Source organism: Streptomyces albireticuli, from assembly GCF_021228125.1.
Lineage (GTDB): Bacteria > Actinomycetota > Actinomycetes > Streptomycetales > Streptomycetaceae > Streptomyces > Streptomyces albireticuli.
In genome coordinates, this window is sequence record NZ_JAJQQS010000024.1 from 57,672 (window position 1) to 114,383 (window position 56,712).

The window sequence follows — 56,712 nt, forward strand, 5'->3', positions numbered from 1 at the left end:
CGCGGCGAGCGGGTGCGCGGCCGTCTCCGAACGCCGCGACGCGGCCACCGCGGCCACCGCACACTTCGAGAAGGCCCTGCGAGCCCGCCGGTACGCGGCGGCGTGCGCCGTACTGGCCCCCACCACACGCGAGGAACTGGCCCGGTCGGCCCGCGTCACCTGCGAGGAAGCCATGGGCCAGGAGGAAGTGCCCGCGGGCGGCGCGGTGCGCCACGTGGACGTCTACGGCAACCAGGCCCGCGCCGTCCTGACGCGGGACACCGTGTTCCTGTCGCGCTTCCCCGGCGGCTGGAAGGTCACCGCGGCCGGCTGCCAGGAGCGCCCGGAGAAGCCGTACAGGTGCGGGATCAAGGGCGGGTGAGGGGCATGCGGGTGATGTTCTTCGGCGTCCTGCTGGTCCTCGTCTGCGGCCTGGCGTACTTCACGGCGCTGGGGCTGATGCACCGGTGAGCCGGCCCGGCCGTCCCGCGGGGGAAGGGGCTCCGCGCACCGAACCGCCCCGGAGCTTCCTGCGCGACAACGGCCTCGGCCTGGCCTTCGGGGCCGGATTCCTGCTCACCCTGCTGGGCCAGGCGCTCGCCGGGCACGCCGAGTTCAACGGTCAGCTCCTCGACGAGGGCCTGGCCCCCGTCGGCCTCGGCGGCTATGTGACCTCCTCGGACTTCGCCGTCGACGTCACCGAGAACTGGCAGTCGGAGTACCTTCAGTTCTTCCTCTTCGTCTTCGTCACCGTATGGCTGGTGCAGCGCGGCTCCCCGGAGTCCAAGGCCCCGCACAAGGCCGGCACCGAGTCGGACGAGGAGCAGATGGTCGGCGCGTACGCCGCGGAGGACTCGCCTCGCTGGGCCCGGGCCCGCGGCTGGCGCCGGAGCGTCTACGCCCGCTCGCTGGGCCTGGTCATGGGCGCGGTGTTCCTGCTGTCCTGGCTGGCCCAGTCCATCACCGGCGCGGCGGCGCACAACGAGCGGCAGCTGAGGGAACTGCAGGCCCCCGACAGCTGGGGCGCGTACCTGCTGCTGCCGGATTTCTGGGACCGCACCCTGCAGAACTGGCAGTCCGAACTGCTCGCCGTCGCCTCCATGGCGGTCCTGTCCGTCTACCTGCGCCAGCGGGGCTCACCGGAGTCCAAGCCCGTGGGCGCGGCCCACACCTCCACCGGCGTCGAAGGCTGACGAGGCCGGGCCCGCCGGACGGCGGGCCCGGCCCTTACCCGCCGGCGGCCGGTCAGACGCGGTCGGCCGCGATCAGGACGTACTGGAAGGAGCCGTCCTTGTAAGACTGGATGAACGCCTCTTCGATGCCGGTGACCAGGGAGGACGTGGCCCGCAGCTCCCAGTAGGGCAGGGCCGCCGGCGTCAGGTCGATGACGGCCTGCGGGACGAGGCGGTTGTCGGCCATGGCGCGCAGGTACTCCCGGCGGGAGTGGATGTTGCATTCGAAGTGCGCGTTGATCTGGGAGATCCGCTTGGAGGGCTGGCCGTAACGCGGGTTCCAGCAGCCGGTGATGGTCACGTAGCGGCCGCCGACCGCCAGGACGCGCGCGTGCTCGGCGAAGAGGTCGTGCAGGTCGACGTACATGCTCGACTCGTTGTTCCAGGAGGCCGCGGCCTGCCCGGTCTCCAGGTGCGTGCTGAGCATGTTGCGGACGCGGGCGTGGACGTGGTCCTCGATGCCCAGTTCGCCGGCGCGCCGGTTGGCGAAGTCGGCCTGCTTGGCCGACAGGGTGACGCCTTCGACGTGGCATCCGAAGCGCTGGTGGGCCATGACCATCGAGCCGCCGCGGCCGCAGCCGGCGTCCAAAAGCGTGTCCTCGCGCCGTACGGTGCCGAGGTGGTCCAGGAGGAGTTCGGCCTGCGCCGATTCCAGGCGGTGGAGCTCGGCGATCAGCTTCTTCTCGTATTCGCTGTCCTCGGGGTCGCCGAGGGCGGCGTGATCGACGTCGCCGATGCCGTAGTGGTGGTGGTAGAGGCCGTCGACGTCACCGAGACGCAGGTTCACGGGCCTGGCCTCGTGGTCCCAGTAACGGGCGATGTCCCCCTGGTAGGGCGTCGCCGGGGCGGGGACGAACGCGGGGGCGGCGGGAGCGACAGAGTGGGTGCTGGACACGGATATGTACCGTCCTTACCAGAAATCGGGCAGACTGTAGCGGTAGGTGTTGGTCTGGTGCCAGTAGTGGTTGCCGTCGACCCACACGGCCACTCCCCGCAGGAAGCGCAGCACGCTCGGGACGGGGCAGTCGGCGGCCACGGCGGCGGCTTCGGCCTCGAAGCGGTGCATGAGGTCGTTGTGGACCTCGACCGCCTTCAGGTAGGCCTCCCTCTCGGAGAGGCCCTCACGTTCGGCGATCACCACGGGCAGGTTCAAGTGCCGCCCGGGGCTGGCGAGTTCCTTGGTGTAGGAGTAGAGGTCGTTGACGAGGGTGGTGGCGTTCCCGGCGAGCGCGATGACCCGCTGCATGTCGGGCCGCGCGTGGAGGTCCGCCGGCAGCTCGTAGCCGCCGACGGTGTCGGTGAGGGTGGGGCAGGGGCGGAAGTTGTTGAACTGCCGCATCGCCAGGTACTCCCACACCTCCGGGACGTAGTCGGTCTGGGCCCAGGCCGCCTCGGCGAGGTACCCCATGTGCAGCCGGGCCATGTCGTGCCGGAACCGGTCCGCCTGCGACGGGCCGGCCCCCTGGACCAGGTACTCCATCGCGGAGCGGTAGGCGCGCCGCGGCGCGTCCGCGTGGAGCGACCGCGCCCACGCCGGCTCGTACTCCTGCGTGGTGTGGAGGGCGTCGAGAGCGGTGTGCGCGAGCAGCAGGCGCCCGCCGAGGCCGACGGGGGAGCCGCCGTGATCCTCGCAGTAGCAGTCGTCGACCGCGTTCTCGGCGACCATCAGCCGCGTGGCGATCATCAGGTGCTCGACGGTGGGGGCGTCCGGGTGGCAGGCCACCATGTAGCGCCCCACGGAGAAGCCGTCGAACTGGTCCTCCCACTCCTCGGGATACAGCTCGACCTCGTCCAGCGCCCACGCCTTGATCCTGCGGCTGACCTCCTCCGTCCGTACGGGGTCGGGCTCGGCGACGGGGTGGTGGTAGAGGCCCGGGATCGGATTGCCCGCCTCACCCGCCTCACCCGTCTCGCCCGCCTTGTCCGCCGCCGGTGCCCCGTCCGCCGCCGGTGTCCCGGGCACCTCGGGCGCGGGCGGCTCCTCACGCCGGGCCAGGTGCAGGCCCGCCGTGCCCAGACCGCTGGGGCCGCGCAGGATCAGCTCCACGGCGGGGCTCGGCCGCCCCGCCGCGGCGGCGCCTTCCCGCGCGTGCCCGTCACCCGGCCCGGCGTGAGGTCCGGCGTGAGGTCCGGCTACGGCCCCCGCGCCGGGGAGGTGGGCGGCGGGGGCGGGGATGAAGGGCAGGGCGGTGGCCGACAGGCTCGACGGCAGGGGGGAAGGCCTGGGATCGGGCATCCGTAGCTCCTTGACTCCTTGGTGATGAGGGTGGGCTGTCCCGCCACCGCGGGCACGTCCGGCCGAACGCGCACGGCTCCGGGCCGGCGCGCACGGCTCCGGGATGTCACGGCCGTCGCGCGGGTCCCCGGCCGGGCGTGCCCGCGGTGGCGGGCCCGCGGGCGGCCGGCGTGCCGGGGCGGGACCGCCCACGCGGCCGCGGCCGCCGCGCCCGTGGGCCGGTGCCGACGTTCATCGGGGTGAGCTCTCCTTCGTGAGGACGGTGAGCGGCGTACGCACGCGTCACCGGCGAAAGAGGAAAAAGTGGGAGAATGCCCGGGAATCCGTCCAGATCCTGCACTGGGGAACAGTAACGGCCTTACGCCCAGCCACCCCTGAAAAACCATAAATATTACCTCGATGCAGTGACCTTTCCTCGCACCGTGTTTGCCCGGGCGACCGACAGCATCCGGCCCCGGTCGAAAACACGCCCGACAGATGACCCCGCGGACCCCCCTCCCGCGCGGCATCACCGGCCGGGGACCGGCCCGCCGCAACCCGCGAACGCCGCGCCGCACCGCCGCGCCGCACCGCCGCGCCGCACCGCCGCGCCGCACCGCACCGCCGCGCCGCGCGACGGCCGGAACGCGGGGGAGCGGGGCATCGGTAGAACGACCGATGCGCCGGAAAGATCTTGGAACCTACCGTGGCCGCATGCAGTCACCGAACACACCCGAGCCCGTCGAGAGCGGCGACGCTCCCCACCTCACCCGCACCCTGGCCCGCGCCTTCGCGGACGACCCGATGATGCTGTGGCTCTTCCCCGCCGAAGAAGGGCGCGCGGACCGCCTCGCCCAGTGGTTCGACGTCATGCTCACGCACAAATACGGCCCCCTCGGCCACTGTGAACACACCGGCGCGGCAGCCGCCTTCTGGACCCCGCCCGGCACCGCCGAACAGCACCCCGACGAGGAGACACTCGCCCGCATCAACGACCTGCTGGGCGAGCACGTGGCCCGCCTGGGAGAAATGCTGGAACTCGTCGGCAGGGAAACCCCGCAGGAACCCCACTGGTACCTGGCGGTCCTCGGCGCCGACCCCGCGGCCCAGGGTCACGGCCACGGCGCCGCCTTGCTGCGCTCGGGCCTGGCCAAGGCGGACGCGGCCGGACTGCCGGTCCACCTCGAATCATCGAAGCGGTCCAACCTCGCCTTCTACGCACACTTCGGCTTCACCGTGCGCGGCGAGATCCACGTATCCGCGGGCGGCCCGACCCTCTGGTCGATGTGGCGCGAAGCCCGCGCCTAGACCCCCATCAGGCACACCCCCCGGGGAGACGCCCGGACGTCACAGGCCGCCTTCCTCCCGCGGGCCGAGCCGGAGGTCGAGCGCGGCGGCCGCGTCGGGGCAGTTCCCGCGGACGACGCCGAGGAACGCGCGCAGCACCGGCGAGCGTTCCCGGGCGTCGAAGGACAGGACCAGATCGGGCAGGGACGTGCGCGGCGTCACCTCACAGAACCACGTACCCCGCCTCGGGACCGACAGCATGCGCGAAGGCCCCAGACCCACGCCCACACCACAGGCGGCGAGGCCGATGATCGTGTGGATGTCCCTCGCCACACTCGCCCCGGCAAGGACCGCCGGGGAGTCCTCGCCCAGCAGGGCCCGCAGCGTGCCGGTGAGAGCCGGCTCGTCCTCGCCGGGCGCCACGATCAGCGGCTGCCGCCGCAACTGCTCCACGCTCACCGACGCCTGGCCCGCGAAGGGATGCGCCCCGCTCACCACCGCCACCAGATGGTCGTGCCCGATCGGGACGGACACCAGCCGCTCGGCACCCGTACCCCGCGGCCGGCCCAGGGTGATGGCCACATCCAGCTCACCCGCGACGAGCGCGGCCGTACTGCGGCTGGTCGCCATCTCGTGCAACTCCAGCCGCACATCGGGCCGTTCACGGCCGAACCGGCCGAGAACGTCCGGCAGGGGCTCCAGCAGCGCCGAAGCGATGAACCCCAGGCGCAGCCGGCCCGTCTCACCGCGCGCGGCCCGCGCCGCGTCCACCGAAGCCGCCGTGATCTCCCCGAGCGCCCGGCGCGCCCGCGCCAGGAACGCCACGCCCGCGGCCGTCGGGAACACACCCCGCCGCGTACGGTCGAACAACCGGGTACCCACCTCGCGTTCGAGGTCCGCGATCTGCTTGGACAGCGGAGGCTGCGCGATCCCCAGCGCCCCGGCCGCCCTGCCGAAGTGCCCGTGCTCGGCGAGCGCCAGGGCATACCGCAGGTGCCGCGCCTCCATGTCAGCCCCCTGCCGCGATATCCCCTGAGTATCGCGAGCCAGCTTGTCAGATCTTCCCCTGGATGACCGGGGCGCAGGTCACGTGCAATGACGCCATGAACGAACTCTCCCCCGCCCACACCGTCTACGTCCTCGTGCACGGCGCCTGGCACGGCTCCGCGCAGTGGGCGGCGACCCAGCGCGCCCTCGCCGCGACCGGTGCCGCGAGCGTGGCCGTCGACCTGCCCGGACACGGCTTCGACGCACCCCTGCCCACCGGATACCTCCTGCCCGGCCAGCCGCACCTGCGCACCGAGAAGTCCCCGCTGGCCACCGTGACGATGGACGACTGCGCCGAAACCGTGCTCCGCACCCTGGCCCGGGTACGCCCCCACCACCGCCGCGTCGTGCTCGTCGCCCACAGCGCGGGCGGCGGCCCCGCGTCCCTGGCCGCCGAACGGGCACCCGAGCTCGTCGACGCACTCGTCTACCTCTCGGCCTTCGTCCCCGCCGGACGCCCCCGCTTCTCCGACTACGCAGGCTCGCCCGAGAACGCCACGGCACGCGGACGGGGCCTCACCCTCGGCAACCCCGAGGAACTGGGCGCCGTACGGATCAACCCGCTCTCACCCGATGCCGCCTACACCGAGGAACTGCGCCGGACCCACTACCAGGACACCCCGCCCGGCCGCTTCGGCCGCTGGCGCTCGGCACTGAGCACCGACCTGCCGCTGGCGCTCGTCACCACACCCCTCACTCTGACCTCGCCGCGGTGGGGGCGGATACCCCGGACCTTCCTGCGCTGCGCGGACGACCGGGCACTGACGCCGGCCGTGCAGGACCTGATGATCAGGGAGGCCGACCGGGCCGTGCCCGGCAACCCGTTCACCGTACGCACCCTCCCCGGCAGCCACACCCCCTTCGCCGCCCGCCCCGGCGAACTCGCCGCCGCCCTCCTGCCGTGAACGGCGCGCGCCGAAGCCGGCGGCCCGCGGGCCCCGGGAACGCGGCGGATCCCGGGGGCCCGCACAGGTCCGCCGCCGGCCGCCCATGTGCCTTGGGCGGGCCCGGGCCGGTGCGTTGCCGGCCCGTAAAACCCTTGGCGCCCCGGGCGGCCGCACTCCTAGAGTGAGCGGCGTCCAGGTGCGAAGACGGGACCTACTTCGACTCCTCATCGGGAGGCCGCGGGTTCGAATCCCGCCGCCGGCACCCAGGCCGGTGTAGCTCAGGGGCCAGAGCGCCTTGTCGGTTCCGTCGCCCCGAACTCTGGACACACCAAGCTTCAGCACCTCCCGGTGCGCGGGCCACGGCTACTTCGTTGTGTGCGAATCCCATGCCGTGGCCACCTTGAACTCGGGAGGCGCGGCACCGGGGCGTCCGGTGCGCAGGTGACGGTTACTTCCTGGAACAGCCGGTCGCGGGTTCGAATCCCGTCCCAGCCACGGGCTGGTGTAGCTCAGCTCGGCAGAGCAGCTGTCCGTACCGTCGCCGACCTCGTGACCTCGGACGCCCCTGTGCCGTGCTCTCCCCGGACGAATTCGGGGGAATTCACATGGCACGTTTCAACACCCGAACCACCCGCACCACCCGCACCAGCCGTGCTCCCGAGGCGGCCGGGCCCGTCTCGCCCGTGACCACGACCGGGCGGCGCACCCGCACCCACCTCGGCGGCGAGGGACACACGCGGGACGCCCGCTCCGAGCTGTTCCTCCTCGCGATCGACGACTTCGTCTCCCAGCACACCCACCACGAGAGCGGCACCGCCCGCGACGACCGGTTCGCCACCCTGGTCCGCAAGCTCGCCGTCGAGGACCCGGCCTGGACCGCCGGCCTCCTCGCGTGGCTGCGCGGCGACGGGCAGATGCGCACCGCCTCCCTCGTCGGCGCCGCCGCATACGTCAAGGCCCGTCTCGACGCCGGCGCCACCGCCGGCCCCGCCAACCGCCAGGTCGTCGACTCCGTGCTGCGCCGCGCGGACGAGCCCGGCGAGCTGCTGGCCTACTGGACCTCCGCCTACGGCCGGAACGTACCCAAGCCCGTCAAGCGGGGCATCGCCGACGCCGTCCGGCGCCTGTACACCGGCCGCAGCCTCCTGAAGTACGACACCGGCTCCAAGGGCTACCGCTTCGGCGACGTCCTCAACCTCGTCCACCCCACGCCGGGCCCGGACAAGCCGTGGCAGGGCGCGCTGTTCCAGTACGCCCTGGACCGCCGCCACCACCCCGACACCGCGATCCCGCCCGCCTCCGACCGGACCCTGACCGCGCACCGCGCGCTGATGGCCGTGCCCGTGGCGGAGCGGCGGGCCGTGGTCACCGGTGACGGCGGCGCCGAGCGGCTCGCCGCTGCGGGCATGACCTGGGAGGCACTGGCCGGGTGGCTGCAGGGCCCGATGGACGCGGCGGCCTGGGAAGCCGTCATCCCCTCCATGGGCACAATGGCCCTGGTCCGCAACCTGCGGAACTTCGACGAGGCCGGCGTGTCCGACCAGGCCGCCCGGCAGGTGGCCGCCCGGATAGCCGACCCCGAAGAGGTCGCCCGCTCCCGCCAGTTCCCCTTCCGCTACCTGGCCGCCCACCAGCACGCCCCCTCACCGCGCTGGGCCCACTCCCTGGAGCGGGCCCTCGCCCACTCCCTGGAGAACGTGCCCCGCCTGCCCGGCCGGACCCTGGTCCTGGTCGACCGCTCCGGCTCCATGTGGTCACCGCTGTCCGACCGCTCCCGGCTCAACCGCGCGGACGCCGCCGCCGTCTTCGGCACGGCCGTGGCGCTACGCGCCGCCGACGCCGACCTCGTCGAGTTCGGCACCACCAGCGCGCCCGTCGCCTACCGCGCGGGCGAGCCTGTCCTCAAGGTCCTCGACCGCTTCGGGAGCCTGGGCGGCACCGACACCACCGAGGCGGTACGCCGCCACTACTGCGGCCACGACCGGGTCCTGATCGTCACCGACGAACAGGCCGCCCACCACCACGCGGGCGGCCCGACCGAGCAGGTCCCCGCCCACATCCCCGTCTACACCTGGAACCTGGCCGGCTACCGGCCGGGTCACGCCCCCTCGGGATCCGCCCACCGCCACACCTTCGGCGGCCTCACCGACGCGGCGTTCCGCATGGTGCCACTCCTCGAAAGCGGCCGGGACGCCCACTGGCCCTGGGAGGAGTGAGGGCGGGCAGCCGGGTACGGGCTGCGGACGTGGGGCTCGTCGTGCCGGGGCCGACTCTAGTGACAGCCGTCAACGACACCGACATGACCGGCTCGTTCACGGGTCTGGACCGGCCGGCCCCGCCCCCGGGCTCCCGCCGGCCCGGCCGGGAAGCCGGACCCGCGCCGGCCTTTCAGATCGCGCTCCGCCACCGGCAGCCGCCGTACACACCGCTGGTGCCGCCGAGAAGCTCGCCGGCGGTGCCGGCAGGGAACGAGCAGGGCCCTTCCGCTGCCGGGGCCGCAGGCCGGGGCGGCCCAGGCCGCCCCGGACAACATCTCCCGTTATCTGAACTGGCCGGGCTGGTAGTCACCGGCGGGCACCTGGAGCATGACGTTCCCCCGGTTGAAGGCGTTGATGACGGTGATCACACCCACCAGGGCACCGAGCTGGTCCTCGTCGTAGTACTTGGCGGCATTCGCCCAGACCTCGTCCGGGACACCACCGGCCGCGTCGGCGATCCGGGTCGCCTCCTCCGCCAGCTCCAGCGCCGCGCGCTCGGCCTCGGTGAACACCGTGGCCTCCCGCCAGGCCGCGACCAGGTTCAGGCGCTCCGCGGACTCCCCGGCGTGCACGGCGTCCTTGAAGTGCATGTCGGTGCAGAAGCCGCAGCCGTTGATCTGGCTGGCGCGGAGCTTCACCAGCTCCTGCGTCGAGGCCGGCAAGGTCGAACCCTCGAGCACCTTGCCCGCGGCGATGATGTGCTTGAAGACCTTGCCCAGGACCGGGTTGGTGAAGGGGTTCAGACGTGCTTCCATGATGCGCTCCGTTGCCGTTGTGCGGTTACACACCTTGGACGAGACAGCACGGCGAGCTGTGACATCGACGCCCCGTGACGTGAGTCACTCCTGTCATGCCGCGGCGGCAGGACCCCGCGCCGCTCACGCTTCACCGAGCCCGTCCAAGCCTTGATACGCCGGGAAAGCAAACACGGCAAATCGATACCTTTCCGGCGACCAGCGGATACCACCGTCCAGCGGCGCCCCCGCCGGCACACACAGCAGCCCAGGCCCGCCGCGCCGACCGGGCGGCGGGACCCGTCCCTGGACTGGATCAGGGGGAGGGGACCATAGTCGATGCGTGGGCGATGTGGACGGGGTGGCCCGTTGCCTGGAGGCGGCGGTCGGGGAGCGGTTCGTACGGGACGAACTGGCCGCCCTGGTCTCACAGGCCGTCACCCCCTGGGTCGCGCACGACGGGCTGCGCCTGTTCGGGATGAATCCCGCCACCGGCGCCGTCTCCTTCGGCTTCCTGCACGACTTCAGCCCCGACCTCGTACAGGCGCAGCTGCACGACGCCTATCTGGGCGATGACCCGTTCAGCCCCGCCGACATCACCCGCCACCCGGCGCCGGTGGCACTGTTCGGCGGAAGCGACGGGAGTAACGGAAACAGCCGCCCGACTCCAGGGCACCGGCAAGTGCTGAGCACCCTGGCGGCACACGGAGCCGGGTCCGAGGCCCGCCTCCTGCTGCGCGACCGCCACGGGGCATGGGGCCTGCTGGCCCTGCTGCGGGAATCGGGCGGCAGACCCTTCGACGGAGAGGACGCCGCCCGGCTCGCCCGGCTCTCCCCGCTGCTGATCACCCTCCTGCGCGGCTACGCCACCGCCGCACCGCCTCCGAGCGGCGCGCACCTCCCGGCGGGCGTCGCCATCGTCGGCGCCGACCACCAGGTGCGTTCGCTCACCCCCGAAGCACGCGCGTGGATGCGGGAGATCAGCCCGGAACGCGGCCTGGCACCGCGGTGGATGCCGCAGGTGTCGATGCGGGAGATCTCCCTGGCCGCGCGGCGCCACCTCGCCGACCCCGGCGCACCGCGCCCGCTCGCCTGCAGCCCCACGGCGTACCTCGGACGGCGTGTCGCCGTGCACGCCCAGCCCCTCGACGAGCACGGCGAAGGCGACGTCGCCGTGCTCTTCCAGGAAGCCACCGGCACCCTGCTCCTGTCCACGTTCGCGGCCTGGCACGGCCTGACCGCCCGCGAGAGCCTGGTCCTGCGGCACCTGTACTCCGGGGCGGCCCCCAAACAGATCGCCCGCGGTCTCGAGGTCTCCCCGCACACCGTCAACGCCCACGTCAAAGCGGTGTTCCGCAAGACCGGCGTCAGCGGCCGCGACGAACTGCTCGCCGCACTCGACTCCTGACCCCCGGAGCCGGCGGCCCCGGCACACCGGGGCCGTCACCCCGCCATCCCCAACTTTGGGGATGCCCGGACACCACCGGCCGCAGCCATAGTCGTGGTGACCGAGCGCCGACGCGGCCGACGGGAGAGGAACGATCACGATGCACACGATGCGTAAGAAGGCAGCGGGCACAGCGGTGTTACTGGGCCTGATGGTGACCGGCATCGGAGCGGGAACGGCCGAGGCGGCCGGCACGCCCCCCACCGTGAAGACCGCCCAAGCACAAGCCCAAGCCCAAGCCCAAGCACAGGCTCAGGCTCGGACACGGGCCGAGGCGACACTGACAGCGGTCGAAGTGACCTTCTACACCACCTACGACAACAAGGACCACGACACGAAAGTCTTCACCTCGGTGACCGACCACACCAACAAGACCATCGGAACCCTCGGCGAGCACTTCGGCGACGACGAGTTCGAGGACGGCGACGCCGACGGACCGTACGCCCTGAGCCTGACGGAGCCCGCCACATGGTCGTCCATGCGCGACGGACGGCTGCGCATCAGAATCGAGCCCCGCGGCCACGACACCTGGAAGCTCAACGTCCGCTCGACCCTCTTCTTCTCCGACGGCACCCGGCGCCACGCCGACCAGGACAACCTGGCCCCGAGCCAGCGCAACCGCCAGGTCGACGTCCCCATCGCCTGAACGGCCGCCGACGTGACGATGTGACGACATGAGCCGGGACGCCGCCCGGCCCCCGCGGGCCGGGTAGGCGGTGCGCCCCGGCGCCGCTACTGTGCGCGGTGTTCCCCTCCCGTGGCCCTGCGGGCCGACACCGAGGTGCCGCCCGCGGGCCGGCGCGGGGCCGGGGAACACCGGTGTCACATCAGCGCGAAGAGGGGAAGGGAGCCAGTGACATGAAGGCGAGAGGAATCCCCGTCGTCGTCCTCGCCCTGCTCGCGGCGGTGGGCCCGGCCGTGCCCGCCGCGGCGGCGTCCGCGGGAGTGCCCGCCGGTGCGTCCGCCGGGGTGGCCGGGGTCCCGGACGCGGCGGCCCTGGCCGGCTGCTCCGCCATCGGCGGGGGAAAGTACAACTGCCGGGTGTGGAAGACCGCTCCGTCCTACGAGTGCACGACCACCGACCAGACCGACTCCTGCACCGGCCGGCCCGTCGGGCGCCTCAACGCCGGCACCAACTACTTCTTCTGCCAGACCTGGGGCGGTTACTACTCCGACGGCCGTTACTACAACCACTACTGGGGGATGACCGACGACGACAGCGGTCACCGTCGCGTCTGGGTCCCCGTCGTCTACATCAGCGGCGGCGACAACGACGGGCCGGTCCCGGGTCTGCCCCGGTGTCCCTGAACGGCTTCCTCGCTGTAGGGGACGGAGGACGCGTCCGCCCGTCCGCCGAGGCGTGCCGGGCCATGGCCGCCCGGGCCGGCCCGCCGCCGCAGCAGGCGGCCTCGTCACGGCCCTGGACGGGGCTCTCGCCGAGAGCGCCGGTGCCGGCCTTGACGACGTAGACCTCCCGGGGTTCGCGGCCGGGGCCGGGGGCCCGGGCCTTGTCCTGGAGCGCGTAGCAGCAGGAGGTGTCGTTCTCCTCGAACGCGGCCGGGCCGGACCGGAAGCTCGGCGCCCGGGGCCTGAAGGACCCCGCGGCCGATCCGGCCGGCGAAGATCGATCCCACTATTGGTTACACCGTACACACCGTGTACGGTGTAACCACATCGTCGATCGATCGACCGGAGGCTCTGATGGCTCAGCAGACTGTCGCGCACGCGTTCGCCGCCTTGATGAACGGTCATGACCCCGATGCCGTGGACGGCTTCGTGGCCGAGGACTACGTCAACCACAACCCCTACGTCGAGAACGGCCGGGAGGCCAACCGGGCCTTCTGGGGCCGCTGGTTCGCCGCCTTCCCCGACACCCGCGTGACCCTCGAGGACGTCCTCGCCGACGGCGACCGCGTGGTCGGCAGGTTCACCTACCGCGCCACCCACCTCGGATCCCTGCTCGGCGAGGAGCCCACCGGCCGACCGGTGGAGATGCGGTCGCTGGACATCTGGCGGGTACGGGACGGCATGGCGGTCGAGCACTGGGACGAGCTCAACACCGTCGAGTTCTTCACCCAGCTGGGCCTGCTGGCGCCGATGAAGATGCCCGGCGCGCCCGCTGACGCACCTGCCGATGCGTCCGCCGACGCACCTGCCGGCGTGCCCGCCGGCGCGCACAGCCGGGAAGAAGGCGATGCCTCATGACGCCCCCGGCGCAGGCGCCCGAGCCCTCGCGCTCCCGGCAGCGCCGCGAGCGCGAACGCGCCGAGACGCGGACCGAGATCCTCCAGGCCGCCCGTGAGCTGGCCCGCGCCGAAGGCTGGGACGCGGTGAGCATGCGCCGCCTGGCCGACCGGATCGGCTACTCCGCCAACTACGCCTACCGCTACTTCAAGGGCCGCGACGACATCCTGCTGGCCTTCGTCAAGGACGGCTTCACCCGGCTCGCCGCCCTCATGCGCGCGGCCGGTACGACGGTCCAGGAAGCGGCGGCCGCCTACCTGGACTTCGCGCTCGACGAGCCGGACCTCTACCAGGTGATGTACGGCCTCGGCGGTGTCCACGTGCCCGCCGCCGACACCGTCACCGAAGGCGACGCGGTCGGTGCCGTGATCGCGGACGCCCTGGGGATCACGGACCCCTATGACGACCGCATCGCCCGCATCTGGGCCACCGCGCACGGCCTCGCCGCCCTGCACGCCATCCGCAAACTCCCCGTCGACCGCGCCCACCTGCACCGGCTGCTGGAAGCGAGCGTCGACGACCTGCTCCGCACCCCGCCGCGACCGCAACCGCAACCGGACCCGGACGGAGACATCCGATGACCACCGCTTCCGCTCCCGCTCCCGATGCCGCTCCCGCCGCCGGCCGGTGGACGGCCGACCGCATCCCCGACCAGACCGGCCGCACGATCGTCGTGACCGGTGCCAACAGCGGCCTGGGCTACGTCACCGCGCGAGAACTCGCCCGCCACGGCGCCCACGTCATCCTCACCGCGAGGAACACCGGCAAAGGCGGAGCCGCGCTGGACAGGCTCCGCGGCGAGCTCCCCGGATCCTCCGTGGAACTGCGCACTCTGGACCTGGCCGACCTGGACTCCGTCCGCGCGTTCGCCGACGCCCTCGACGCGCCCGTGGACGTACTCGTCAACAACGCGGGGATCATGATGCCGCCGCGCTCCCTCACCAAGCAGGGGTTCGAGTCCCAGTTCGGCACCAACCACCTGGGGCACTTCGCGCTGACCGGCCTGCTGCTGGAGCGCCTGCGGGCCGGGCGCGACCCGCGCGTGGTGACGGTCACCTCGACCCTGCACAAGAACGGGGCCATCCACTTCGACGACCTCGACGGCGCACGCTCCTACTCACCACGCGGCTTCTACGCCCAGTCCAAGTACGCCAACGTGCTGTTCGCCCTCGAACTGGACCGGCGCCTGCGCGCGAGCGCCGTCCCGGTCCGCAGCGTCCTGGCCCACCCCGGTTACTCAGCCACCAACCTCCAGTCCTCCGGGCCCACCGGGCTGCTCAGGGCGGTCCTCAAGGTCACCAACCGTCTCCTCGCCCAGGACGTGGAGACGGGCGCGCTCAACCAGCTCTACGCGGCCACTTCCCCGCACGCCCGGGGCGGCCGGTTCATCGGCCCCGACGGGCGCAACGAGGCCAAGGGCCACCCCACTTTCGTACGGCCGGCCGCATCCGCCACGGACCCCGGAACCGCCCGCCGCCTGTGGGACCTGTCGGAGCGGCTCACGGGAGTCCGCTACGACTTCCCCCGCCACCCCGCCGGCGCCGTCGCCGTGACCCCCGCGGCCTGATCTCCCCCTCTGTGCCGGATGCCGGGTTCGCTCACCGGGCGGGGGCCTTGCCCGGCTGGTCGTGGGTCGAGCAGTGGATGCCGCCACCGCCGGCGGCGATGGTGTCGATGGTCACCGGCACGACGTCACGGCCGGGGAAGTGTTCCTTGAGGATCCCGCGCGCCCGGTCGTCGGCGTGTCTGTCACCGAACTCGGGCATGAAAACGGCGTCGTTGGCCACGTAGAAGTTGGCGTAGGTGGAGACGAAGTCGTCTCCGGTGCCGGTGATCCGGCCGGGGTCGGGCTGCGGCAGGTCGATGACCTCCAGGCGTTTCCCGCGGGCGTCGGTGGCCTGGGCCAGGACGGACCTGGCCTGGTCGGCGGAGCGTGACCAGACGTCGGCGGGGGAGCCGGGGAAGGCCTTGTCCAGCAGCACCACACCGGGTGCGGTGAACCGTACGAGGCTGTCGACGTGGGCGTCGGTGATGTCCTGGCCGCGCACTCCGGCGAGCCAGATCACCTTCTTGACGCCCAGGGCCTGCTTGAGCTCGGTCTCGATCGTCTCCCGGCTCTTGCCGGGGTTGCGGTTGTCGTTGACGACCGAGCTCTCGGTGACCAGCAGGGTGCCCTGGCCGTCGGTCTCGAAGCTGCCGCCCTCGGCGACGAGCGGGGCCGTGCTGCGCGGGATCTTGTACTTCGGCAGCAGGGAGCGCCCGACCGCGGCGTCGCTGTCGTGTTTCTTCTGCTTGTTGCCCCAGCCGTTGAAGTTGAAGTCGACGCCCACGACCTTGCCGGACTCCTCGACGAAGACGGGGACGGTGTCGCGGGCCCACAGGTCGTCCACCGGGAGCGGGATCACCTCGACCTGGGAGCCGCAGGCCCGCTGGGCGGCGTCCTGCTGGCCGGGCCGGGCGAGCATCACGACGTGCTCGTACTCCGCGACGGCCCGGGCGACCCGTGCGATGTCCTCCCGCACGTAGCCCAGGTCCAGGCTCCAGACGCGCCGCAGGGCGGGCCAGGACATGAAGGTGCGCGCGTGGCTCTCCCACTCGGCCGGGAAGCGGCGGCCGGCACCCGCCCCGGAGGCCGGGCGGGCGGAGGCGGCGGGCCCGGACCGCGGCGCGTCCTGCGCCCGGCAGGCCGCCAGCGCCCCGGCGGCGAGCGCGCCGGCACCGGCGAAGGCGCGCAGGGCGGTACGGCGGGACAGGAAGTGGGGGGACAAGGCGACTCCAGTGCCGAGGCGAACAGCGAACGTTTGCGTGCCGCGCGGCCGCTCAGGCGCGGCTCACGCAGGGCGACAGCCCTGTTACCGGGAGCGGCGGAGAGGTGGCTCACCGGCACTCCCGGCATTCCTGACTGAAATTTCAGTCAGGAATGGAAGGTAACATAGGCCCCGAGCAGTGGCAGTGTCGTGGCCTTGTGAAACCAAACCCCCGGAAGTGAGTACATGTCCCGTCGTCGTACCGTCATCCTGGAGGCCGCCGCCCGAGCCGTCGCCCAGCGCGGCATCAGGGGCCTGCGCGTGGAAGAACTCGCCGAGGACGCCGGAGTGTCGACCTCACTGATCTACTACCACTTCCAGGACCGGGCCGGCCTGCTGACACACACCCTGGAATTCATCAGCACCCGCGCCGAGCAGTACACCGACCCCGCCGCGGACCCCGAAACCGACCCCCGCGGCCATCTCGAGGAGATGCTGCTGCTGGAACTGCAGGACACCCCGGTCGTCATCGAGAACAGCACCGCCTGGGGCGAGCTCCGCGCCACCGCCGTCTTCCAGCCCGAACTCCGCGACCACCTGCGCACCGCCACCGCCCGCTGGACCGACTACACGGCCGACCTCATCGACCGCGCCCGGCAGCACGGCAGCGTCCCGCCCCGGACCTCCGCGGAAGACGCGGCCGAGCGCCTGACCGCCCTCGTCGAGGGCCTCAGCAAACGCTGGCTCAGCGGCACCCTCCCCCTGGACCGCGCCCGGGAACTCCTCCGCGGCGCCCTCACCGCCGAACTCGGACCACGCCCCTGAACCGGTCGTAGCCCCTTTGACCAGCCGGCGGCCGGCCCGCTGACCGGCTACCCGTCCCGAAGACCCCTCACCAAACCGCCGAGGAGAACCACAGCCCGAGCAACCCCATGACCGTCAACGAGAGGGTGAACCGAGCGCGCATTCCGACCGAGAGCTTCGTGCCATCCGCACCCGCATCCTGCATGCCGGCTCCTTGACCTGCGCCGGGCCTGCCCGGGCGGACCCCGCGGCTACGTCAGCCGGGTCCTGCCGGCGGAAGACCTCGCTGATCCGGGCGAAGGCCGGTCACCGTGATATCACCATCGGCTTCCCTTACGGCGCGGGCAGTTGAGAGAGGAAGGTACGCACAGCGGCGGCGAACGCGTCGGGAGCGTCGTACTGCACGACGTGCCCGGCCGGAATTTCGACCAGCCGCGCCTGGCCGGCCCGGCGGGCTACCATTTCCCTGGCATGGTCCTGCGCCAGTACGACGCTGTCCGTTCCCCGGATCAGCAGGGTCGGGCAGGTCACCGACTCCCAGTCGCTCCAGTGGTCACCGGTAAGGGCCTTGTGGGACAGCACGGTGTGATCGATGTCGAAGGAGAATCCCCACCCGTCGTCGGACCGGCGGAAGGAACACTCGAGATAGGGCGCCGTCGGGCCGATGGCCGCGACCAGTTCCCGGCGGGACCGCGCACGGCGAGGCAACCGCGCGGCCAGCGACCAGTCGGCGTCCACGACGGCGCCGACGTCCTCGACGACCAGAGCGATGACCCGGCCCGCGTGCCGGGCGGCGTACTGATAGGCGTTCACACCGCCCAGGGAATGACCGAGAACCGCCACCGGACCGAACCCCAGATGACGGTGGAATGCCGCGATGTCGGCGACGTAGCCGGCCCGGTGATAGCTCCGGGCGCGGCCCGACTCACCATGCCCACGCTGGTCCAGGGCGATCACCCGCCACCGCGGCGCCAGCGCCCGCGCCAGCGGGGCGAACACCGACGCCTCGTGGTAATGCCCGTGAAACGCCAGCAGCGGAAGCCCCGTACCACCGAAGTCCAGGAACGACAACCGCCGCTGATCAACTGTGAAGAACTCACGCATAACGCGCATGCTAGCCCCGGCACGCGGACGCCGACCGGCCCCGCGGCCGATGGGCGCAGACGGGTGGGCGGACCGGACGCTCGCGCACCCGGCCGCCGTCCCGCAGGGGGCGAGCGGGCGGCGCCGTCACCAGACGACAGGCAACTCCAACGGGTGGCGCCAGATCGAGTTCGTGTTCCACGGAACCCGCTCGGCCGGTACCGCCAGCCGCAGCCCGGGGAACCGCTTGATCAGCGTGCCGAACGCGACCTGCAGCTCCATGGCGGCGAGCGGAGCACCGAGACAGTGGTGGGAGCCCCAGCCGAAGGTCATATGGGCCGGCTTCGGCCTGCCGAGGTCCAGTTCGTCGGGCCGGCGGAACTTGCCGGCGTCGCGGTTGGCCGTCAGATAGGACACGTGCACGACGTCACCCGCCCTGATCCTCACCCCGCTCAGCACCACGTCCTCCACGGCCACGCGCGGGATCCCGACACCCTCCTTGCGGAACGGGATGAACCGCAGGAACTCCTCCAGCGCCTGCGCCAGGGTCTCAGGCCGCTCACGGAGCCTCGCATACAGCTCGGGGCGGCTCAGCAGGGTGTAGGCGATGTTCACCAGCTCGTAGGAGGTGGGGTCCTGGCCGGTGACAAGCAGGAGCACGGCCACGCCGGCCAGCTCCTGGTCGTCGAGGACCTCGTCCCCGTCGCGGGCCTGGGCCAGGGCACTGATCAGGTCCTCGCCCGGGCCGGCCCGGCGCTCGGCCGCCAACGCGCCGAAGTAGGCACGCAGCTCGGCCGCGGCACGCTGCGCCTCCTCACGGCCGGAGGGCCCGGTGCGCGTCATCGCCCCGACACGGGAGCACAGCAGGGCCCGTTCCGCCTCGGGGATCCCGAAGACCTCGCAGATCACCGCCAGGGGCAGCGGCGCCGACACGTGATCCACCAGATCGGCCGGGGAACCGTGCGCCTCCATCGCGTCGAAGAGACCGTCGACGACGTGCTGCGCGCGCTCCCGCATGCCCTCCACACGCCGCGGCGCGAAGCCCTTGGCGATCAGCCTGCGCAGCCGGCCGCCGGCCGGCGGGTCCATCAGGCTGATCGGCCCGGCCTGGAGGTTCGGCTCGGGTGTCACCCGCGGGTAGTCCAGGCCGGCGACGGCATCGCGGCTGAAGCGGCGGTCCGTGGTGACCGTGCGCACGTCCTCGTAGCCGGTGACGAGCCAGGCGTCGCCCTCGCCGTAGGGCATGCGGACGCGGGAGACGGGCTCCTGCGTCATCAGACGCCTGAGCTGCGGATCGAACTCGAGCGCGTCGGCGAAGTCGAAATGACAGGTCCATACGGTGGCGCCGGGTTCCATCGCGGGTTCTCCCGTACTCAACGACGGTGCGAAGACGTCCGCCGGCCCAAGGGCCGGATGCCGAACGGATACCCACGCCCTCGCACGGCGACTTACCCGGACGCCGGAATTACACCGGACGGGTATCCGCGAGCCTGCCGAGGCCGAGCGGTTCCAGGGGCGCCCGCCCCATCTGCCCCCGGCGCCCAGGGGCCCTCCGCGCATCCACCGCGTCCACGTCCGCTCCGGGTGCCCCCGCACCACCCGGCCAGGAGAGGGGAGCCCAGCCGCTCCAGCGCCGGACACGGGCCCGGCGCCCGCCGGGACCGGGCTCCCCGGCGTGGCCGCGGTGTTCACGAGCGGGCCCGAGGGCCCGTCCCCGGCCGGCTACCGCTTCAGCTGCCCCGGACCGTCGCTCCGGTGGAGCCACAACGTCGCGCCCGGGTCCACGTAAGGAGCCCGGTTCCGGGTGGTGTCGTGTCCGCACCGCAGGCTGACGGTCGTCGGGCCGGTACCGGAGAAGGCGCCATGGGCGGCGACCGTGGCCGCGAACACCCCGCTGCCCGCGCCCGTGGAAGCGTTGCCGATCATGCTGGCCGCTCCGCCGACGACGGTCTCGCCCGCGTAGAGCGTGCAGCGCGTGTAGTCGCTCGGTTCCCAGCTGACCAGCGTGGCGTTGGAGGACAGCACCCACGAACCGGCGGGCACCGTCTCGGAGAGCACCGTCGTGGGCACCCCGCCCGCGGCGTTGAGCAGCACCGCGGCCGAGGTCTGTCTGACCACGTCCTGCGAGGTCATGAGGTGCCGCTCGGCCACGACGGACGCGGCGGGTGACGCGCCGCTCGAACCCGCCGACGCGGACGAGGCCGTCAGGAGGCTGCCGGCCACGAGGCCGCCGATGCCCAGCACCGTCATCAGCCGGGAGGACTTCTTCATCGTTGTTCTTCCCTTCGCTCGGAACGGGTGCGTGCCGTGCCTGCCGTGCGTACCGTGCACGCCACAGGATGCTGGACCGGCCGGGGGAGGGACAGGACGAGTCCGGCCGATCGCCGCAGACGCCCTCCCGCCCCCGGCGCGCCGACAACATCGACGCACGAACGGGTGACACCCGGCATGCCGCAGGGGGTCCGGGGGAAGCCGTGCGACGACATGCACCGCACTTCAAGGGGGGTATTCATGCGCCGAATCGCCGCGGCGGCTCTCGTGGGTCTCGGGTTCCTCGGCTTCCTTGCCACACCGGCCGTCGCCGTGCCGGACCCGGTGGCGACCGTCGACTGCGCCGTTCAAGAAGTCACAAGCCTCGTGGACCCGGCCAGCCCCGGGGTACCTGCCGAGATCCCGGTCGTCGGCTGCCTGGCGCCCTGAGCCGTCCGAACGGGGCGGGGCGGGTTGGTGGTGATGCCCGGGCGGGTGCTTCCGGCACCCGCCCGGGCCGTGCCACCCCGCCCCCGCCACCCACCGCGGGCACCGCGCCGCGTAGCTGCGCCTCATCGCGTGCGGGAAGCCGGTTTGCCCGGATGATCCGGGCCATCAGACCGGACCACAAGGCCTCGGCAGGCCGTGTCCGCCATGTCGGCCACACCGACCGCAGGCCATTGCTTAACTGACCTGATGGCTATCGAACTGACGCTGCTGTGCCGGGTCTCCTACCGTGACCAGGAGGTCACCGCACCCAGGCTGCGCGGCCTGCTCGCCCTCCTCGCGGGCGAACTGCGCACAGGGTGCAGCACGGCGTGCCTGGTGGACGGCCTCTGGACGGACAACGAGCCGCTGAACCCCGTGAAGGCACTGCAGACCCTCGTCGCGCGCGCCCGAAGCCTCCTCGGCGCCGGCGTGATCACCGCCACCGCGACCGGATACCGCCTCACCCTGAGCGAGGAGCAGGTCGACAGCTCCGCCGTCCTGCTCCACGCCGCGGCCGCGGCGGAGCGGCTGCGCAACGAGGACCCGGCGACGGCGCTCAGCGAAGCCGGGAAGGGCCTGGCGCTGTGGGACGCCGACGGCGCGCGGTGCGACAAGGACGCCCCCGGCGACCCGCTCTCCGCGTTGCGCGCGGAGCGGGCCCCCGCGTACCGGTCGCTGCTGCGAACCCGCGCCCTGGCCCTCGCGCGGCTCGCCCGCCGGGCCGAGGCCCTCGAACCGCTCGCGCACCTGGCCCGGGAGCTGCCGCAGGACGAGGAGGTGCTGCTCGCCCTCGTGCGCTGCCAGGCGGCCACCCTCGGGCCCGCCACCGCTCTGGCCACATACGACGCCTACCGCCGCGGACTGCGCGAGGAACTCGGAGCCGACCCGGGACCCGCCCTGCAAGGCGTCCACCAGGAACTGCTGCGGGGGACGGCGCCCGCGGTACGCCGCGGGGTGTCGCACGACCCCAACCCCCTGCTCGGCCGCGACGCCGACACCCTCGCGGTGGCGGAGCTGATACGGACCTCCCGGGTCACCTCGATCGTCGGACCGGGCGGCCTGGGCAAGACCCGGCTCGCCCACGCGGTGAGCCGCGAGGCGGAGCAACGCGTGGTGCACCTGGTCGGACTCGCCGGTATCACCAGCGACGCGGACGTGGCCGGCGAGGTCGCCTCGGCTCTCGGCGTCGGCGAGTCACTGCGCCTGCACACCCTCCCCTCCGCCGTCCCCGCCGAGGTGCTCACCGGCATCGCGGCCGCACTCGGCCCCGGCCCCGCGCTGCTGGTCCTGGACAACTGCGAGCACGTGATCCGCGGCGCCGCACAACTGGTGCGGGCCCTGGTGTCGGTCGTCCGCGACCTGCGCGTCCTGACCACCAGCCGGGCTCCCCTCGGCATTTCCGCCGAATCGGTGTACCCGCTGCCGGAGTTGGACCTGCCGACCACCGTCGAACTCTTCCGGCAACGGGCGCGGGCCGCCCGCCCCGGCGCCGAGCTGCCCACCGGGACGGTGACCGGACTGTGCCGCCGCCTGGACGGACTGCCCCTCGCCGTAGAGCTGGCGGCGGCGCGGGTGCGCGTCATGACGGTCGGTGAGATCAGCCACCGGCTGGCGGACCGGTTCGCCCTGCTGCGGGGCGGGGCACGGGACGCCCCGCCACGCCACCGCACCCTCCACGCCGTCGTCGACTGGAGCTGGAACCTCCTGGACCCCGCGGGGCAGGCGGCACTGCGCGCGCTGTCGGTCTTCCCCGACGGCTTCACCGCGGACGCCGCCCAGCATCTCCTCGATGACGGCGAGCTCTTCGGCGGCCTGTTCCGCGACGGCCGAGCACTGGAGACACTCACGGATCTGGTCGACCAGTCGCTGGTCAAAGTGACGGACACCGCCGCCGGCGCGCGCTTCGCGATGCTGGAGACGATACGGGAGTTCTGCACGGCCCAGCGGGCGCGCTCAGGCGAGGACGACCGCGTGACCCGCCGGTACCTGGCATGGGCGTGCGACTTCGGGACGCGGCATCACGACGCGCTCTTCACGCCCGCCCCCTTCGGCGCCTGGGAGCGGATCAGAGCCGAGCAGGACAACCTCATCCAGGCGCTGCGACTCGGCCTCGCCCGGCAGGACGGCGCCACGGTCGCGGCCACCACCGCGGTGCTGGCGACCCTGTGGACCACCGAGGCCAATTACGCCCGCCTCCTCCCGCTCGCCCAGGACGCCGGACCACTGCTCTCCCACTTCCGGCCCCGGCCCGGCCTCGTCGAGGTCACCCGGACCGCCGCGGCCCTGTGCGCCACGAACCTGTTCCTCGGATTCGGCCCCGGCGCGGCGCGCACCCTCGTCGCCCTGCGCCGGCTCCCGCCGGCCTCGCCCCACACCCTGGTCGGAGCCCTCTCGACCGTCCTGTGCGCCCTGCCCGGACTCCTGGACCCCGATCACTCGGTGCTCGACGCCCTGTGCGACCGGGACGAGCCGCTGCTCGCCGGCGCGGCCAACTGCGCGGCCAGCCTCGTATGGGAGAACACCCACGACCCCGACCGCGCGCTGTCGGCGGCCCGGCGGATGCTCGACGCCTTCAAGGGGCTGCGGATCCCCTCGGTCCAGGTCCTGGCTCCCGCCCGGATGGCCAGGCTGTGCCTGAGGGCCGAGCAGGGGCACGAAGCACTGCACCATCTGCGCTCGGCACTCCAGGCCCTGGAGGAGCTCGCCGTCCACGGCGCTGACCCGGTCGGCATCCGCTGGGGCATGGCACTCGCCCACCTGCAGACCGGTGAACTCGAAGAAGCCGAGCACTGGGCGGCACAGGCGATGCTGACCCAGCCGCAGGAGACACCGGACACCCGCTCACCCGGCCTCGGCGTACGCGCCGAGATCGCACTCGCGCGCGGCGACACCGAAACGGGGCTCCACCTGTGGCGCCAGGCCGCCGAAGGAGCGAGAAGCGGCGCCGCCGAACCGGTCCCCGACCTCGAAGTGGACCTGGAACCCTGGGCCCTGGAGGTCCAGGCCGCCGCCGTGACCGCCCACGCGCGCCACGGCCGCCCCGACCTCGTCGAGGACCTCACCGCCTCCCTCCAGGACCGGCTTCCGGCACTCCTGGCACCCCGTACCACCGAGCCGTCCCGGCCGGACAGGGACCCGGTGAACCTTCCGCTGTGCGGGGCGCTGCTGCTCGCGCTCGGCATGGCCGACCTCCACCACGGCCCGCGCACCGGCGACGCCCGCCGCACCGGATCGGGAACCCGGCTGGTAGCCCTGGCCGAACGCTTCCGCCACCTGCGCGTCTTCCAGCCGACCATGTCCTCCGCGCTGTCCCGGCAGGCGGCCGAACAAGCCGGCAGGGCCGCGTACGACGAGGCGGTATCGGCCTACGCGGCCCTGGACCGGGACGCACTGCCGGCCGCCGCGCTGACGGCGCTGCGAGAGCGGAACCGGCTCTGAAGCCGCGCTGAAGCCGCTCTGAATCCCAGTGACGACACGCTCTGCGCAGACGTCACGAGACGTCTCGATCCCACGTGGACAGGTCCCACGAACATCAGGGGAACGGAGGCGCGCCACATGCCACCCGCCCCTCGAACAACGTCACAGGAGGACGAATCAGATGAACGCCAGGAAATGGGCCTTAGCGATTTCCGCGCTCACCGCCGCCGTCGCGGTCGGTGTCCCCCCGGCCATGGCGCAGGCCGAAAGCCGGCACATAGGCGACCTGTGCACCAGCAACGACTACACCACATGTGCCGGGTCGGCGTCCTTCATCAAGGCGGGGGACCACATGCTGATCTGGGACAACAAAGCTGATCACCACTCGGTCGTCGTCACCGGACAGCGGTCCGACGGGCGGCCGCTGGAGCTGTGGAACCACTCCGGCTCCGACGGCGACGGGAAGGTCGACCACAACCTCAACCTTCCCGAGAACGGCTGGATCCGCTACAAGGTCTGCCTGGGGGAGTACGGCACCAAGGACGTCCTCGAGAACACCTGCTCCGTGAGCAAGCTGGAGAACGCCACCTGACGAGGTGAGCGCGGCCCGTAGGGAGAAGTGAACCGGCTGGTGGCGCTCTCGGCCGCTACCAGCCGGCACGGGGGACAGGCATGGCACGGGCGGGGGAGAAGGCCGTGCGCCGGCGGCTGGCCGCGGCCGCGGACCGTGAGACGGTCCGTGGCCGCACCAGGGGTGGTCAGCCGCCGATGCCGGGAGGTCGCGAGGCCGCGGTGAGAGACGTGGCTTGTGCTGCCGCTATCCGAACTTCACGTAGGTCGGGTACGGCATGCTGTACTCGCCCGACTGCTGCCGGGAGCCGAGGAACCTGCTGGTCGAGGTGCAGCTGCTGTTGGTGTACAGCCGGGCGTCGGTGTCGGTGTCATTGTGCGCGTTGCGTGCGCCGCCGGGGATACTCAGGCATTGGCCGTCGGGCGTGGGGCCGAGGACCCTCTCGGCTCCGGTGTCGCCGCGGGTGTAGAAGAAGGTGCCTTCGGCGGCCTGTGACGGGGTGGCCATGCCGCCCACCAGCATCAGCACGGCTGCTCCGGCGGTCGCCACGATCCTGCTCACGTGCCTCGGTGCGTGCATAACGAGGTCTCCTTCCCTCTGGAGGGGAGTCAGGGGCCTGCACATCCAGGACAGCAGGGACAACAGCCCCCTAGGGGAGCTTTTCGCATAATTCACCCGCGAGAGGGTGCCGACGAGACCGCCCGGGGCGGTGCGCCCCGGACCGGACCGGGTGGTGGAGGAAGCGCGCCTCACGGTGCGCGGACCCTGCCGGACCCCTGGGCTCCCTACGCCGAAGAGTGGGGGTGACACGCATTCATGATGCCCTGAAGGCCGAATTCGATGCAGATACTGCATCGCTTTGGGTAAGATGAGGCTATGGGTTTGGGTTTGGAGGAGTCGCTGCGGCTCACCGTGGCCGCGCTGATGCAGGCGACGGGGGAGTCCCAGCGGGCGATCGCCACGGCACTCGGGCTGACGCAGACACAGGTCTCGCGCCGCCAGTCCGGGACCACCGCGTGGAGCCTGCGCGACGCCGACGTCCTGGCCGAGTACTACGGCATCGGCCCCCTGGACCTGCTGGCGGGCCCGACCCGGGCCTGCGAGGCCCTGCCCGCCGCCCGGCGCCGCACCGCCCACACCGAGAAGGAGCGGTCCGGTGAGTGACTTCGACGCGATCGACTCGCTGCTCGCCGCGGTCGGCCCGGAAGCCGAACTCCCCTCACCGCAGCGGCGGCGGGAACTGCGAGAGCAGGCCCGCCTGCCGAAGGCACAGGTGGCCCGGGCGCTGGGGGTGAGCCCCTCCACGGTCACAGGATGGGAGAGCGGCGGCAGGGCCCCATCCGGCGAGCTCCGCGCCCAGTACGCCTACCTGCTCGACGGCCTGGCCGCCAAGCTCACCGCCGAGACCGAACCCGAGACCACTCCCGCCCCCGCCCCTGCCGCTCCGTCAGCCGGCACCCCGAAGGCCGGCGGCCCGCACCCGGAGCCCGCCGAGTCCCCTGCAGGGCCTGCTGGGCCCGCAGGGGGTAGCGAGGGCGATGAGGTGGAGGTCCTCACTGTGCCGGAGCCGTGTGTGCTCTGCGGTCAGCCGGCCAGGCACCGGGTGGAGGGGTTCGCTCAGCACCTGGACCCGGCCGACTGCCAGGCCACCCCTGCCGCGCCGCCCGCCCATCCCGCCATGACGCCCGCCCCGCCCGAGGCCGCCCCGCATGGGGCCGCTCTGGCCGGGAAGTCGGCGGCGCGCCCTTCGCGTACGCCGTTTCCCGCCGGGCGTGCCAAGGGCCCGGCGCGTCGTGCGTTCCAGGAGCCGTCCGGCCCGGCGGATCTGATCGGCCAGGCGGTCCAGGCCGCCCTCGCCGAGCACCACGGCGATGTCGACGCGGCCACAGCCGCGTTGCTGAAGCGGGCGATCCCGGACGCGATGCGCCTGCTGGACGAGACCCGTAAGGGCGCCCGCTACGACATCGTCGCCCACCCCTGGATCCCCGACATCCTCCGCAAGCAGACCTCCCGCGGCCCGGACCAGGTCTGGGAGGCCCGCCCGAAGTGGACCCGCGCGGACCTGCCGCCCGGCCGGCACGAGGTGACCGCCCTCGATATCAACGGCGCCTACCTCTCCGCCCTCAAAACCCACCTCCCCCTCGGCCAGCTCGAACACTCCGCCGGCCTCCCGCACGACCGCCGCCGCGCCGGCATCCACCTCATCACCCCACCCCCGTGGGAGCACGAGACGTTCCTGCCCAACCCCATCGGCCAACGCGACGAACCAGGACCCCTCTGGGTCACCGAACCGACCCTGCGCCTGTTGCTGCGCCTGTCGGGCCCGAAGTACGGGTTGTGCGAGCCTCCGGAGATCCACGAGTCGTACACCTCCGGCGCCACGGAGAACCTGCTGGAGAAGTTCCGCATCGCTCTCAAGGACGCCCGCGACGAGGCCATCGAGCAGGGCGACGAGGTGACGCTGGAATACGTGAAGGCGATGTACTCGAAGTTCGTCTCGACGATGGGGGAGTCGAATTACAACCGGGAGCTGTACCGTCCGGACTGGATGCACATCATCCGCTCCCAGGCGTTCTCCAACCTGTGGCTGAAGACACTCAAGGCCCATGACGAGGGCCTTACGGTCGTCCGCGCGATGGGCACTGATGAGCTTCACGTGATCGGTGAATGGCGCCGTGTCTTCCCCGAGGGCCGGGGCGTTACCGAGGTCAAGGTGAAGGACACCTACACCGCCGGAACCGGGGAGGGGGAGGAGTAGTGCCGGAGAAGAACCTCGACTTCGGGAAGTTCGGCGCCCGGGGGATCAGGGGCAGCGAGGCCGTGGCCCGCAAGCTCGACGAACTCGCGGGCGGTATCACCACCCCCGTCACCGCCAGGCGCGGTCTGATGGCGCGCCTGCACTACCTGACCAGGTCCGGCAAGAGCCGTCAGGCCGCCAGGGGCGCCGGGCTGACGGTCACCGAGCGGACGCTCAAAGCCTGGCTGGAGGGCAAACGCCGCCCGGCGAGGGCCAATCTGGAGCGCATCGACGCCGCGTACCGGGCGGTGCGCCGCCAGAACGTCGCCCGCCACCTCCTGGCCCGCCTCAACCGCGACGGGCGTGGGACCCGGGTGGAGATCCACCCTCTCAACCAGTCCCAGGTGCCCCGCCCGTTGCAGCGGGTGGTGGAGTACCGGTCGATGAACGTGCGCCGCTGGGACAAGATCGTCAGTGCGTGGGCGGCCGGTGACCACCAGGGTCTCGATGCCGCATGGACCGCCGACGTGCTCCCGGACCTGGGCAGCCAGTGGGGCCAGTACGAATACGTCACCAACGTCGGTTTCGCCGCGTAGAAGAAGCCCGCAGTGGCTGATGACTGGAGTACCGGAGCAGCCGAATGTTCCGTCCGGCGAGGGGATTGCTGGACGGAACCTCAACCTTCCGTTCGTTCCGATCCGGCGCTCTCCGCAGACGAATCCGGGATCAGTCGGCGGATCGCTTAGACGGCCCGCCACCGCTCCGCGTGCGCGGGCGCCCGCCGCATCCGGCCGACGGGAGAGAAACTGCGGGGAAGGCCCCGGGAGCCGGGCTTGAAGCTGCCGCAGCGGAAGCCTCTACCGTCGTGAGCAGGGCCGGAGACTCCGGCCCGGTGAAGCAACCCGTGTGGGGGCGGCGATGGCCTGGCCGATCGCGGAGGTCGCCCGGATGTCGGGCGTGACGGCGCGGACACTGCGGCATTACGACGAGATCGGTCTGCTGCCGCCGGCCTGGATCGGTACCAACGGCCACCGCTACTACGAGGAGCGCCAGCTGCTGCGGCTGCAGCAGGTCCTCGTGCTGCGGGCGCTGGGCCTGGGGCTGCCGGAGATCGGCAGGGTCCTGGCCGCGCAGGTCGACGAGGTGGAGGCCCTGCGGGACCACCACGGCCGGCTGCTCGCCGAGCGCGACCGGCTGGATGTCCTGGCCGGCACCGTCGCCCGCACGATCACCGAACTGGAACAGTCCAGGAAGGACGGCACAGACATGATCAGCATCAGCCGACCGGAAAACCTGTTCGAGGGCATCGGGCCCGCCCGGTGCATGAAGGTCCTGCACGGCTTCCCGGAGCTGGTCGGGGCCGCCGAACGGCACACCTCGGCGTGGAGCGAGGCCGAGATCGCAGCCGACGAGCGCGAGCGCACCGCGCAGATGATCCGGCTGGCCGAACTGCTGGCCGCCGGCCTGCCCGCCGACGCCGACGAGGTACAGGCCGAGATCGACACCCAGTACCGGACGCTGGCCCGCATCCGGGCAGCCACCGCCGAGGAGTACCGGGCGATCGGGCGCACCTGCGTGGAGAACGAGCACTGGTACGCGGCGTACGAGTCGATCGCGCCGGGCCTGGCCGCGTACCAGCGGGCCGCCATCGAGGCGTACGCCGCGGCCCGGCTGCGCTGAGCCAGGGCGGGGCCGCCGCCACCGGGGGAGCGGCGGCCCCTGCCCCCGGCATGGGGCCCGCAGCTGACCAGCAGGTGTCCTCGCACGGTCTCGCCCGCGTCCGGGCCGGGCAGCGCAGTGACCGGGACGACGACCCGTTCGGCGACGTCGACGAGCAGCGCGGGCAACCACACCTGGCCCGCCTGCCGATCCCAAGGACAGGCCCGGTGGAGCGGGCCCCGGACCGCACACGCGCCCCCGGGGCTTCCCCTCGCCCGGCTTAGACTCCCCGCGTGAGCAAGCAGCCGACCTTCCGAACCGTCGACGGCGAGCGGATACCGGGGCTCTCCCGCCCGGTGTTCGTGCGCAACGGCGACCACCACTACCTCGTACAGCTCGGGATCTACGCCGACGGCCTGATCGACTGTTGGGGGCTGCTCACACTCGAGGAGTTCGCCGCCGACCTGCGCCGGGGCAGGATCGTGACCACGTTCGAGGAGGGGGCACGGGCGGCGGTCCACGAGACGGTTGAGTGGGAGTTCAGCAAGGTCAACGGCCATCTCACGCCGGAGTCGCTGTACGCCGAGATCCGCGACGACATCGACGACCTGAACGGCCGGCCCGACTCCACCTCCCGGGCCCGGCGCGCCCTGCACGAGTTCCGCGCGGACCCCACCGAGGAGCGGCGGGCCGTCCTGCGCGCCGCGTACGAGGAGATCCCCGAGCACGAGCGGCACGCGGCGCTCGCGGACCACTCCGTGGGCGACGGCCCGCTGTACGACCTGGCCGTGGGACCGGGCGGGGGCGTGACGGAGGAGGAGTACCAGCAGTCGCTGGACTACTTCGACGAGGAGTGGGGCGATCCGCTGAGGTGGCTCGCCCGGCAGGACCAGGAGCCGCAGCCGGGGCCGGGGCGGGGGCCGGCGGATGGAACCGTCCTGCTCCACGAGTGGCACGGGCCGGAGGAGTGGCCCGAGGACGCGAGTCCGTCGGCGGCGCTCCGCAACGAATACCCGGCCCCGGTCCGCATCGGCGACGTCACCTACCGGAACGTTCACGAGGCGTGGCTGGCCCTCGATCCGCCCACGGAGGCCCGGACCGCGGTGATGGCCGCGCTCCTGCGCGCCAAGTACGACCGGCACCCCGCACTCGCCGGCATCCTGACCGCCACGGGATCGGCCCGCATCCTCTACCGGGCGAACTCCTTCACCCTCTCCGAGACCGCCTTCTGGGGCCACGAAGGCGCGGGCCGCAACTGGATGGGCCGCCTCCTGGAAACCACCCGAGCCGAACTCCACGCCCGCCGCCTGGGCCTGCCGCACTGACCACTGCCCGGGGCGGCCTGAGGCTCACCGCGCGCACCGTCTGCCGTCGCGCGTACCGGATGCACACGCCACGGCACCGGCCTGCGCATCCGGTACGGACCACCGGTGGGGGAGGGCGGCGCGTCATGGACCGCACCTCGCGTCGGCCCGATGCCGGGAATGCCTTGTCCGCCGCGCGGCTCAGGGCGTTCCGACGCCGTACACCAGGCGCTTGACCTCGCGGGGGACGGGCGCGGTCTCCATGGACCGGACGTCCGGCAGGGCGCCCACACGGTGGTCGAGGTAGTGGTAGAGGTCCCGCAGGCCGTGGAAGACGCCGCTGGCGACGAGGTTGGACGGGCCGGTGGTCGCGGCCACGAAGGAGATCTCGGGGTGGCCCGCCATGGTCGCGGCCGACGGTGCCCAGTTTTCCCGGCCGTACGCTCAGCCACAGCCGCACCACCATCCGGTAGCCGAAGTGCTGCGGGGCGAGGTCGACGGTGAACTCCAGGGCCCCTTCGGAGACGAGCCGTTCCAGGTGCCGTTTGACGCTGGAGGCCGACAGGCCGGTGGCCTCGGCCAGCCGGGGCAGGGCGGCGCGCCCGTCCTGGGCCAGTTCCCTCAGCAGGGTTTCGTCGGCGGTGGTCAGCCGGACGAGCCCGGCCGCGTCGCCGTCGGCACGCGGTGCGGCGGGCCTGGGCAGGACGGGGCACCAGCGGGTGGGTGGCGGGGGTGCCGGTGAAGGTGTGCAGCAGGCAGTGGGCCTGGACCGAGACCACGCTCGGGGTGTGCGGGAGTTTACGCAGCAGCAGTGCGTCGCGCTCGTCGGCGGTGCGGGCGGTGACCGCGCAGTAGAGCTCGGCACCGCCCTTCTCAGCACCATCGCCGCCTCCGCGATCACCGGCTACCTGACAACCCACCTGGCCAGGACGGCGCCCGGCGCCGGAAAACTGGTCCAGGCCCAGGGCGCGGTCCACGGCTATGCCGTCGCCTTCCTGTGGAGCGCGGTCATCCTGCTGGCCGCGGCGCTCGCCACGGTCTTCCTCGTCACCGCGTCGCCCGACGAACTGGATGCCGGGGAAAGGGTGGTGGCGCTGCACTGACGCGACGGTCCCTGCGGTTCTGAGCGGTCAGGAATCCCGCAGAGACGGCAGTGAAGCACTGGCCTTCGCGGGCGTGGAACTGGCGGGTGGGCCTCGGTGACGTGCCCGGTGCGCTGGCCACCGAGCGGTCATGGACACCGTCACGGCCCCTTACCGGATTACCTGCCGCGATGGGATGTGCCGGGGCCGCCCGGCCGGTCCGTGACGGCCGGCGCGCTGCGGAACGCCAGGGGCGGCTAGTTCAGGTGCGACCAGCGCCTCTTGCCTTTCGCTAGGAACAGCCGCCTCCGCCGGAGTCACCTCCGCCGCCCGTGTGGCCCCCGCAGCCGGAGCCGCCGCCCCCGTCGGAGCCGCCCCCGTCATGACCGAAGAGAGCATCGAAGCCCCCCTTACCCTTCTTGGCCTTCTTGCCCTTCTTCGGGTCTTTCCCGGTGTCCTTGGCCTTCTTCTTCCACAGTCCCATCTCTGCCTCCCCTGCCAGGGTCGCCCCGGGTCCCGGCGCACTCGTCCGTCCGGGCAGGGAGTACGGAAGCGCACCAAGGACGCCTGCGAGGGCACACCGCAAGCCCTCGTTCCTTTCCGTACTGCCGGCCGCCGCGCAGGCGGCGCTGCGAGAGCGGAACCGGCTCTGAAGCCGCGCTGAAGCCGCTCTGAATCCCCCTGACGGCACGCTCTGCGCAGACGTCGCAAGATGTCTCCATCCCGCGGCTCGCCACGGAAGACAGCAACACTCGTGGTGAGTGCGGGCTGCATTCCGGTTCGCCACTGTGCAACTTCACGGAAACGAAAGGAGGTTGAATCGCATATCGACGCCCTCGTTGCCGAGCTCGGGGAGCTGGGCTGGAGTCCGACACCCGCGAGGCGAGCTCGCCGCCACGCATGTGAGCGTGTGGGGTCACGACGGTGAAGAAGAGCGCACCGCGGAAGCCGCGCAGGAGCGCGTGACCGAGTAGGCCAGGGCCTGTTGGCGGTATTTCATTTCCAGACCTGCAGCCTTAAACGAATCAAGAAACCGTCGTTTTCGTTGCAGATGAACACGGTGCGTGCGAGGTTGTGTCCCGCCGCGCGGCTGGGGATTGCAGAAAACGCGCGCCGCAGGCCAAATGTGCAACAGAATTAAAGTGGGGGAACGAGATGTCTATTCACCGACGAAGAATAGCCGGGCTGCTGGCGGCGGCTGTTGGTGCCACTGTGCTGGCGGGACTTCCGAGTGCCGCAACGGCAGACAGCAGTCCAAATGCCGCTGGCGTCCGTCCGGCCGCCACTGCTTCGCCGAATGCCTATGTCGACTGGCTCAAGGCCAAGGCGGACGCCGGGGACGGTGATGCTGTTGAATACTCTAAGCAATACCAGGCTCTCCCCGCGGAGAAGCAGAAAAAGTATCTTGAGTACATCAACGACCGCAGCTACTTCGACGTGTTCGCCAACGCGGTCGAGGGGAAGGGCGCGGCCCGTACCGTGATGGCAGGCGGCGATGTCGTCGTCAGCAGAGGCGGCGACTCCGGTCCCGAGGCCGCACAGCAGGGCGGTGGTGAGTCCGGTCCCGAGGCCGCCGGGTCCAGGGATATGTGGGCTTCGCACTGGGTGAAAGTCAAGTATTTCGGCCTTGAGGCCACCAGGGTCACGGTCAAGACTTCATACCGGGTCAAAGGGAAGAACACAACTAAGGTCCATCCCGGCACAGCGTGGCACAAAAACTACATTGCGGGCACCGAGCTGACTCGCACTCCGGTCGATGAGTGGATCTCGGCTGAACCCGCAGACAACGCGCACTCCGAGACGGTATGGACATTTGAGTGGTGGACGGGCATCGAAGACACGGGACGTCACCGCGTCTGGGCCGACTACAGCGGCTTCAAGGGCGGATATCTGAAGACGTGACGCCAATTCAGGTAGCCGTGACCCAAGACGTACCGCAGCTCTCCGCCAAGGCGGGCTGAGTCTTGCGGAAAGGGGTGGTTGAGGGAGATTAATTCCCCCGCAGCCACCCCTGCTCGACTCAGGTGGACTGATTCCGTCCGGGAATATTGCCGATCAGCCGTGTCAGGGCCGGCGGTTGCCCTACCATTCCGGCTCGTCCTGGCGTGTTCCGGCGCCGAATCCGGCAAGAGCGAGTACATGGTGTACGACGCGCCGTAGCGATGGCACCTCGTACGCACACCTTGGCCTGCCGGCGGCACAGGAGGCGGCCGAGGAGGTCTTGCCGGTCGTGGAGCCGGATCCAGAACTGCGGTGCCGGCGTTCCGCTCCAGCACCTCGCCCTTCGGTTCGGGAGGCCTAGGCAGGAGGCGATCTCCCAGCCCCAGTCCACCTTCGGCTCCGGGTCCACCCGTGCTCCTCAGCCCTGGTGCCGGCCCCTTATGACGGTGTTCCCTTTGATGTGAAGGCGGTGCTGCGGCCTGGCGTCTTCGAATCGAAGAGAGAAGCGGTTTCCGGCACGTAAATGATCAATGCCTTGCTGTCCGCGGCGGCTCTCTCCGGCGTCGCGGGTTCGCTGCCCGGAAGGAGAGTCCTTGCTGCGCCTGTGCGGCGCCACCGCGGACGGAGAACCTGGCACGGGAAGGACATGCGCTGGGAGGTAGAGGGCTGCTGGGTATGGGGGAGCGTGGGTTCCGCCGGTTCGCAGGCTTTGTCTGCCCCAGGGCTGGGATCTTCAGCCGTTCACAGGTGGTGACGGTGGGGTGAGTCCGGGCGGAGGTGATGCCGACGGCCCGTCATGGGGCACCGTATCCACCCCCGGCTCACGACCCGCTCCGTGCGGATCGACCACGAAAGGCGAACTCCCTCCCCTCGAAGGCGCACTGGCCCGTCTCCAGGCCGATCGCCTGCCCCGGAGGCCAGGACCGCTGTCTCTGGGGCTGTGGCCCTCGGCGTAGCGGGCATTTGATGTCCGGTCTGCCGCTGCCCCTCACGCGGTGACGGGGAGCCGGTAGGGGCCGCCGGGGACTCCACGCCGGCCGCCGGGCCGACAGGCACCTCTCACGCACCCCGCGGCACCCCGGCGCGCGTATGACGCAGACACAGATCCAGAAGGCGGCGCACCGCGGCGTCCGCCCCGGGCCGGTGAACGGCGGCGACGGTCGTCTCCAGGTAGGGCGAAGCCCCCCGGAGCGGGACGAAAGCGATACCCGGGATGGGGAACTCGCGCAGATCCTGCGGAAGGAGGCTGACACACAGCCCGGCGGAGACATAGCTGAGCAGCCCCGTGAGATCGTCGGCCTCGGCGCGCCCCCGGGGCGTGAAGCCCGACGCCCGGCAGGCGAGCTGTGCCTGCTGGGCGAGCGCCGGCAGGGCCGTCGCACCGGGGAGCACGAAGTCGTCGTCGCGGAGGTCCGCCAGGTCGATCGAGCCGGCCCCGGCCAGCCGGTGCTCGTGCGGCAGCGCCGCGACGATACGTTCGACGACGAAGTCATGGACGGCCAGTTCCTCCGAGACCGGTGAGGGATCCCGGATGAACGCCAGGTCGAGGGTGCCGGAGCGGATCATCTCGGCGAGCGTGACGCTCGATTCCTGGTGCAGCCGGATGCGCAGGCCGGGGAGCTCCCGGGCGGCCGCTCGCAGTAGCCCGGGCAGGTGCCGGTAGCTGAGGATGCTCACGTACCCGACCCGCACATCGCCCTCCAGGCCGTGCGCGACGCGCTGGACCCGTTCGATCGCGGCGGAGCGGACGTCGAGCATCCGCTGAGCCTCCGCGGCGAACGCCGCGCCCGCGGGGGTCAGGCGCACGCCGCCCGGCCCGCGCTCCAGGAGGGTCACCCCCAGCCCGCCTTCCAGCCGCTTGATCGTCTGGCTCAGCGGCGGCTGACTCATCGAGAGGCGTTCCGCCGCACGGCCGAAGTGCTGCTCCTCGGCCAGGACCAGGAACTGCTGGAGCAGGCGTTTCGTAAAGTCCATACGATCAACCATATCGAAATAACGTGATCCATATATTGGACAGACATGCGTCGGGTGGCGTCCCATAGTGCACGGGTGCTCCGCCGAAAGCTCAGCCCCTCATCTCCCCCGTGAAACCCGATCCGGGAGACCTCGCGTGCCCCCACACGGCAGGCAGGGCCCACAAAACCCTGCCCCGTGCCGTGCCGGTACGGGCAACCGGGGTCTCCGAGGAGGCCAAGATGCACACCCAAGACGTCGCGCGGCTGTTCACCACCCCGCTGGACTCGCCCGCCTTCGCCCCGGCCCGGTACCGCTTCACCGACCGCGAATACCTGAACATCACCTACCGCACCGACCCCGAAGCGCTGCGCCGGATCGTTCCCGAGCCGCTGTCGGTCCCCGAGCCGCTCGTGCGCTTCGAGGTCATGCGCATGCCCGATGTGACGGGGCTGGGCGACTACACGGAGGCGGGCCAGGTCATCACCGTCGAGCACGAGGGCGAGCGCGGGGAGTTCAACCTGGCGATGTACGTCGACAGCGTGCCGGCGATCTCCAGCGGACGAGAACTCGGCGCCTACCCGAAGAAGTCCGGCGCGCCCAGGCTCTACGTCGACTCCGACACCCTGGTCGGCACCCTCGACTACGGCTCCCTGCGGGTCGCCACCGCCACCATGGGCTACAAGCACCACCCGATGGACCTGGAATCCGCCCGCGCCGAGATCTGTGTGCCCACCTTCATGGTCAAGGCGGTGCCCGGCTACGACGGACGCCCGCGCATCTGCGAACTGGTCCGCACGCGGATCACCGACATCACGGTCAAGAGCGCCTTCCGCGGCCCGGCCCGCCTGGAACTGTCCGCCCACGCCCTGGCACCGCTCGCGGACCTCCCGGTCCTCGAGGTCGTCTCCGCCAGCCACATCCTCACCGACCTCACCCTGAGCCCGGCCGAGGTCGTCCACGACTACCTCGCCCACTGAGACCGCGCCCGACTCCCGGCCGGGGGAGCCGCAGGACCACGGAAGCGACGCCGAAGGTCACCGGCGCGCGCGGACAGCGACGACGACAACGCCGCGCACGTACAGCACACCCGCGACATCCGAGAAAGCTCGAGAACCATGGACAGCAGCACCGGATCAACACCCGCACCCGCACCCGCACCCGCACCAACAACACCGTCACCGGCGGACACCCTGGACGGCTACCGGCGGGCAGCGGTCATCGGCGGCGGAGTAATCGGCATCTCCTGGGCCGCCCTGTTCCTCGCCCACGGCCTGGACGTCGTCATCAGCGACCCGCGCCCTGACACGGAGGCCCAGGTCCTGGCCGGCCTGGAGGAGATCACCCCGGCCCTGGCGGAACTCGGCCTGCCCACCGGCGACCTCACGAGCCGCCTGCGCTTCGAGGCGGACCTGACCGCCGCGGTCGCCGCCGCCGACATCGTGCAGGAGAACGGACCCGAGCGCCTGGCCGTCAAGCAGGAGATCTGGAAGACGGTCGAGCGAGCCGCCCCCGCCCACGCGCTGCTGGCCACCTCGACCTCCGGGATCCCCGCCAGCGCGATCGCCGAGGCGATGCGGCAGCCGGAACGACTGGTCGTCGGCCACCCCTTCAACCCGCCGCACCTCGTACCGCTGGTGGAGATCGTGCCCGGCGAGAAGACCTCCGCGCAGACCCTCCACCGCGCCCGGGACTTCTACGCGGCGCTGGGGAAGAAGCCGCAGGTCCTGCGCAAGGAGATCCCCGGGTTCGTCGCCAACCGCCTCCAGTCCGCGCTCTTCCGCGAGTGCGTGCACCTGGTCGCGGAAGGCGTGGTGACCGAGGCCGAGCTGGACGACATCGTCACCGCCTCCATCGGCCTGCGCTGGGCGGTCGCGGGACCGTTCCGCACCTTCCACCTCGGCGGCGGGCCCGGCGGCCTGCCGCACTTCCTCCAGCACCTCGGCCGCGCCATGGAAGGCACCTGGCCCGGCCTCGGCAACCCCACCTTCGACGCGCCCACGGTCGCCCGGCTGACCACGCAGGCCCGGGAGGCGTTCGGGGACCTGCCGGTCGGTGAACTCGCCGCCCGGCGCGACCGCGCGCAGATCGCCCTGATGCGCGCCCTCGAAGCCGACCGCGCCGACCGCGCCTGACGACCGCGCTCGGCGGCCGCCTCTGAACAGCCGCCGCCTCACCGACTTCCCCCCTTTTCCGGAAGGACAGCACGATGCTCACCGACAAGATCAAGGCCGCGCTCGACAGGCCGGTCACCGGCGAGGCCGGGGACGACTTCGACATCCACACCGCGCTGGACGACGTCCTCGGCGGCGTCGGGATGAACGAACAGGACGCCGGCGGCACGGTCTCCTTCACCGGAGCCGACCCCGTCGTCCCTTCCGCCCTGCGGCTGGCCGCCGCCCCCGCCCTAGGCCTGACCGCCAAATCCGTCGCCCTGGCCAAGCTGTGGCAGTTCCGCGGCGGCCCCGGCCAGGACATCACCATGGACCTGCGCAAGGCCCCGCACCGGCTGTGCCCCTTCTACGACGCCAAGTGGGAAAAGCTCAACGGCTACCCCGTCCTCGCCCCGAACGACCCCTTCGCACTGTCCTTCTACCGGGCCGGCGACGGCCGCTGGGTGATGCCCCTGAACGTCTACCCGGCGCTGAAGACCCGCACCCTGAAGCTGCTGGGAGTCCCCGACGACGCCACCGCCATAGCCAACGCCATCGCCCGCTGGGACGGCGCCGAACTGGAGCGGGCCGGCGCGGACGCCGGCGTCGTCATGCCGATGCTGCGCGGCACCCGGGAATTCCTCGACACCCGCCAGTACCGCGACGTCCTGGCGGACCTGCCCCTCATCGAGATCGAGAAGATCGGCGACAGTGACCCCGAACCACTGCCGCCGGGCGCCACCCAGCCCCTGGACGGCGTACGTGCCCTGGGCCTCGGCCACGTCATCGCCGGCGCCGCCATCGGCCGCACCATGGCCCAGCACGGCGCCGACGCCCTCAACATCTGGCGGCCCGACCAGTTCGAGAACGACATCCTCTACCACACCGCCCAGGTCGGCTTGCGCTCCGCCACACTCGCCTACTCCCGAGACCCGCAGGCCGCGGTCAAACTCGACGAACTGCTGCGCGGCGCCGACGTCTTCTACGCCAACCACCGCGCCGGCTACCTGGAACGCATGGGCCTGACCCCGCAGGAAGCCGCCCGGAAACGGCCCGGCATCATCCACACCACCGTCAGCCTCCACGGACAGCACGGCCCGTGGGCGGGCCGCGTCGGCTTCGACCAGACCGCCGGCTGCGTGGCGGGCATGATGAACCTCGAAGGCACCGACGACAACCCGGCACTGCCCCCGATCAAGGTCGTCAACGACTACCTGGTGCCCTGGCTGGCCACCACCGGCGTCATCGCCGCCCTGATACGGCGCGCCACCGAGGGCGGCAGCTACCGCGTACACGTCTCGCTCACCCGGGTCGCCCTGTGGATCCTCAGCCTCGGCATCCTCGACAAGGACTACGCCCACGCCACCGCCGGCACCGGCGAGCGGCACGCCTACCTCGACCCCGACACCTTCACCGCGGACACCCCGTGCGGCCGCTACCAGGGGGTCACCGACCAGGTCGTCATGTCCCAAACGCCCGGCGCGTTCCGCACCGTCCTGGTCCCGCGCGGCTCAAGCCGCCCTGAGTGGCTCACCCTCGCCTGACCACCCGACCACCCGACCACCCACAGGGGCCCGCCCCGCCCCGCCGTCCGGAGAGCCGAGCCGCCGCCGTCCCTGCCGCTGCTTCTGCTCGGGGTGTTCCGGCCGGGGGCTCGGGCCGAGGCTGTCCCGGCGCGCTCCCGTGCCCGGCGCCTTGACGACCACGTCCTGGACGAATCCTGGCCCCCGCTGCCCTGGCCCCCGCTGCCCCGGACCCGGCTGCCCCGGACCCGGCTGCGCCGTGTGCGGGTGGGCCGCCCCCGGGGTGACGGGAACCGCTGCGGCTGGTGTGTCCCAGGCGAAAAAAGCGGCTGGCGGTACTCTGCCCGCGTGGACGGTACGGATGAGGTGAGGGGTCTTCCCGACTGGCGGGTGCTCGTCGTCGGGGGCGCGTCGGGGATGGGGAAGACCGGTGTCGGGCGGGCCTTGGCGCGCCGGTACGGCGTCCCTGTCGTGGAGGTCGACGACATCGTGGAGGCCCTCCTCGCGGTGACACTGCCCGAGCACCTGCCGGAGGTCCACTTCTGGCGCACTCACCCGGAGGCCGCCCGCCGGACGCCCGAGTCGGTGGTCGAGCGGCAGATCGCGATCGCCGAGGCGCTGGCGCCGGCGATCGAGGCGGTGGTGGCCAACCATGTGGGCACCGACACCCCGGTGATCCTGGAAGGGGACTACGTCCTGCCCGGACCGGCGACGCCCAGAGGCCCGGTCCGTGCCGTCTTCCTTCACGAGGACGACGAGGCGCAGGTGGCGGCCAACTACCTGCGCCGGGAGCCGGAGGCCGGACCACAGCGCCATCGCGCACGCGTCAGCGTGCTGTACGGCCGGTGGCTCGCCGCACAGGCGCGGGCGGCCGGCGTGCCGGTCGTCGCTCCACGTCCGTGGAAGGACCTGGCCGGCCGTGTCGCCGAGACGGTGGAGGACACCTCTGCCGAAACCGTGGCGCCGCCCCGAAGCACCGCTGCCGAGAGCCTCCCGAGGAGCCCGGCGGCTTGATCGGTCTGAAGGTGACGGACAGCACCTTCACCCTTGGCCCACCTGCTGCCAGGCATTCCCGGCTGAACCGGCTCGCCCGGCCTGTGGACCGACGCGGGCGCGCGCCCTAGCGGCGGGGCGCTACCGGCGTGCGGTGCGATTCAGGCCGAGTACGGGCCGGCAGGCGCGGCAGATCTCCCCGGCGCCCTGGCCAGAGCCCGGAACACGTCCCGCACCCGGTCCGGCCGGTCGCGAGGCGGCCCGACCCCCAGCCGGCCGAGAACGCAGACGACAAGAAGTGTGATCGCGGGCTCGCCCCACCAGATGCCGCGCCTCGCACAAGGCTGCTACGAGCGTCGTGGGTTCTTCGACGTCGTGCCCGGGCGTCCATCGCACGTGCACGCTCTCGAGCGCGCCATCGGCTCGATGCGGCAGAGAGCCCGCCTGCGCCAGGGCGTGGAGACCCATGCCCGGCCAACGGCCGATCCGCCCTGAGGACACTCTGGCGCGCTCCTCCGTCTTGCCCGGCTCACACGTCGGCCCGGCCCGCGCGGGGACGCAACCGTGCAAGGCACCTGGGAGCCCACCAATTGGCCGGGCCCGTGAGGGACATGACGGCAGGTACCAGGATGCCGCGGACCAAGGTGGCGTCGGCGATGACGGCCACGATGAGCCCGGTGCCGATCATCCGCAAGCTGGTGACCGCCGAGGCGGCCAGCGCGGCCATGGTCAGGGAGATGATCAGCGCCGCGGTGGTCACCAGCCGCCCGGTGCGGGCGACACCGAGAACGACAGCCCGGTCGTTGTCCCCGCTCTCCGCGTAGGCCTCCTGGACCCGGGAGAGCAGGAAGAGCTCGTAGTCCAGGCACAGCCCCCACGCGACGGCGGTGGTGGTCATCAGCGCGCCGATGTCCAGCGACCCGGTGACCGCGGCCCGGTCCGCCAGGAACGGAAGACGGCCGTCCTGGAACACCAGGACGGCCGCCCCGAGACTGGCCGCCAGGCTGACCACGCTGAGCACGAGCGCCTTGAAGGCGATGAGCACGCTGAAGGTGAAAGCGAAGACCAGGACCAGGGTGCCGGCCGCGGCGATCCCGAGCGCCCAGGGCAGCCGCCCTCCGATAGCGGCCTTGGTGTCGGCCAGGCGCGCGGCGTCCCCGGTGACCAGACGGGGCTCGGGAGAGGCGACCGCACGGACGTCCCGGACGACCCTCCGCGCGCCCGGCGAGGCGGGGAGCCGCCTCGTATCGATCACCAGACAGACGCCAGGAACACCCCGCCCGCCCTCCGCGCACGGAGCACCACCCCCGCTGACCCTGCCCCCGTGCTGGTAACGACCGGCAGGAGCGGTGACCGCACGGACACCCGGCACAGCGGAGACACGGCGCGCGTAGTCCTCCACGGCCCGGCCCGCGGGCTGCGCCCCACTCTCGGGGAACACAACGGTCAGACGGCTTTCGGGGCGGACGGGGAACTGACGGCCGATGGCTTCGGCGGTCGCACGTACTTCCACCCCGGGCGGCAGGATACGGGTGTCGGCCACACCGAAGCGGGCATGGCCGAAAGGGACCATGAGCGCGGCCAGGACGACAGCGGCGGCCCCGCCCATCAGCAGAGGGCGGCGCGTGCTGAGCGAAGCCAGACGCAGCCAGCCCTGGCTGAGCTGCCCTTGCACCCACCACGGCGCCCCGGACCGCCAGGGCCCACGCCCCCGGCACCGGGCGGAGGGCCCCTCCAACGGCCGGATACGGCCGCCTGCCGCTGCCAGGAGAGCCGGCAGAAGGGTGAGAGCGGTCAGCCCCGATGCCAGGACGACGACGATGCCCGCCCAGGCCAGTGACTGCAAGAACCCCAGAGGGAACAGCACAACCACCGACAGACACAACGCGACGGTCACGGCCGAGAAAACGACCGTGCGTCCAGCCGTGGCAACCGCCACGGCCACGGCAGCACGGTGACCCAGCTCCTCCCGGTACCGGGTGACGACCAGCAGCCCGTAGTCGACAGCCAGACCGATACCCAGAGCGACGGCCAGGTTCGGGGCGAACGACGTGATCTCCCACCAGACGGTGAGCAGCCGCAGCACCGCGCACGTGACCGCGATGGCCGCGACACCCGGCACCACCAGGACCAGCGCCGCCGACCAGGACCCCAGGACCATCCGTAAAGCCATCAGCGCCACCGGCAGCACAGCCAGCTCCACACCCAGCAGGTCACGCTCGCTGCGCTCCGTGACCTGAAGCGTCAGCTGCGCGGGCCCGGTGACCGACAGCTTCAGCGGCCCGCGCCACGCACGCAGATCCGGCAGCAGCGCCTCGGCGTGCCGGACACCATCCGCCTCACTGCCCGCGAACTCCACCAGAATCAGCGCGCCGCGCCCGTCGCTGGAACGTGTCGCCGGGTCGTGGACGGTCCAGTAGGACGAAGCTGAGGCCACGCCCGGTGTGCCGGCGATACGGCGGGTCAGCGCGGTCCCGGCGGCACGGACGGCCGGCGCGTCGACGTCTGTCGGCGCACGTGCCAGGACGATGAGCCCAGGCGCCTTCTTCCCGAAACGCTCGGCGAGGAGACGGTCAGCTTGGGAGGACTCGGTTCCCTTGGCCCAATACCCCCCGGAGGCCAGCCGCGGCCACAGTCCTGCGGCAGCGCACGACAGGACGATCACGGCCAGAGCGGCGACGGCCAGGACAACCCGGTGATGCCGGTGGCCCCACAGAGCCAAACGCGACAGGCGCACCATGTCTCCTTTGCGAGGACTGCGCGGACAGCTGGAGGACGTATCGCGAGGGCCCCGTAGCGCTGCGGGCCGGCGGAGCCCGACCACACCACCGGCTCGGCTCCGGCACCCCCACGGCGGAGGCCGAAGCCGGCCCTGGAAGACGCCGGCTTCCCCAGGACGAGGAACGACCGCACCGAACGACAGGGCGCCAGAGCACCAGGGCGCCATAGACAAAAGGAGCGATCACGCGATGATCGGCCGGCACCGGAAAGGCATGGCCGCACCGACGGCGGCAGGCTCAAGAACGCCTCCCCGCCTGGCAGCCGCCTGCTCCGTGAACGCCCGCCACCAACCTGCCGAATGCGGGCCCGCCCATGCCGCGCGACGCCGCTGGTGGAGCCCACACCCCAGCCCGGCACGCACCCCGCAAAGCCCACATGACATCAAGCACCCGCAGACCGCGACCGTACTCCCGCCGTTCCCGGCCGGCCGATGCCACGATGACCACACACACGCGCGGGGGCACGGCGCCGGCACAGCCCGCGCCCCCGCACACCCGGAAGCAGAGGGCTACTCCGCGGGCCTTTGCGCCAGCAGCACCAGGTATCCGACGCCGGAGGCCTCAGCGAGAGGGCCGGGGTCGAAAGCGGTGACCAGATCAGCGCCGAAGCGGTGGTCCAGCGCCGCGCGGTGCTGCGCGATCCGGGACGAAACGCGTGGATCGTCGGCCGCAAGCAGTTCCGCGAGAGGTCGCGGACCTCTTCGACGAGAAGACCGGCCTCGCTGACCGTGCGGACGTAAGCGTCCATGCACGGCGCCGGAGCAGCCATGAACCGCTGCCAGTAGGCCTGCAGCAGCGCGTCCTCGTCCACGGCGCTGACCCGCTGGCTGAAGAAATCGGTGAGCACCAGCCGCCCTCCCGGCCGCAGCACCCGGGCGATCTGCTGGAAGACCCTCAGCCGGTCGGGCATGTGAACGATGGACTCGATGGCCATCACGGCGTCGAAGGACGCGGTGGGGAAGTCCATCACCATGGCGTCCGCCTGCCGGAACGTCACCCGGCCCTCCAGCGCCGCCGACCGCGCCTTCTCCCCGGCCCGACTGACCTGCTCCGCGCTGACGGTGATCCCCACCACGCGGGCACCGGTGGAGTGATGGACCCGCACCGCGGGCCCGCCCACCCCGCACCCCACATCCAGGACGCTCCCCACCGCCCCCGGGCCCGAACACAGCCGGTCGATCACCAGATCGGTGAGCTGCTGCGCGGCCCGCTCGAACGACGTCTCCGCCGTACTCTGCCCCTCCTTCCAGTACCCGAAGTGCAGGTTCTCGCCCATGACCGCCCCACTGAGCCCGGTCAGAGCGTCGTAGAGCTGCCCGACCTGCTCCGGCCGGGCAGCCTCCGCCTGATAAGCACTCACTTCTTCTCCCCTCCCGTGACGAACCGCAGCACCCCGCGCGACCCCGGCGGCACCGGACACGCGCCGATGGCCATGCACTTCAGGTAGTCCGTGAGCACCCGCGGAAGGTGCTCCTCCGCATAGATCCCGACCCACGCGTCCCAGCCCACCGGATACCGCGCCCAGGGACGCCGCGCCTCCAGACAGCGCCGCACGGCCCGGGCGACCGGAAACGGCTGCCGCAACCGGATCCCCTGCTCGGTGTACCGCCGAATCAGCCCCGCAGCCGCCGGATACACCGTCGCCGGGCCGGGCGAGAACTCCTCCTGAGCCCGGCCCCAGATGGAGCTGGCGAACCGCCCCGGCTCCACCAGACACACCTCGATCCCGAAACCCCGCAGCTCCATCCGCAAGGTGTCACTGATGGATTCCAGCGCATGCTTCCCCGCCGAATACCACCCGACGAAAGGGAAGTTCACCCGCCCGCTACCCGAGGAGATATTGACGATGCGCCCCGAACCGCACGCGCGCATCGCAGGGATCACCATACGAGCCAACCGCACGGGCGCGATCAAATTAAGCTCCAGGTGCCGGCGCACCGCCTCGTCACCGATCTCCTCCACCGGCCCCGGCAACGGCCCACCGGCGTTGTTGACCAGAGCCCACGGCCCCCCGTCCGTCAGCTTCGCCGTCTCGGCGACAGCCGCCTCGCACGAGAGAGGATCGGTGGCATCACACAGAACCACCCGCACCTCGACGCCCTCACGCCGGGCCCGCGCCAGCAGCCCCTCCGCCTTCTCCCCACTGCGCGCCGTGCCGACCACCTGATAACCGGCTCTGCCCAGCTCCAGCACGGTCAGCAGACCGATACCACTGGTCGCCCCCGTCACCAGCACACTGCGCCCCCTCGACACCGCCATCACTCACTCCCGCCCCGGCCGGACATCTGCTGCAGAGCCTCGACGCGCCCCGCACCCTTGATCCGCACATTGGCGTTGTGACGGATGTCCAGCAGCGCCGGCCCGGGCCGCCGCATCAACTGCTCGACGAGCGCGGGCGTGATCTCACCGGGCCGGTTCACCCGCCGCGCGGGCACCCCGTGCCCCTGCGCCCACGCGACGAAGTTGATCGTGGGAGTCGACCAGGCGGCGGTCCGGCCGAACTGCTGCCGGTAGCCGTGGTAGACCATGTTGTACCGGGAATCGTTGAACACGGCGAACAACACCGGGAGCTTGTGCTTGACGGCGACCAGGATCTCCGCCCCGCTCATCTGCATGCCACCGTCACCGCAGATACAGACCACCGTCCGGGACGGGTCCGCCAGAGCCCGCCCGACAGCGGACCCGATGCCCGAGCCCATGCTGCCCAGCCCCAGGTGGATCCCGAAACCCTGCGCCTCACGGGTGGTGAGGTAATGCAGCGCGAACAGCATGTGCTCACCGATGTCGGTCACGAAACGGGCCCGGGGCCCCACGGCGGTCTGCAGATCGTGCAGGGCACGGTGCGGAGCGATGGGGAACGTCGTATCCGCGGCGTAGCCCGGGAAGTCGAAGGGACTCTCGCACACCGCCTCCTCCCGCGCCTTGTGCGCGCTGAGGTGTTTCAGCCGCAGCTGCAGCGCGACCTCACACAGGTGACTGCTGAACGCGCCGACGTCCGCCACCACCGCCGTCGTGGCGGGCAGGGACCGCGAGAAGACCCGCGGATCCAGGTCGACATGGATCAGCCGGCCCCCGGCCCCACCAGAGGCGTCGGCCCGATCGAACAGTCATCGAGATCCGTACCCAGCACCAGCGCGGCATCCACGCCCTTCGCGGTGTAGCGACGCGCCCACCAGGAAGCCGCCATGCCGCACCCGCGCAAGGACAGCGGATGACGCTCATCGATCAGCCCCTTGGCACGGGGGGTGGTCGTGAAGGGGATGTTCAGCGTCTCCGCGGCCTGCCGGACAAGCCACGCCGACGCCCCCGCCCCCGCCCCCACCACGATCAGCGGACGCTCAGCGGCGGCCAGCACCTCAGCCGTCATGCGCGCGATATCGACCAGCCCTCCGTCACGCGGAAGCCTCCCGCGCTGTTTGCGCAGCAACACCCCCGCCGGCGCCTCAGCGGCGGCGACGTCCAACGGCGCCACCAGCAACGCCGGCCCGGGCACCTCCGCACCGGTCGCCGCCTCCAGGACCTCCAGCGCACAGGCGGAGGCACACGACGGGTGAGTCAGGCGCACCTGCGCCCGGGTCACGGGCTGATAGATCCGCTCGACCTGGAGCCCTTGGCCACCCATGTCCTGCAGCATGCGCTCGCCCCAGCCGGCCTGGGCGACGTCCCCGCACAACACCACCAGCGGCACCTGCTCGCAGTGCGCCGCCGCGACACCGGTCACGGCATTGGTTCCCCCCGGCCCGGCCGTGACGAGCACACACGGCACCTGCCCCGTGATGTTCCAGAAGCCGATCGCGGCAAACGCCGCGGCCGTCTCATGCCGCGATTCGATCAGCCGCGCCCCGTCGTGGCGCAGCACCGCGTCGAAAACCGGCATCACCGGCCCGCCTGGAACGCCGAAGAAGGTCCGCACACCCGAGCAGACCAGGAAGTCGATGACCCGGTCCGCAGCGGTCACCACGGCCGCGGGCCGGCCCTCCGCGCGGGCGGCGGCGAGAGCGGGGGCGCGGCACGGTCCTTACCGGGTGTGACGGTCACGGTGGTCCTTTCCCTTCGTGTCGGTCGTTTGCGCGACGAGCCTGCTGACACCGGACGTCTCCAGCCGGAAGCCGCCGGCCGGCGCCCGGCCGGGGAGAGCGCGCTCCACCAGCTGGATGAGGACGCCCGCCGTGCTGCCCGGGTCAAGGAACACCTCCCGGACACCCGGCCCGGTCACCACCGGCTCGCCCAGGGCCCGCATGCCCAGCGCCGCCGCGTGGGCCATGGCCTCGGCCATGCTGTCCACCGCCAGGCCGATGTGGTGCCAGGACGCCGCGGGCACGGAAGGCCGCACGGGCACGGCACGGGGACCGAGGGTGACCACGTGCAGCTCGCACCCGCCCGGCAGGGTGCGGACCGTCATGCGCGCGTCGTCGAGCACGCTGACGGGGGGACGCCCCAGCAGAGCCCCCAGCCGGCGGGCGGCGGCATCGGCATCCGGCACGACAGCGGTCACATGGTCGATGGGCAGAGGCTTCACCACTGCACCGCCGCCGCCGCGTAGACGAACCCCGCCCCGCCGGTCCCGGCCAGGACCCTGGAGCCGTCATGGATCCTGCCCTCGCGCAGCGCCTGGTACCAGCCGGCGCTGATATTGACCGGGCCCACATTGGCGTACTCGTCGTAGGTGTGGAACAACGCCCCGGCGGGGATGTCCAGCGCCTCGCTGAGGTAGGCCGGCACCCAGGCGGTCGACTGCTGCGGCACGAAGACGGCCACGTCCTTGGACTGCCACCGCGCCCGCCCCAGCGTCCGCGCCGTTACCGTTCTCAGGCGCTCGGCCAGCGTCTTGAGCACTGTCAGCTGCAGTGCGTGGTCGAACTTCAGGCACAACTGCAGGTTCTGTGACCACCAGGTATGCACGGCGGAGGACCCCTGCTGCCAGTTCGCGGTGGTCGCCCCGTGCAACGAGCCGTCGGCGGACCAGGACGCCGCGATACGCGCCCCCTCCTTGCGACCGACCATGAACGCGGCCGCGAGATCACCCACCCCCAGGTACGAGCTCGCTTGCGGGTCGTTCACACGCGTGAACGCGCACGACTGCACACACAGGACGAACTCGGCCGTACCGGAGGCGATCAGCGAGGCGGCGGCCCCCAGCTGCGCGATCGGGCCGGCACACGAACCGTCCAGGCTCCAGACCGCGGCGTCGCGCACGCCGAGCTGATGAGCCACCAGAGCCGCGTTGCTCGGGTACGGACTGTCCGGAACGGTCGACTGCACCAGCACGGCACCGATCTGCCCGGCGGCCACACCGGAGCTGCTCAACGCCTCCTCCGCCGCTTCCGCCTCCGCCGCGGAGGGGGGCATGTCGGCGGGGAAGACCCGGCGGTGGACCGCACCGCGGAACGGATCGCTCATGGTGCGCCGGGCGATGGCGAGTGTCCGGGGGTATTGCTGTGCCGGCAGTGCCAGACCCAGGAGGCGGAAGTTCCCCTCCTGGTCGACCGAGCCGAGGTAGGGGTCCTGGACGGTCCACTCGCCTTGACAGCCCGCTGCTACGCGGTCGTTGGTGACGGCGGGGCCGTGCCACATGCCCATGCCAAGGATGCCGATGTCATCGGTCAACACGGAGGAGTCCCTTCGTCGGGCCTTTCGTGACCTGTGCGGGGGAACGGAGGCGAGGCGGGGTCAGGCCGCTGTGATCACGAGAACGGCGTTGTGCCCGCCCAGCCCGAAGGAGTTGCTGGTGACTGCCGGAAGGGGGAGCGGCCGGGGGGCCGTGGTCACCACGTCCAGCCTGACGGCCGGGTCAGGCCTCTCGTGGTTGACGGTGGGCGGCACGATCCCCTGTGCGACGGTGAAGACGGCACAGACCGCGTCGATGGCGCCGGAAGCGCCGACAGTGTGGCCGATCGTTCCCTTCACCGAGGTGACGACGGCCTCCTCGGGGAAGACCCTGGTGATCACACGGGCCTCGATCAGGTCGCCGGCCAGGCTCCCGGTGCCATGGGCGTTGACGTGGCCGATGTCGTCGGGTTTGAGGTCGGCGTCGGCCAGTGCCGCCCTGATGGCCTGTTCCGCCTGCTGACCTCCCGGACGCGGCGCTGTCACGTGGCAGCCGTCCGAGGTGGCCCCGTAGCCACTGATCCAGGCGTGGACCGGTGCCCTTCGGGCGTGAGCGTCCTGCGGGCGCTCCAGCACCATGAAGCCGGCCCCTTCGCCCAGGACGAATCCGTCCCGGTCGGCGTCGAACGGCCGTGAGGCCTTCTGCGGGCTGTCGGAACGCCGGGAGAGAAGGGCCAGCCTGTCGAAGCCGGCGACGGTTACCGGAGTGAGAGCGGCTTCCGCACCTCCCGCCACGGCCACGTCACAGGACCCTGACCGCAGCAGGTCCCGGGCCACCCCGATGGCTGTCGTACCGGAAGCGCAGGTACTGCCCACCATCAGGTTCGGTCCCGTGGTGCCGAGGTCGGCCGCGACGTGCGCGGCCGGCATGCTGGGCACCGCCTGCAGGACTCCCAGCGGGTAGACCGAACGCGCCCCGTGCTCGAGGAACCTGCGGTGCTGTTCCTCGTAGGCCGCGAGACCGCCGATACCCGTTCCCACGACCACGGCGACCCGTGCGCTTTCCCACCGGCCGGCCCCGAGTCCTGCCTGCCGTACCGCCTCGCGGGCCGCGCGCACGGCGAGGCGGCTCGCGCGCGCCTGTGTCCGAGTGTGGCGGCGCTCGGCCGGAGAGCTGCGGTCCAGGTTCTCGACCCGGCAGCTGAAGTCGACGGCGAGGCCGGTGAGGGTGTGGTCCGTCGAGGCGGTGGGAGCGCCACGGCAGATCATTTCCCAGGTGCTGGAGGCGTCGGCCCCCGCAGACGTCAGCATGCCGAAACCGGTCACGGCCGCGTCGAATACGCGTGACACCGCCATCAGCCCTCACGCGCCTTCTTGCCGATCAGCCGAGCGATGTCACCGAGAGTTACTCCCGGAATGAAGAGAATATCTTCCGACAATGAGATGCCGAACTCTTCACCGGCCAGGAGCCCGAATTCCGACAGGGAGAGCGAATCCATCCCGAGGCTGGACAGCGCTACACCCTCTCGGATATCCTCGGAATCGATATCGAAATGACGAGTGAGCAGTGCGGCAAGGCGGTCAAAGTAATCGGCCACCGAACCTCCTTCGAGCGTGAAGGATGGCCTTTCAAGGGTGTGCTACCACCCAAGAGAGACATAAGGTGCAGGTGCAGAAACCTCTTTCCGTGCTTTCGTACGAGTCAGGGGGAAGGTCTGTCGCAAGGCAAAAAACTGCCTCTTTGGCTCGCAGTCTCGTCCGTCACACCGCAGCACGGACGTCGGACTTTCGACGTTCGGTCGGTAGTCTCGAGGCCACGAGATTCCCGGTCCGCTGGTCGTGTGGCCCAGATAATTGCGCGATCCTGGTGCGGTTGCTTTTCGGGAAATCCGACCGCACCAGGCCCTTTTTAGACCCAATAAAAACCCTACGCCTCGATCATGAAAAGGAGAAGCTCTCCCAGGCGGTCGAGGAAAGATGTACATTGCTACTTTATTAAATCATATTGTATTTATGCCGCGATTGGTGGCGGTAGGTCGGCTTGAGCCGCTCACCTGCCGCTTTAACGTTTGCAGTAAAATGCCGAGGGGACTGCTTGGCGCTAGGTAATCAAATGGAGCGCCTTGATTGCTGCATGTTCGTGCAGTCGCGCATCGATCGCTGTCACTCCCGCCTGCCACGTCCGTGCTCTTTTCGACAGAATGATTCACCGCCGGTCCCCATTTCGCCAGGCCTCACAGGTGAAATGAGCCGATTACGTTTCCGTTTGCGTTACCCATGTTGCTTGTGAGGACCAGGGCCGGGACCCGATATCGAGCGTCATGATGAAAGTCGCCCAGAACGTGGCTTCTGGGATCGGCATACCCAGGATTTCGAAAGCTCTGGGCGGGCCCGTCTCCAGGCCCCGCCGACTGCTACCACTCAGCCCTGGTCCAGCCGGACCTCGGAGCCTTCTCTCACGCCGGGGTCGCCGCCACCGCCCGCGCTCGCCAGCGCCGTGTACGCGTCGTGGATACGCGCCGGCCGGTCCTGCGGCATACCGATCCGCAGATTCGCGAGGGCGTAGACGACCAGGACGTGGTCGCGGACTGCCCGACCAGCTCGCGCGCCTCGCCGAGCCCGTCACCCACCACCACCGCGTGCGCCCGGCCGCTGCCCGGTTCCTGGACGGTGTCCGTGGCACTGAGCGCGGTGTGGCCCGGTGCGGCAGCGTGCCGGCCCGGCCGAGAGCATGAAGGCCCATGCCCCGTTCAACGGCCCGTCCGCCGCCGGGACACCCAGGGGCGGCCGCGGCCCTTCCCTCCCGGGCTTCACCGGGCCTTGCCGGGTCCGCCCGGTGGCACGGTGAGCTGCTCGGCGCCGCACATCTCGCACGCCTGCGCGCCCGGCCGACGCGGCACCTCGAGCGCCTGGTCGGTGGTGAGGTCCGCGGGGCCCTGGGCGGTGAAGCACGAGGCATGGTGAAGGACGCTGCGCCGTGAGGCGGTGGCGTTGTACGGGTGGCGCGGGTATGTGATCTTCCAGCGGTCGGAGCCGTCCCCGGGCACCTGCGGCCAGCCCGCCCCCGAGCCCCCGCCGTCCGCGCTCCCGCGCGTCCGGGGCGGTGGTGGGGGAGCGGCCGGGCGACGGCCGGTGCGGGCGCGGGCGATGGCGGGATTGCCGCCGCAGGGGCACGCGCTTGTATCGCCTCCGCCTCCTCGGGGGACGGTGGCGACGTGGGTAGCGGGGACGGAGACGATGTCGGCGGGCTCGGCGGTACCCTCGCCGTGGACGATGGCGTGCGCCCAGAGGGGCAGCGGCACCTCGTAGAACCACATGCCGTCGGCGGCCTGCCAGTAGCGCAGGAGACGCCCGAGGAACTCCTGCTGTGGATGCCCAGCCGGAACCGGTCAGGGGTCTACGTGAAGGAGCTCCCCATCGGAGTACGCACGATCACCGGGGCGCGTACGTCGGTCCCGGCGTTCCTCGGCTGCACGAAGGCTTCCGCCAGCGACGATCGAACGCGCCCCCCAAGCCGTTCATGGACGCCGAGCGTATGGTCCCGCAGAAGATCGGCAGCTGGCGGGAGTTCGCAGCCCGCCACAGCGTCCAGGGAATCGCCGAGGAGCTCGCGGGCGCGACCGACCCGGCCGTCATTCATACGCTGCAACGGTGCTTGCCCCTGGCCGAAGCGGTCTACGGATTCTTCGCCAACGGCGGGGGCACCTGCTACGTGGTGGGCTTCACCAGCCCTCAGAGCGCCGTCTCACCCAAGAACCTCCAGGGGAACACGGACGCCCGCACCGGCCTCGCCGGCCTGGAGAGCATTCCCGAGATCGCCATGGTCGCCGTCCCCAGCCTCTGGGACATGACCGCGGACGCCTCCGCGGGGAAGGAGGTATCCGTGCCCGACCACGCCGCGGGCGTCAGCAGGATGGCCGAGGCCGTGAAGCACTGCACCGGGCAGCGCGACCGGCTGGCGATCCTCGACCCGCCGCCCGGCCAAAGCCCCGCCCAGGTGGGGGACTTCGCCGATAGGCTCGATTCGCCCGACTCCGACGCCGCCGCCTTCACCACCCTGTACTACCCGTGGATCACGGTCCCGGGTGTCAACGCCGTCGAGCGCACCGTGCCGCCGTGCGGCCACGTGGCAGAGCAGGCATCTGACACAGCGGTAAGGGCCACGCCGACTCCGGCATGGCCCTTACCGCGGTCCACGACGGCCGCTACGCCGCTGCCCATTCCAGCCCGAGCCAACTGCTGGAGCTTGTCCGCGGTGAGCTTCCCGCGCCTGCTCTTGCTGTTACTCAGGGCCCCCCCGAGCTTGACCTCAGTCCCGTCTTGCAGCGTCTCGACGTGGGCCCTGGGGGCCACAGCCAGCGTGAGGCGAGGACGGAGACGACCGCTCCGGCCAGGACCAGACCCGCCCGTACCGCGGCCGTGTACCAGGGCATGGAACGGTCGAAGTCGGTGAGCAGCAGAAGCAGGAGGGGAAAGGCCAGGCACCAGTAGAGGTAGTTGGCGGGCCGGAGGGCGTATGAGAGGGTGCCCGCGCCGGCGACGACGCCGGCGACCGCCCAAGGCCCGGGGTGAGTCAGGAGGACCAGGGCTGCGGCGATGCCGCCGAGAGTGTTACCGACAATGCGCTGGCGTGCCTTGGACTGGGTGGCTTCGGAGGTAGGGCACAGGGAGAGCAGAATTCCGGTGAGCAGCCAGTGGCCCTCGCCGGAGAGGCGATGCCCGGCAGCCATGGCCGCTGAGGCCGTTGCGAGAAGGAGTCCGAGCCGTGCCGCATGAAGCCGGTCCTCCCGGGTACGGACCGGGGTCCGTCCCGGGGACGAGGTCGGGGTGGTCCGAGTCCGCCGGGGCAGGAGGAGCGCGGCTCCCCACAGACTCCCGGCGAGTTGGGGCAGGGCCGGGATGCCGAACGCCTCCACCGGGCCGGAGATCCCGACCAGCAGGACGGCGAGCGCGGCCGTGCTTCCCACCCGGGGCAGCAGGGCCCCGGCCGCGGCTGCGATCGTGAGAGCGGGAACCAGGGCCCACAGGAGGCCGTCGGTCAGGAAGGAGTAAAGCCCGGCCAGGGTGATCACCGCCGTCCGCGTGCCGAGGCGCCGGGCCCGTTCGTCCAGGCCGGCCCCCGCGGGCAGGGGCATGACCACCAGCAGCGCCGGAAGGGTCAGCGCCGCGCCCGTACCGGGGTGCCCCGTCGCTGTGCCGGCCAGCAGCGGGGCGGCGAGCGCGATCCCGGCGACTGTTCCGGCACGCCAGTCCGCCTTCGCCTGCGGCCGCCACTCCACCCAGGCCGACGCCTTCAGCCCGGCCGCACGGGACCGCGGCCCACCACGCTCACTGCCCGCCCCGTACCCTCCCGGCCGCGGGGGCAGCGCTTCCTTCTCCCGCCTCCCCATCCGGCCTCCACCCACGTCGACCCCGAGATCAACAGCCTGACGCGAACATCCAGCGCGCTCGGTGACCTTGCTCCGTACGCGGCGCGCCGCCGGAGTCACCACAACCCGGGGTCACGAGTGTCGCCTGCCCCAAATCCCCCGAGCCCTACCGAGGCCCTCCGCAGGCGGGTTGAGTCGGTGACCACCAGCAAGGTCGTCCTCCCGCTGACCGCCGAGCAGGCAGAGGCCCTCGGGCTGCCGGAGTCGGAGGAGGCGTACACGATCGAGGGCCTGGTCCTGGACGCCGGGCGAAGGCCGGTCAAGCTGCCCACCACCCTCGCCTGCACCGGGTTGCCCACGCGCTGGCCGGACCTGCTGGGTACGCCGACCGTGCTCAGCGATCTGTCGGTTGCGTACTACCGCTACCGGGTCCGCCGGCAGGCCGCGGGCATGGAGGTCGCGCTCGTCGCCCAGGAGGCGGCGGAGACGCTGGAGAAGCAGTGGGAGGTCGCAGCCCCTGACCCCGAGTTCACCGCCTGACGGCCCTCAGTGCCGTCCTGACGGCTCGGCAGGCCGTCTTCCGGTGTCACGTGCTCGGTCTGTTTCCTGGGGACGTTGAGGGCCCATCTGCCTTCCTGCGTGCGCTTCACGGGCTGCTCGTCTTCCCGGCCGGGGTGAGGCCGAGGATGTTCTCGAGCAGCCATTGCTGGACGGGCGTGAGGCTGCCCCGGCCCAGGCGGTAGGCCGTTGCCCACCGTCCGAGGTCTTCGCCCTGCATGATCACTTCACCCGGCGCTGTCGGCACCGCCCCGCCTCCCTCGACATGGGCCCGGGCAAGAGGAAGGCGCGTGTGAAGGGTGCCGGCCGTGGCAGGCGGCCGCAGCGCTGAATACCGGGGTCGCCCGGCGGCCCACCGGGAACGCCGGGCGCGGCAGCCAGACGCCGTAGCGCCCGGCGTTCCCCTTGACGCCCCTGCCCGGCAGCCGCAAGCTATCGCGTCCCCTCCCGCCGGGTGTGCATGAGGCCCGCCACCCGCCGCCGGCCGAACTCCGGGGGAAGCGGCCGTTCGCGCGCGGGAGCGCGGTCCCGTACCGCCGCATACCGCCGCACGCGATGCCGCACACCCCTCACACGATGCCGCGGGTCCGGTTCGACGAGAAGTCGCATGCCGCGTTCCGAGCCGCCGTGAGCCGGTCACGGCACGGTTCCGGGGCCATTCGTGTTTGGCGGGCCCGGGAAGGGCTATCCCCTGACCGGCCCTCAGACCGTCATGCGGCGAAACGAATCCCCACACGGCCCGCATCGCATCGCACGACGGGGCGCGAGACCTCATGCACCGGTGAGGCGGGGCCAAAACGCGCCCCCCGCACACTCTCCGCGCCCGCCACACCTTTGTTGTGACTAGCCGATTATCAGCCTTAATCTCGGTGCTGCGCGGACCCCACCACTCACCGATTTCCTCACGGAACCCGGTGGAACCGCTGCACAGGCGCCTGTCGAACACGTCATCGTCCCCAAGAGACAGAAGGAGAACTGTCATGACGTACGAGCGTCCCACCCTGGCCAAGGCCGGCAGCTTCCGCAAGGCCACCGGCGTCAAGAACACCGGCCCGAAGGACATCCTCGGCGGCAAGCAGCTCCTCTGACGTGACACCGGTTGCCCGCACCTGCACGCCAGGTGCGGGCAACCCTCGCTCTCCTGCCCGCGCACCCGCCGAGCGAAGGCCCAGGCCCATGGACCACTCCCTGTCGCTCCAGGCCGTCCCCGCCTGGTTCGCCGTCCTCCCCGACACCGACGCGGCGGCACCGCTCGCCCGCAAGGCGCTCTCGCACGCGTCCCGAAGCCTGCGCCATGCCTCGGGCCGGCCGTGGGTGGTGGGCCGCTGGGCGCCGGAGGACATGGTCGTCGGCGCGTACGAGGGCACATACGTCGCGGTAACCGGGGAACACGCCGTGACCCCGCACGACGCCACACGGGCGGCGGCCGTGGCGGCCCGAGCCCGTTCCCTGGACGCCCTCGACCACGCCGCCGACTGGGCCGGCAGCTTCCACCTGATGGCCAGCGGGAGCGGTCAGGCCCGGGTACAAGGCGGCGTCGTCGACCTGCGGCGCGTCTTCCACACGACGACCGGCGCGTACGGCATCGCCGCCGACCGGGCCGACATCCTCGCCGAACTGACCGGCGCCGAACTGGACGAACGACGCGTCGCCCTGGAACTGCTCACCCTGGGCGCGCCGCACCCGTACACAGGCCGGCCCCTGTGGCGCGGGCTGCACGCCCTGCCCGGCGGGCACTGGCTGGCGCTGCGCCCCGACGGGCAGGGCCGCGTCCGGCGGTGGTGGTCGCCGCCCGACCCCGTCGTCCCCCTCACCCGGGGCGCGGCGGACCTGAGAGAGGCGCTCGTCGAGGCGGTGGGCCTCCGTACCCGGGGCCGGGACCTGGTGACATCGGACCTGGGCGGACTGGACTCCACGGCCCTGTACTGCACCGCCGTGCGCGGGGACGCCAAGGTCGTCGCCTACACCGCCGCCCTCCACGACGAGGCCGGCGACGACGTGTACTGGGCCGGGCGGACCGTCGAGGCCCTCGGCGGGGTCGAGCACCACGTCGTACCGGCCGGCGACGTGGCGATGACGTTCGACGGGATCGACGCGCTGGAGGACCTCCTCGACACCCCCAGCATCATCACCGTGGACCGCAACCGCCGCATGGGCATCATCGAGATGGCCGCGGCCCGGGGATCCCGCCTGCACCTCACCGGCCTCGGCGGCGACGAACTGCTGGCCGGCACGCCCGCCCGGCTGCACGCCCTGATACTCAGCCGCCCCCTCGCCGCGCTCGGCGCCGTCCGGGGGTACGCCGCCAAGTACCAGTGGACCCGGCGCGCGACCCTGCGCCAGCTCCTGGACCGGCGCTCGTACCGGTCCTGGCTCGACCGGGTGGCCCGCGACCTCACCGAGCCCGCGGCCCCCGCCGGCG

At 71.7% G+C, this 56,712-nt stretch carries 53 protein-coding genes and 1 pseudogene (2 of these 54 running past the window's edge); 29 read left to right on the forward strand and 25 right to left on the reverse strand.

What is annotated here, in order from left to right; genetic code table 11:
- On the forward strand, positions 1-361 hold the 3' portion of the coding sequence (locus LUZ64_RS32535; protein ID WP_095582897.1) for a hypothetical protein. It extends 47 nt beyond the left edge of the window; 361 of the gene's 408 nt are visible here — the last part of the coding sequence; its start codon lies beyond the left edge, outside the window; the stop codon is at positions 359-361.
- Between the two features lie 85 nt (positions 362-446).
- Positions 447-1,172: a DUF6766 family protein gene (locus tag LUZ64_RS32540; RefSeq protein ID WP_107426654.1), complete on the forward strand. Its 726-nt coding sequence runs from the start codon at positions 447-449 to the stop codon at positions 1,170-1,172.
- A 52-nt stretch (positions 1,173-1,224) separates the two neighbouring features.
- On the opposite strand, the gene LUZ64_RS32545 is transcribed toward LUZ64_RS32540, so the two are convergent.
- Complete coding sequence (locus LUZ64_RS32545) at positions 1,225-2,106, reverse strand: geranyl diphosphate 2-C-methyltransferase (protein ID WP_211305095.1); 882 nt, start codon at positions 2,104-2,106, stop codon at positions 1,225-1,227.
- Positions 2,107-2,121: 15 nt separating this feature from the next.
- Positions 2,122-3,447, reverse strand: coding sequence for a family 2 encapsulin nanocompartment cargo protein terpene cyclase (locus LUZ64_RS32550; RefSeq protein WP_095582899.1), 1,326 nt, complete (start codon positions 3,445-3,447; stop codon positions 2,122-2,124).
- A gap of 693 nt (positions 3,448-4,140) precedes the next feature.
- On the opposite strand from LUZ64_RS32550, the gene LUZ64_RS32555 reads away from it, so the two are divergent.
- Positions 4,141-4,734 carry a GNAT family N-acetyltransferase gene (locus LUZ64_RS32555; RefSeq protein ID WP_095584326.1) on the forward strand — a complete coding sequence of 198 codons (594 nt, stop codon included), beginning with the start codon at positions 4,141-4,143 and terminating at the stop codon, positions 4,732-4,734.
- A 39-nt stretch (positions 4,735-4,773) separates the two neighbouring features.
- Here the strand turns inward: LUZ64_RS32555 and LUZ64_RS32560 are convergent, their stop codons facing one another.
- Entirely contained in the window at positions 4,774-5,721 is a 948-nt protein-coding gene (locus tag LUZ64_RS32560) for a LysR family transcriptional regulator (RefSeq protein ID WP_095584327.1), read from the reverse strand.
- A gap of 95 nt (positions 5,722-5,816) precedes the next feature.
- On the opposite strand from LUZ64_RS32560, the gene LUZ64_RS32565 reads away from it, so the two are divergent.
- Complete coding sequence (locus LUZ64_RS32565; RefSeq protein WP_095584340.1) at positions 5,817-6,665, forward strand: alpha/beta hydrolase; 849 nt, start codon at positions 5,817-5,819, stop codon at positions 6,663-6,665.
- A 587-nt stretch (positions 6,666-7,252) separates the two neighbouring features.
- A complete protein-coding gene (locus LUZ64_RS32570; protein WP_095584328.1) occupies positions 7,253-8,863 on the forward strand; it encodes a TROVE domain-containing protein in 1,611 nt (536 codons plus the stop codon).
- A gap of 323 nt (positions 8,864-9,186) precedes the next feature.
- Here the strand turns inward: LUZ64_RS32570 and LUZ64_RS32575 are convergent, their stop codons facing one another.
- Positions 9,187-9,660 carry a carboxymuconolactone decarboxylase family protein gene (locus LUZ64_RS32575; protein ID WP_095584329.1) on the reverse strand — a complete coding sequence of 158 codons (474 nt, stop codon included), beginning with the start codon at positions 9,658-9,660 and terminating at the stop codon, positions 9,187-9,189.
- 322 nt (positions 9,661-9,982) lie between these two features.
- Here LUZ64_RS32575 and LUZ64_RS37640 point away from each other — a divergent pair, with 322 nt between their 5' ends.
- The 6 genes from LUZ64_RS37640 (at position 9,983) to LUZ64_RS32610 (ending at position 14,897) form a co-directional block, all read left to right on the forward strand.
- Positions 9,983-11,047 (forward strand): helix-turn-helix transcriptional regulator, encoded by a 1,065-nt coding sequence (locus LUZ64_RS37640; protein ID WP_143593429.1) that lies wholly within the window; start codon positions 9,983-9,985, stop codon positions 11,045-11,047.
- A 148-nt stretch (positions 11,048-11,195) separates the two neighbouring features.
- Positions 11,196-11,732 (forward strand): hypothetical protein, encoded by a 537-nt coding sequence (locus LUZ64_RS32585; RefSeq protein ID WP_143593430.1) that lies wholly within the window; start codon positions 11,196-11,198, stop codon positions 11,730-11,732.
- A 212-nt stretch (positions 11,733-11,944) separates the two neighbouring features.
- Positions 11,945-12,394 carry a hypothetical protein gene (locus tag LUZ64_RS32590; RefSeq protein WP_095584332.1) on the forward strand — a complete coding sequence of 150 codons (450 nt, stop codon included), beginning with the start codon at positions 11,945-11,947 and terminating at the stop codon, positions 12,392-12,394.
- 393 nt (positions 12,395-12,787) lie between these two features.
- The gene (locus LUZ64_RS32600) at positions 12,788-13,291 is read left to right on the forward strand and encodes an ester cyclase (RefSeq protein WP_095584333.1); all 504 of its coding nucleotides are present in this window, start codon (positions 12,788-12,790) and stop codon (positions 13,289-13,291) included.
- Entirely contained in the window at positions 13,288-13,911 is a 624-nt protein-coding gene (locus LUZ64_RS32605) for a TetR/AcrR family transcriptional regulator (protein WP_095584334.1), read from the forward strand. The genes LUZ64_RS32600 and LUZ64_RS32605 overlap by 4 nt, the downstream gene beginning before the upstream one ends.
- Positions 13,908-14,897, forward strand: coding sequence for an oxidoreductase (locus LUZ64_RS32610; protein WP_095584335.1), 990 nt, complete (start codon positions 13,908-13,910; stop codon positions 14,895-14,897). The genes LUZ64_RS32605 and LUZ64_RS32610 overlap by 4 nt, the downstream gene beginning before the upstream one ends.
- A gap of 31 nt (positions 14,898-14,928) precedes the next feature.
- On the opposite strand, the gene LUZ64_RS32615 is transcribed toward LUZ64_RS32610, so the two are convergent.
- A complete protein-coding gene (locus tag LUZ64_RS32615) occupies positions 14,929-16,098 on the reverse strand; it encodes an agmatine deiminase family protein (protein WP_232390512.1) in 1,170 nt (389 codons plus the stop codon).
- A gap of 225 nt (positions 16,099-16,323) precedes the next feature.
- On the opposite strand from LUZ64_RS32615, the gene LUZ64_RS32620 reads away from it, so the two are divergent.
- Positions 16,324-16,902, forward strand: coding sequence for a TetR/AcrR family transcriptional regulator (locus tag LUZ64_RS32620; protein ID WP_095584336.1), 579 nt, complete (start codon positions 16,324-16,326; stop codon positions 16,900-16,902).
- 312 nt (positions 16,903-17,214) lie between these two features.
- Here the strand turns inward: LUZ64_RS32620 and LUZ64_RS32625 are convergent, their stop codons facing one another.
- From LUZ64_RS32625 to LUZ64_RS32635, 3 genes are all read right to left on the reverse strand, one after another.
- Complete coding sequence (locus LUZ64_RS32625) at positions 17,215-17,985, reverse strand: alpha/beta fold hydrolase (protein WP_232390511.1); 771 nt, start codon at positions 17,983-17,985, stop codon at positions 17,215-17,217.
- Positions 17,986-18,111: 126 nt separating this feature from the next.
- Complete coding sequence (locus LUZ64_RS32630; RefSeq protein WP_095584338.1) at positions 18,112-19,320, reverse strand: cytochrome P450; 1,209 nt, start codon at positions 19,318-19,320, stop codon at positions 18,112-18,114.
- Between the two features lie 366 nt (positions 19,321-19,686).
- The gene (locus tag LUZ64_RS32635; protein WP_095584339.1) at positions 19,687-20,235 is read right to left on the reverse strand and encodes a hypothetical protein; all 549 of its coding nucleotides are present in this window, start codon (positions 20,233-20,235) and stop codon (positions 19,687-19,689) included.
- Between the two features lie 240 nt (positions 20,236-20,475).
- Here LUZ64_RS32635 and LUZ64_RS32640 point away from each other — a divergent pair, with 240 nt between their 5' ends.
- The 3 genes from LUZ64_RS32640 to LUZ64_RS32650 all read left to right on the forward strand — a co-directional run bounded on the left by LUZ64_RS32640 (position 20,476) and on the right by LUZ64_RS32650 (position 24,712).
- On the forward strand, positions 20,476-20,664 hold the full coding sequence (locus tag LUZ64_RS32640) for a hypothetical protein (protein WP_095584342.1): 189 nt from the start codon (positions 20,476-20,478) through the stop codon (positions 20,662-20,664).
- Between the two features lie 246 nt (positions 20,665-20,910).
- Positions 20,911-24,141: an ATP-binding protein gene (locus LUZ64_RS32645; protein ID WP_095584231.1), complete on the forward strand. Its 3,231-nt coding sequence runs from the start codon at positions 20,911-20,913 to the stop codon at positions 24,139-24,141.
- Positions 24,142-24,301: 160 nt separating this feature from the next.
- On the forward strand, positions 24,302-24,712 hold the full coding sequence (locus LUZ64_RS32650) for a hypothetical protein (RefSeq protein ID WP_095584232.1): 411 nt from the start codon (positions 24,302-24,304) through the stop codon (positions 24,710-24,712).
- Between the two features lie 225 nt (positions 24,713-24,937).
- Here LUZ64_RS32650 and LUZ64_RS32655 read toward each other — a convergent pair whose 3' ends face one another.
- On the reverse strand, positions 24,938-25,270 hold the full coding sequence (locus LUZ64_RS32655) for a hypothetical protein (protein ID WP_095584233.1): 333 nt from the start codon (positions 25,268-25,270) through the stop codon (positions 24,938-24,940).
- A 297-nt stretch (positions 25,271-25,567) separates the two neighbouring features.
- On the opposite strand from LUZ64_RS32655, the gene LUZ64_RS32660 reads away from it, so the two are divergent.
- From LUZ64_RS32660 to LUZ64_RS32680, 5 genes are all read left to right on the forward strand, one after another.
- The gene (locus LUZ64_RS32660) at positions 25,568-25,855 is read left to right on the forward strand and encodes a helix-turn-helix domain-containing protein (protein WP_095584234.1); all 288 of its coding nucleotides are present in this window, start codon (positions 25,568-25,570) and stop codon (positions 25,853-25,855) included.
- Complete coding sequence (locus LUZ64_RS32665) at positions 25,848-27,449, forward strand: helix-turn-helix domain-containing protein (RefSeq protein WP_232390510.1); 1,602 nt, start codon at positions 25,848-25,850, stop codon at positions 27,447-27,449. The genes LUZ64_RS32660 and LUZ64_RS32665 overlap by 8 nt, the downstream gene beginning before the upstream one ends.
- A complete protein-coding gene (locus LUZ64_RS32670; protein WP_095584235.1) occupies positions 27,449-28,024 on the forward strand; it encodes a transcriptional regulator in 576 nt (191 codons plus the stop codon). Before LUZ64_RS32665 ends, LUZ64_RS32670 begins: the two co-directional genes overlap by 1 nt.
- Before the next feature lie 322 nt (positions 28,025-28,346).
- Positions 28,347-29,108 (forward strand): MerR family transcriptional regulator, encoded by a 762-nt coding sequence (locus LUZ64_RS32675; protein ID WP_095584265.1) that lies wholly within the window; start codon positions 28,347-28,349, stop codon positions 29,106-29,108.
- A 272-nt stretch (positions 29,109-29,380) separates the two neighbouring features.
- Complete coding sequence (locus tag LUZ64_RS32680; RefSeq protein WP_095584236.1) at positions 29,381-30,412, forward strand: DUF7638 domain-containing protein; 1,032 nt, start codon at positions 29,381-29,383, stop codon at positions 30,410-30,412.
- Positions 30,413-30,592: 180 nt separating this feature from the next.
- Here LUZ64_RS32680 and LUZ64_RS32685 read toward each other — a convergent pair whose 3' ends face one another.
- On the reverse strand, positions 30,593-30,796 hold the full coding sequence (locus LUZ64_RS32685; RefSeq protein ID WP_095584237.1) for an Lrp/AsnC ligand binding domain-containing protein: 204 nt from the start codon (positions 30,794-30,796) through the stop codon (positions 30,593-30,595).
- A 112-nt stretch (positions 30,797-30,908) separates the two neighbouring features.
- A pseudogene (locus LUZ64_RS37895) lies at positions 30,909-31,274 on the reverse strand (winged helix-turn-helix transcriptional regulator); the annotation flags it as partial.
- Between LUZ64_RS37895 and LUZ64_RS32690 the strand changes: the two are divergent.
- Positions 31,180-31,494 (forward strand): multidrug efflux MFS transporter, encoded by a 315-nt coding sequence (locus tag LUZ64_RS32690; RefSeq protein WP_143593421.1) that lies wholly within the window; start codon positions 31,180-31,182, stop codon positions 31,492-31,494. The pseudogene LUZ64_RS37895 and the gene LUZ64_RS32690 overlap by 95 nt on opposite strands.
- A gap of 271 nt (positions 31,495-31,765) precedes the next feature.
- Here the strand turns inward: LUZ64_RS32690 and LUZ64_RS32695 are convergent, their stop codons facing one another.
- Complete coding sequence (locus LUZ64_RS32695; protein ID WP_095584238.1) at positions 31,766-31,957, reverse strand: hypothetical protein; 192 nt, start codon at positions 31,955-31,957, stop codon at positions 31,766-31,768.
- A 671-nt stretch (positions 31,958-32,628) separates the two neighbouring features.
- Between LUZ64_RS32695 and LUZ64_RS32700 the strand changes: the two genes are divergently transcribed.
- Positions 32,629-33,375 (forward strand): hypothetical protein, encoded by a 747-nt coding sequence (locus LUZ64_RS32700; protein WP_143593422.1) that lies wholly within the window; start codon positions 32,629-32,631, stop codon positions 33,373-33,375.
- 1,098 nt (positions 33,376-34,473) lie between these two features.
- On the opposite strand, the gene LUZ64_RS32705 is transcribed toward LUZ64_RS32700, so the two are convergent.
- A complete protein-coding gene (locus LUZ64_RS32705; protein WP_095584240.1) occupies positions 34,474-35,388 on the reverse strand; it encodes a LysR family transcriptional regulator in 915 nt (304 codons plus the stop codon).
- Between the two features lie 221 nt (positions 35,389-35,609).
- Between LUZ64_RS32705 and LUZ64_RS32710 the strand changes: the two genes are divergently transcribed.
- The 4 genes from LUZ64_RS32710 (at position 35,610) to LUZ64_RS32725 (ending at position 40,057) form a co-directional block, all read left to right on the forward strand.
- Positions 35,610-36,347, forward strand: coding sequence for an acetoacetate decarboxylase (locus LUZ64_RS32710; RefSeq protein ID WP_095584241.1), 738 nt, complete (start codon positions 35,610-35,612; stop codon positions 36,345-36,347).
- Between the two features lie 138 nt (positions 36,348-36,485).
- Positions 36,486-37,502 (forward strand): 3-hydroxyacyl-CoA dehydrogenase NAD-binding domain-containing protein, encoded by a 1,017-nt coding sequence (locus LUZ64_RS32715; RefSeq protein ID WP_095584242.1) that lies wholly within the window; start codon positions 36,486-36,488, stop codon positions 37,500-37,502.
- Between the two features lie 74 nt (positions 37,503-37,576).
- Positions 37,577-39,064: a CoA transferase gene (locus LUZ64_RS32720; RefSeq protein WP_095584243.1), complete on the forward strand. Its 1,488-nt coding sequence runs from the start codon at positions 37,577-37,579 to the stop codon at positions 39,062-39,064.
- Between the two features lie 327 nt (positions 39,065-39,391).
- Positions 39,392-40,057 (forward strand): hypothetical protein, encoded by a 666-nt coding sequence (locus tag LUZ64_RS32725; RefSeq protein ID WP_232390509.1) that lies wholly within the window; start codon positions 39,392-39,394, stop codon positions 40,055-40,057.
- A 508-nt stretch (positions 40,058-40,565) separates the two neighbouring features.
- On the opposite strand, the gene LUZ64_RS32730 is transcribed toward LUZ64_RS32725, so the two are convergent.
- From LUZ64_RS32730 to LUZ64_RS37650, 11 genes are all read right to left on the reverse strand, one after another.
- Positions 40,566-42,776 (reverse strand): MMPL family transporter, encoded by a 2,211-nt coding sequence (locus LUZ64_RS32730; RefSeq protein WP_170116918.1) that lies wholly within the window; start codon positions 42,774-42,776, stop codon positions 40,566-40,568.
- A gap of 422 nt (positions 42,777-43,198) precedes the next feature.
- Complete coding sequence (locus tag LUZ64_RS32735; protein WP_095584246.1) at positions 43,199-44,176, reverse strand: SAM-dependent methyltransferase; 978 nt, start codon at positions 44,174-44,176, stop codon at positions 43,199-43,201.
- A complete protein-coding gene (locus LUZ64_RS32740; protein ID WP_095584247.1) occupies positions 44,173-45,075 on the reverse strand; it encodes an SDR family oxidoreductase in 903 nt (300 codons plus the stop codon). The genes LUZ64_RS32735 and LUZ64_RS32740 overlap by 4 nt, the downstream gene beginning before the upstream one ends.
- Positions 45,075-45,818, reverse strand: coding sequence for a thiamine pyrophosphate-dependent enzyme (locus LUZ64_RS32745; protein WP_095584248.1), 744 nt, complete (start codon positions 45,816-45,818; stop codon positions 45,075-45,077). Before LUZ64_RS32745 ends, LUZ64_RS32740 begins: the two co-directional genes overlap by 1 nt.
- Positions 45,819-45,877: 59 nt before the next feature.
- A complete protein-coding gene (locus LUZ64_RS37645; RefSeq protein WP_170116920.1) occupies positions 45,878-46,774 on the reverse strand; it encodes a thiamine pyrophosphate-binding protein in 897 nt (298 codons plus the stop codon).
- Positions 46,775-46,834: 60 nt separating this feature from the next.
- Entirely contained in the window at positions 46,835-47,335 is a 501-nt protein-coding gene (locus LUZ64_RS32755; RefSeq protein ID WP_170116921.1) for a VOC family protein, read from the reverse strand.
- A complete protein-coding gene (locus LUZ64_RS32760; RefSeq protein ID WP_095584251.1) occupies positions 47,332-48,426 on the reverse strand; it encodes a 3-oxoacyl-ACP synthase III family protein in 1,095 nt (364 codons plus the stop codon). The genes LUZ64_RS32755 and LUZ64_RS32760 overlap by 4 nt, the downstream gene beginning before the upstream one ends.
- A 60-nt stretch (positions 48,427-48,486) precedes the next feature.
- Positions 48,487-49,719: a beta-ketoacyl-[acyl-carrier-protein] synthase family protein gene (locus LUZ64_RS32765; protein ID WP_095584252.1), complete on the reverse strand. Its 1,233-nt coding sequence runs from the start codon at positions 49,717-49,719 to the stop codon at positions 48,487-48,489.
- Entirely contained in the window at positions 49,719-49,961 is a 243-nt protein-coding gene (locus LUZ64_RS32770; RefSeq protein WP_095584253.1) for an acyl carrier protein, read from the reverse strand. Before LUZ64_RS32770 ends, LUZ64_RS32765 begins: the two co-directional genes overlap by 1 nt.
- Before the next feature lie 1,212 nt (positions 49,962-51,173).
- Complete coding sequence (locus tag LUZ64_RS32775; protein ID WP_095584254.1) at positions 51,174-51,680, reverse strand: DUF6233 domain-containing protein; 507 nt, start codon at positions 51,678-51,680, stop codon at positions 51,174-51,176.
- Between the two features lie 969 nt (positions 51,681-52,649).
- Complete coding sequence (locus tag LUZ64_RS37650) at positions 52,650-53,642, reverse strand: FUSC family protein (protein ID WP_095584256.1); 993 nt, start codon at positions 53,640-53,642, stop codon at positions 52,650-52,652.
- A 288-nt stretch (positions 53,643-53,930) separates the two neighbouring features.
- Here LUZ64_RS37650 and LUZ64_RS32790 point away from each other — a divergent pair, with 288 nt between their 5' ends.
- Positions 53,931-54,272, forward strand: coding sequence for a hypothetical protein (locus tag LUZ64_RS32790; protein WP_095584257.1), 342 nt, complete (start codon positions 53,931-53,933; stop codon positions 54,270-54,272).
- A 106-nt stretch (positions 54,273-54,378) separates the two neighbouring features.
- On the opposite strand, the gene LUZ64_RS37360 is transcribed toward LUZ64_RS32790, so the two are convergent.
- Positions 54,379-54,510 carry a hypothetical protein gene (locus LUZ64_RS37360; protein WP_269755771.1) on the reverse strand — a complete coding sequence of 44 codons (132 nt, stop codon included), beginning with the start codon at positions 54,508-54,510 and terminating at the stop codon, positions 54,379-54,381.
- 760 nt (positions 54,511-55,270) lie between these two features.
- On the opposite strand from LUZ64_RS37360, the gene LUZ64_RS32795 reads away from it, so the two are divergent.
- A complete protein-coding gene (locus LUZ64_RS32795) occupies positions 55,271-55,378 on the forward strand; it encodes a keywimysin-related RiPP (protein ID WP_143593424.1) in 108 nt (35 codons plus the stop codon).
- A gap of 88 nt (positions 55,379-55,466) precedes the next feature.
- Positions 55,467-56,712, forward strand: partial view of a lasso peptide isopeptide bond-forming cyclase gene (locus LUZ64_RS32800; protein WP_095584258.1) — the 5' portion only. It continues 614 nt past the right edge of the window; 1,246 of the gene's 1,860 nt are visible here — the first part of the coding sequence; the start codon lies at positions 55,467-55,469; the stop codon falls past the right edge of the window.

Bases quoted from the DNA above. Each gene is read 5' to 3' on its own strand.
- LUZ64_RS32550 (WP_095582899.1), bottom strand. From the start codon at position 3,447: ATGCCCGATCCCAGGCCTTCCCCCCTGCCGTCGAGCCTGTCGGCCACC.
- LUZ64_RS32555 (WP_095584326.1), top strand. From the start codon at position 4,141: ATGCAGTCACCGAACACACCCGAGCCCGTCGAGAGCGGCGACGCTCCC.
- LUZ64_RS32560 (WP_095584327.1), bottom strand. From the start codon at position 5,721: ATGGAGGCGCGGCACCTGCGGTATGCCCTGGCGCTCGCCGAGCACGGG.
- LUZ64_RS32565 (WP_095584340.1), top strand. From the start codon at position 5,817: ATGAACGAACTCTCCCCCGCCCACACCGTCTACGTCCTCGTGCACGGC.
- LUZ64_RS32570 (WP_095584328.1), top strand. From the start codon at position 7,253: ATGGCACGTTTCAACACCCGAACCACCCGCACCACCCGCACCAGCCGT.
- LUZ64_RS32575 (WP_095584329.1), bottom strand. From the start codon at position 9,660: ATGGAAGCACGTCTGAACCCCTTCACCAACCCGGTCCTGGGCAAGGTC.
- LUZ64_RS32585 (WP_143593430.1), top strand. From the start codon at position 11,196: ATGCGTAAGAAGGCAGCGGGCACAGCGGTGTTACTGGGCCTGATGGTG.
- LUZ64_RS32590 (WP_095584332.1), top strand. From the start codon at position 11,945: ATGAAGGCGAGAGGAATCCCCGTCGTCGTCCTCGCCCTGCTCGCGGCG.
- LUZ64_RS32600 (WP_095584333.1), top strand. From the start codon at position 12,788: ATGGCTCAGCAGACTGTCGCGCACGCGTTCGCCGCCTTGATGAACGGT.
- LUZ64_RS32605 (WP_095584334.1), top strand. From the start codon at position 13,288: ATGACGCCCCCGGCGCAGGCGCCCGAGCCCTCGCGCTCCCGGCAGCGC.
- LUZ64_RS32610 (WP_095584335.1), top strand. From the start codon at position 13,908: ATGACCACCGCTTCCGCTCCCGCTCCCGATGCCGCTCCCGCCGCCGGC.
- LUZ64_RS32620 (WP_095584336.1), top strand. From the start codon at position 16,324: ATGTCCCGTCGTCGTACCGTCATCCTGGAGGCCGCCGCCCGAGCCGTC.
- LUZ64_RS32625 (WP_232390511.1), bottom strand. From the start codon at position 17,985: ATGCGTGAGTTCTTCACAGTTGATCAGCGGCGGTTGTCGTTCCTGGAC.
- LUZ64_RS32630 (WP_095584338.1), bottom strand. From the start codon at position 19,320: ATGGAACCCGGCGCCACCGTATGGACCTGTCATTTCGACTTCGCCGAC.
- LUZ64_RS32635 (WP_095584339.1), bottom strand. From the start codon at position 20,235: ATGAAGAAGTCCTCCCGGCTGATGACGGTGCTGGGCATCGGCGGCCTC.
- LUZ64_RS32640 (WP_095584342.1), top strand. From the start codon at position 20,476: ATGCGCCGAATCGCCGCGGCGGCTCTCGTGGGTCTCGGGTTCCTCGGC.
- LUZ64_RS32645 (WP_095584231.1), top strand. From the start codon at position 20,911: ATGGCTATCGAACTGACGCTGCTGTGCCGGGTCTCCTACCGTGACCAG.
- LUZ64_RS32650 (WP_095584232.1), top strand. From the start codon at position 24,302: ATGAACGCCAGGAAATGGGCCTTAGCGATTTCCGCGCTCACCGCCGCC.
- LUZ64_RS32655 (WP_095584233.1), bottom strand. From the start codon at position 25,270: ATGCACGCACCGAGGCACGTGAGCAGGATCGTGGCGACCGCCGGAGCA.
- LUZ64_RS32660 (WP_095584234.1), top strand. From the start codon at position 25,568: ATGGGTTTGGGTTTGGAGGAGTCGCTGCGGCTCACCGTGGCCGCGCTG.
- LUZ64_RS32675 (WP_095584265.1), top strand. From the start codon at position 28,347: ATGGCCTGGCCGATCGCGGAGGTCGCCCGGATGTCGGGCGTGACGGCG.
- LUZ64_RS32685 (WP_095584237.1), bottom strand. From the start codon at position 30,796: ATGGCGGGCCACCCCGAGATCTCCTTCGTGGCCGCGACCACCGGCCCG.
- LUZ64_RS32695 (WP_095584238.1), bottom strand. From the start codon at position 31,957: ATGGGACTGTGGAAGAAGAAGGCCAAGGACACCGGGAAAGACCCGAAG.
- LUZ64_RS32700 (WP_143593422.1), top strand. From the start codon at position 32,629: ATGTCTATTCACCGACGAAGAATAGCCGGGCTGCTGGCGGCGGCTGTT.
- LUZ64_RS32705 (WP_095584240.1), bottom strand. From the start codon at position 35,388: ATGGACTTTACGAAACGCCTGCTCCAGCAGTTCCTGGTCCTGGCCGAG.
- LUZ64_RS32710 (WP_095584241.1), top strand. From the start codon at position 35,610: ATGCACACCCAAGACGTCGCGCGGCTGTTCACCACCCCGCTGGACTCG.
- LUZ64_RS32715 (WP_095584242.1), top strand. From the start codon at position 36,486: ATGGACAGCAGCACCGGATCAACACCCGCACCCGCACCCGCACCCGCA.
- LUZ64_RS32720 (WP_095584243.1), top strand. From the start codon at position 37,577: ATGCTCACCGACAAGATCAAGGCCGCGCTCGACAGGCCGGTCACCGGC.
- LUZ64_RS32730 (WP_170116918.1), bottom strand. From the start codon at position 42,776: ATGGTGCGCCTGTCGCGTTTGGCTCTGTGGGGCCACCGGCATCACCGG.
- LUZ64_RS32740 (WP_095584247.1), bottom strand. From the start codon at position 45,075: ATGGCGGTGTCGAGGGGGCGCAGTGTGCTGGTGACGGGGGCGACCAGT.
- LUZ64_RS32765 (WP_095584252.1), bottom strand. From the start codon at position 49,719: ATGGCGGTGTCACGCGTATTCGACGCGGCCGTGACCGGTTTCGGCATG.
- LUZ64_RS32775 (WP_095584254.1), bottom strand. From the start codon at position 51,680: ATGTGGTTCTACGAGGTGCCGCTGCCCCTCTGGGCGCACGCCATCGTC.
- LUZ64_RS37360 (WP_269755771.1), bottom strand. From the start codon at position 54,510: ATGCAGGGCGAAGACCTCGGACGGTGGGCAACGGCCTACCGCCTGGGC.
- LUZ64_RS32795 (WP_143593424.1), top strand. From the start codon at position 55,271: ATGACGTACGAGCGTCCCACCCTGGCCAAGGCCGGCAGCTTCCGCAAG.